The sequence below is a fragment of the Pseudomonas sp. UF-293 genome, assembly GCF_058245595.1.
In genome coordinates this window covers 1-57,039 of the sequence record NZ_JBSICA010000009.1, presented here as the reverse complement: position 1 = coordinate 57,039, position 57,039 = coordinate 1, and the positions used below count along the sequence as shown (strand labels likewise).

The 57,039-nt window shown below is 59.6% G+C and carries 52 protein-coding genes (1 of these 52 only partly in view); 25 read left to right on the top strand and 27 right to left on the bottom strand.

Annotated features, from left to right (window positions below; genetic code table 11):
- The 4 genes from AC4IHP_RS12500 to rpsU all read right to left on the bottom strand — a co-directional run.
- Positions 1-459, bottom strand: the start of a protein-coding gene (locus tag AC4IHP_RS12500) for a bifunctional diguanylate cyclase/phosphodiesterase (protein ID WP_460121876.1). It extends 3,288 nt beyond the left edge of the window; only the first 459 of its 3,747 coding nucleotides appear in the window; the start codon lies at positions 457-459; its stop codon lies off the left edge, out of view.
- A gap of 125 nt (positions 460-584) precedes the next feature.
- A complete protein-coding gene (rpoD, locus tag AC4IHP_RS12495; protein WP_039757703.1) occupies positions 585-2,432 on the bottom strand; it encodes an RNA polymerase sigma factor RpoD in 1,848 nt (615 codons plus the stop codon).
- Positions 2,433-2,499: 67 nt separating this feature from the next.
- Positions 2,500-4,464 (bottom strand): DNA primase, encoded by a 1,965-nt coding sequence (gene dnaG / locus AC4IHP_RS12490; protein ID WP_076564352.1) that lies wholly within the window; start codon positions 4,462-4,464, stop codon positions 2,500-2,502.
- 486 nt (positions 4,465-4,950) lie between these two features.
- Complete coding sequence (gene rpsU, locus AC4IHP_RS12485) at positions 4,951-5,166, bottom strand: 30S ribosomal protein S21 (RefSeq protein ID WP_002551877.1); 216 nt, start codon at positions 5,164-5,166, stop codon at positions 4,951-4,953.
- A 199-nt stretch (positions 5,167-5,365) separates the two neighbouring features.
- Here rpsU and tsaD point away from each other — a divergent pair, with 199 nt between their 5' ends.
- On the top strand, positions 5,366-6,391 hold the full coding sequence (gene tsaD / locus AC4IHP_RS12480; RefSeq protein ID WP_460121874.1) for a tRNA (adenosine(37)-N6)-threonylcarbamoyltransferase complex transferase subunit TsaD: 1,026 nt from the start codon (positions 5,366-5,368) through the stop codon (positions 6,389-6,391).
- Positions 6,392-6,414: 23 nt separating this feature from the next.
- Here tsaD and plsY read toward each other — a convergent pair whose 3' ends face one another.
- The gene (plsY, locus tag AC4IHP_RS12475; protein ID WP_490831802.1) at positions 6,415-6,984 is read right to left on the bottom strand and encodes a glycerol-3-phosphate 1-O-acyltransferase PlsY; all 570 of its coding nucleotides are present in this window, start codon (positions 6,982-6,984) and stop codon (positions 6,415-6,417) included.
- Positions 6,985-7,058: 74 nt separating this feature from the next.
- On the opposite strand from plsY, the gene folB reads away from it, so the two are divergent.
- Positions 7,059-7,415, top strand: a complete 357-nt coding sequence (gene folB / locus AC4IHP_RS12470) for a dihydroneopterin aldolase (RefSeq protein ID WP_016772885.1) — start codon at positions 7,059-7,061, stop codon at positions 7,413-7,415.
- Positions 7,406-7,921 (top strand): 2-amino-4-hydroxy-6-hydroxymethyldihydropteridine diphosphokinase, encoded by a 516-nt coding sequence (gene folK, locus AC4IHP_RS12465; RefSeq protein WP_460121870.1) that lies wholly within the window; start codon positions 7,406-7,408, stop codon positions 7,919-7,921. Before folB ends, folK begins: the two co-directional genes overlap by 10 nt.
- A gap of 90 nt (positions 7,922-8,011) precedes the next feature.
- Here folK and AC4IHP_RS12460 read toward each other — a convergent pair whose 3' ends face one another.
- The 11 genes from AC4IHP_RS12460 to AC4IHP_RS12410 all read right to left on the bottom strand — a co-directional run bounded on the left by AC4IHP_RS12460 (position 8,012) and on the right by AC4IHP_RS12410 (position 22,106).
- On the bottom strand, positions 8,012-9,235 hold the full coding sequence (locus AC4IHP_RS12460; RefSeq protein ID WP_490831801.1) for a multifunctional CCA addition/repair protein: 1,224 nt from the start codon (positions 9,233-9,235) through the stop codon (positions 8,012-8,014).
- Positions 9,236-9,298: 63 nt separating this feature from the next.
- Positions 9,299-10,861 carry a SpoVR family protein gene (locus AC4IHP_RS12455; protein ID WP_016772889.1) on the bottom strand — a complete coding sequence of 521 codons (1,563 nt, stop codon included), beginning with the start codon at positions 10,859-10,861 and terminating at the stop codon, positions 9,299-9,301.
- Positions 10,858-12,129: a YeaH/YhbH family protein gene (locus AC4IHP_RS12450; protein WP_039757709.1), complete on the bottom strand. Its 1,272-nt coding sequence runs from the start codon at positions 12,127-12,129 to the stop codon at positions 10,858-10,860. Before AC4IHP_RS12450 ends, AC4IHP_RS12455 begins: the two co-directional genes overlap by 4 nt.
- Positions 12,130-12,248: 119 nt before the next feature.
- Positions 12,249-14,171, bottom strand: a complete 1,923-nt coding sequence (locus AC4IHP_RS12445) for a PrkA family serine protein kinase (protein ID WP_039757710.1) — start codon at positions 14,169-14,171, stop codon at positions 12,249-12,251.
- 296 nt (positions 14,172-14,467) lie between these two features.
- On the bottom strand, positions 14,468-14,797 hold the full coding sequence (glpE, locus tag AC4IHP_RS12440) for a thiosulfate sulfurtransferase GlpE (RefSeq protein WP_460121863.1): 330 nt from the start codon (positions 14,795-14,797) through the stop codon (positions 14,468-14,470).
- 34 nt (positions 14,798-14,831) lie between these two features.
- A complete protein-coding gene (locus AC4IHP_RS12435; RefSeq protein ID WP_490831800.1) occupies positions 14,832-15,713 on the bottom strand; it encodes a symmetrical bis(5'-nucleosyl)-tetraphosphatase in 882 nt (293 codons plus the stop codon).
- Positions 15,713-16,093 carry a Co2+/Mg2+ efflux protein ApaG gene (gene apaG / locus AC4IHP_RS12430; RefSeq protein WP_490831799.1) on the bottom strand — a complete coding sequence of 127 codons (381 nt, stop codon included), beginning with the start codon at positions 16,091-16,093 and terminating at the stop codon, positions 15,713-15,715. The genes AC4IHP_RS12435 and apaG overlap by 1 nt, the downstream gene beginning before the upstream one ends.
- Before the next feature lie 113 nt (positions 16,094-16,206).
- On the bottom strand, positions 16,207-17,025 hold the full coding sequence (gene rsmA / locus AC4IHP_RS12425; RefSeq protein ID WP_490831798.1) for a 16S rRNA (adenine(1518)-N(6)/adenine(1519)-N(6))-dimethyltransferase RsmA: 819 nt from the start codon (positions 17,023-17,025) through the stop codon (positions 16,207-16,209).
- A complete protein-coding gene (gene pdxA / locus AC4IHP_RS12420; RefSeq protein WP_460121855.1) occupies positions 17,022-18,011 on the bottom strand; it encodes a 4-hydroxythreonine-4-phosphate dehydrogenase PdxA in 990 nt (329 codons plus the stop codon). Before pdxA ends, rsmA begins: the two co-directional genes overlap by 4 nt.
- Positions 18,008-19,330: a peptidylprolyl isomerase SurA gene (gene surA / locus AC4IHP_RS12415; RefSeq protein ID WP_460121853.1), complete on the bottom strand. Its 1,323-nt coding sequence runs from the start codon at positions 19,328-19,330 to the stop codon at positions 18,008-18,010. Before surA ends, pdxA begins: the two co-directional genes overlap by 4 nt.
- Positions 19,305-22,106 carry an LPS-assembly protein LptD gene (locus AC4IHP_RS12410; RefSeq protein WP_490831797.1) on the bottom strand — a complete coding sequence of 934 codons (2,802 nt, stop codon included), beginning with the start codon at positions 22,104-22,106 and terminating at the stop codon, positions 19,305-19,307. The genes surA and AC4IHP_RS12410 overlap by 26 nt, the downstream gene beginning before the upstream one ends.
- Before the next feature lie 130 nt (positions 22,107-22,236).
- Between AC4IHP_RS12410 and AC4IHP_RS12405 the strand changes: the two genes are divergently transcribed.
- Genes AC4IHP_RS12405 through AC4IHP_RS12395 form a run of 3 tightly spaced genes read left to right on the top strand, consistent with a single transcriptional unit; the run spans position 22,237 to position 24,693 of the window.
- Complete coding sequence (locus tag AC4IHP_RS12405; RefSeq protein WP_460121849.1) at positions 22,237-23,256, top strand: aminoglycoside phosphotransferase family protein; 1,020 nt, start codon at positions 22,237-22,239, stop codon at positions 23,254-23,256.
- Entirely contained in the window at positions 23,253-23,924 is a 672-nt protein-coding gene (gene murU / locus AC4IHP_RS12400) for an N-acetylmuramate alpha-1-phosphate uridylyltransferase MurU (RefSeq protein ID WP_490831796.1), read from the top strand. Before AC4IHP_RS12405 ends, murU begins: the two co-directional genes overlap by 4 nt.
- A gap of 1 nt (position 23,925) precedes the next feature.
- A complete protein-coding gene (locus tag AC4IHP_RS12395; RefSeq protein WP_460121845.1) occupies positions 23,926-24,693 on the top strand; it encodes a TerB family tellurite resistance protein in 768 nt (255 codons plus the stop codon).
- Positions 24,694-24,815: 122 nt separating this feature from the next.
- Here the strand turns inward: AC4IHP_RS12395 and AC4IHP_RS12390 are convergent, their stop codons facing one another.
- Positions 24,816-25,802 carry an alpha/beta hydrolase family protein gene (locus tag AC4IHP_RS12390; RefSeq protein WP_460121843.1) on the bottom strand — a complete coding sequence of 329 codons (987 nt, stop codon included), beginning with the start codon at positions 25,800-25,802 and terminating at the stop codon, positions 24,816-24,818.
- Positions 25,803-25,875: 73 nt separating this feature from the next.
- On the opposite strand from AC4IHP_RS12390, the gene AC4IHP_RS12385 reads away from it, so the two are divergent.
- The 10 genes from AC4IHP_RS12385 to trpE all read left to right on the top strand — a co-directional run bounded on the left by AC4IHP_RS12385 (position 25,876) and on the right by trpE (position 38,342).
- Entirely contained in the window at positions 25,876-28,272 is a 2,397-nt protein-coding gene (locus AC4IHP_RS12385; protein WP_490831795.1) for a PAS domain-containing sensor histidine kinase, read from the top strand.
- Positions 28,273-28,356: 84 nt separating this feature from the next.
- Positions 28,357-28,986, top strand: a complete 630-nt coding sequence (locus AC4IHP_RS12380) for a response regulator (protein WP_003228820.1) — start codon at positions 28,357-28,359, stop codon at positions 28,984-28,986.
- Positions 28,987-29,340: 354 nt separating this feature from the next.
- Positions 29,341-30,465: an ABC transporter ATP-binding protein gene (locus AC4IHP_RS12375; RefSeq protein ID WP_101160862.1), complete on the top strand. Its 1,125-nt coding sequence runs from the start codon at positions 29,341-29,343 to the stop codon at positions 30,463-30,465.
- Positions 30,466-30,513: 48 nt separating this feature from the next.
- Entirely contained in the window at positions 30,514-31,557 is a 1,044-nt protein-coding gene (locus tag AC4IHP_RS12370) for an ABC transporter substrate-binding protein (protein ID WP_038363355.1), read from the top strand.
- 178 nt (positions 31,558-31,735) lie between these two features.
- A complete protein-coding gene (locus tag AC4IHP_RS12365) occupies positions 31,736-32,983 on the top strand; it encodes an ABC transporter permease (protein WP_460121835.1) in 1,248 nt (415 codons plus the stop codon).
- A gap of 12 nt (positions 32,984-32,995) precedes the next feature.
- Positions 32,996-33,820 (top strand): ABC transporter permease, encoded by an 825-nt coding sequence (locus AC4IHP_RS12360; RefSeq protein WP_008084123.1) that lies wholly within the window; start codon positions 32,996-32,998, stop codon positions 33,818-33,820.
- Between the two features lie 217 nt (positions 33,821-34,037).
- Positions 34,038-35,186, top strand: coding sequence for an iron-containing alcohol dehydrogenase (locus AC4IHP_RS12355; RefSeq protein WP_016772910.1), 1,149 nt, complete (start codon positions 34,038-34,040; stop codon positions 35,184-35,186).
- 114 nt (positions 35,187-35,300) lie between these two features.
- Positions 35,301-35,975, top strand: a complete 675-nt coding sequence (gene rpe / locus AC4IHP_RS12350; protein WP_007918813.1) for a ribulose-phosphate 3-epimerase — start codon at positions 35,301-35,303, stop codon at positions 35,973-35,975.
- Complete coding sequence (locus AC4IHP_RS12345) at positions 35,972-36,790, top strand: phosphoglycolate phosphatase (protein WP_041476686.1); 819 nt, start codon at positions 35,972-35,974, stop codon at positions 36,788-36,790. The genes rpe and AC4IHP_RS12345 overlap by 4 nt, the downstream gene beginning before the upstream one ends.
- Positions 36,791-36,860: 70 nt before the next feature.
- Positions 36,861-38,342: an anthranilate synthase component I gene (trpE, locus tag AC4IHP_RS12340; RefSeq protein ID WP_490831794.1), complete on the top strand. Its 1,482-nt coding sequence runs from the start codon at positions 36,861-36,863 to the stop codon at positions 38,340-38,342.
- A gap of 170 nt (positions 38,343-38,512) precedes the next feature.
- On the opposite strand, the gene estP is transcribed toward trpE, so the two are convergent.
- Complete coding sequence (gene estP / locus AC4IHP_RS12335) at positions 38,513-40,420, bottom strand: esterase EstP (RefSeq protein WP_490831793.1); 1,908 nt, start codon at positions 40,418-40,420, stop codon at positions 38,513-38,515.
- A 407-nt stretch (positions 40,421-40,827) separates the two neighbouring features.
- Here estP and AC4IHP_RS12330 point away from each other — a divergent pair, with 407 nt between their 5' ends.
- From AC4IHP_RS12330 to AC4IHP_RS12315, 4 genes are all read left to right on the top strand, one after another.
- Positions 40,828-41,421 carry an aminodeoxychorismate/anthranilate synthase component II gene (locus AC4IHP_RS12330; protein ID WP_039757738.1) on the top strand — a complete coding sequence of 198 codons (594 nt, stop codon included), beginning with the start codon at positions 40,828-40,830 and terminating at the stop codon, positions 41,419-41,421.
- A gap of 9 nt (positions 41,422-41,430) precedes the next feature.
- On the top strand, positions 41,431-42,480 hold the full coding sequence (gene trpD / locus AC4IHP_RS12325; protein WP_041476682.1) for an anthranilate phosphoribosyltransferase: 1,050 nt from the start codon (positions 41,431-41,433) through the stop codon (positions 42,478-42,480).
- The gene (trpC, locus tag AC4IHP_RS12320) at positions 42,477-43,316 is read left to right on the top strand and encodes an indole-3-glycerol phosphate synthase TrpC (RefSeq protein WP_073476588.1); all 840 of its coding nucleotides are present in this window, start codon (positions 42,477-42,479) and stop codon (positions 43,314-43,316) included. The genes trpD and trpC overlap by 4 nt, the downstream gene beginning before the upstream one ends.
- A 127-nt stretch (positions 43,317-43,443) precedes the next feature.
- Complete coding sequence (locus AC4IHP_RS12315) at positions 43,444-44,142, top strand: lipoate--protein ligase family protein (protein WP_460121827.1); 699 nt, start codon at positions 43,444-43,446, stop codon at positions 44,140-44,142.
- Here AC4IHP_RS12315 and crp read toward each other — a convergent pair.
- Positions 44,139-44,783: a cAMP-activated global transcriptional regulator CRP gene (gene crp, locus AC4IHP_RS12310; RefSeq protein ID WP_016772920.1), complete on the bottom strand. Its 645-nt coding sequence runs from the start codon at positions 44,781-44,783 to the stop codon at positions 44,139-44,141. The two genes, AC4IHP_RS12315 and crp, sit on opposite strands and share 4 nt — an antisense overlap.
- A gap of 235 nt (positions 44,784-45,018) precedes the next feature.
- Between crp and AC4IHP_RS12305 the strand changes: the two genes are divergently transcribed.
- Together AC4IHP_RS12305 and speD are read left to right on the top strand one after the other, a co-directional pair.
- Positions 45,019-45,441 (top strand): OsmC family protein, encoded by a 423-nt coding sequence (locus tag AC4IHP_RS12305; RefSeq protein WP_016772921.1) that lies wholly within the window; start codon positions 45,019-45,021, stop codon positions 45,439-45,441.
- A 237-nt stretch (positions 45,442-45,678) separates the two neighbouring features.
- On the top strand, positions 45,679-46,473 hold the full coding sequence (speD, locus tag AC4IHP_RS12300; protein ID WP_024014530.1) for an adenosylmethionine decarboxylase: 795 nt from the start codon (positions 45,679-45,681) through the stop codon (positions 46,471-46,473).
- Positions 46,474-46,583: 110 nt separating this feature from the next.
- Here the strand turns inward: speD and coq7 are convergent, their stop codons facing one another.
- The 6 genes from coq7 to hemJ all read right to left on the bottom strand — a co-directional run bounded on the left by coq7 (position 46,584) and on the right by hemJ (position 51,118).
- Positions 46,584-47,231 carry a 2-polyprenyl-3-methyl-6-methoxy-1,4-benzoquinone monooxygenase gene (gene coq7 / locus AC4IHP_RS12295; protein ID WP_490831792.1) on the bottom strand — a complete coding sequence of 216 codons (648 nt, stop codon included), beginning with the start codon at positions 47,229-47,231 and terminating at the stop codon, positions 46,584-46,586.
- A 186-nt stretch (positions 47,232-47,417) separates the two neighbouring features.
- Positions 47,418-47,756 carry a histidine triad nucleotide-binding protein gene (locus AC4IHP_RS12290; protein WP_016772924.1) on the bottom strand — a complete coding sequence of 113 codons (339 nt, stop codon included), beginning with the start codon at positions 47,754-47,756 and terminating at the stop codon, positions 47,418-47,420.
- Between the two features lie 56 nt (positions 47,757-47,812).
- Positions 47,813-48,601, bottom strand: a complete 789-nt coding sequence (locus tag AC4IHP_RS12285) for an SDR family NAD(P)-dependent oxidoreductase (RefSeq protein WP_056786709.1) — start codon at positions 48,599-48,601, stop codon at positions 47,813-47,815.
- 61 nt (positions 48,602-48,662) lie between these two features.
- Positions 48,663-49,610, bottom strand: a complete 948-nt coding sequence (locus tag AC4IHP_RS12280) for a DUF805 domain-containing protein (protein WP_490831791.1) — start codon at positions 49,608-49,610, stop codon at positions 48,663-48,665.
- Between the two features lie 77 nt (positions 49,611-49,687).
- Complete coding sequence (locus tag AC4IHP_RS12275; RefSeq protein WP_490831790.1) at positions 49,688-50,656, bottom strand: NAD(P)H-dependent flavin oxidoreductase; 969 nt, start codon at positions 50,654-50,656, stop codon at positions 49,688-49,690.
- Between the two features lie 33 nt (positions 50,657-50,689).
- Complete coding sequence (gene hemJ / locus AC4IHP_RS12270) at positions 50,690-51,118, bottom strand: protoporphyrinogen oxidase HemJ (protein WP_490831789.1); 429 nt, start codon at positions 51,116-51,118, stop codon at positions 50,690-50,692.
- Positions 51,119-51,251: 133 nt separating this feature from the next.
- On the opposite strand from hemJ, the gene argC reads away from it, so the two are divergent.
- Both argC and erpA read left to right on the top strand, forming a co-directional pair.
- Positions 51,252-52,286, top strand: coding sequence for an N-acetyl-gamma-glutamyl-phosphate reductase (argC, locus tag AC4IHP_RS12265; RefSeq protein WP_056786719.1), 1,035 nt, complete (start codon positions 51,252-51,254; stop codon positions 52,284-52,286).
- A 147-nt stretch (positions 52,287-52,433) separates the two neighbouring features.
- Positions 52,434-52,784, top strand: coding sequence for an iron-sulfur cluster insertion protein ErpA (gene erpA, locus AC4IHP_RS12260; protein WP_007918905.1), 351 nt, complete (start codon positions 52,434-52,436; stop codon positions 52,782-52,784).
- A gap of 69 nt (positions 52,785-52,853) precedes the next feature.
- On the opposite strand, the gene AC4IHP_RS12255 is transcribed toward erpA, so the two are convergent.
- Positions 52,854-53,945 carry an anhydro-N-acetylmuramic acid kinase gene (locus AC4IHP_RS12255; protein ID WP_460121813.1) on the bottom strand — a complete coding sequence of 364 codons (1,092 nt, stop codon included), beginning with the start codon at positions 53,943-53,945 and terminating at the stop codon, positions 52,854-52,856.
- A gap of 3 nt (positions 53,946-53,948) precedes the next feature.
- Positions 53,949-55,373, bottom strand: a complete 1,425-nt coding sequence (locus AC4IHP_RS12250; RefSeq protein ID WP_490831788.1) for a peptidoglycan DD-metalloendopeptidase family protein — start codon at positions 55,371-55,373, stop codon at positions 53,949-53,951.
- 212 nt (positions 55,374-55,585) lie between these two features.
- On the opposite strand from AC4IHP_RS12250, the gene tyrS reads away from it, so the two are divergent.
- Complete coding sequence (gene tyrS, locus AC4IHP_RS12245; protein ID WP_490831787.1) at positions 55,586-56,785, top strand: tyrosine--tRNA ligase; 1,200 nt, start codon at positions 55,586-55,588, stop codon at positions 56,783-56,785.
- Positions 56,786-57,039 lie beyond the last annotated feature (254 nt).

Sequence of the window (57,039 nt, the reverse complement as noted above, 5' to 3'; positions counted from 1 at the left end):
GTAGTTTTCCACCACGGCGATCTTCAGCCCATACAGATCGTCGAGTTTGCGCGGCTGGGCGCCGCCGACATGGGCGAGGATGACGATCGGGAAGTCGAGGTACGGCCGGGTGAATGACAGATAATTCTGGCGCTCCGGCGTGGACATGATTCCCGGCAGCAAATCGATCTTGCCTTTTTTGACCTGCTCCAGCACCACCGTCCAGCTTGCCGGTTCGATGGGCGTCAGCTTGATCGCCAAACGTTGGCGAATCACGTCGATATAGTCAGCGGCCAGACCCTGATAGCGGTTCTGATCGTCACGAAATTCGAAAGGCGGCCACGACGCGTCGACACCCAGGCGCAAGTCAGGGTGAGCCGCCAGCCAGCTGCGTTCTTCATCGGTGAGAGTCAGCGCGTCAGCCGTGGCGGTGCAGATCATCAATGACAGCAGAAAAAGCACGGGCGCCAGTCTGGGCATAACGCTCTCGTCAGGGCTTGGAGTGATTGTTTCGAGTGTAGACGGGGTACGCGGCGGGGAGGGCGGAGCGGGGAATTTAATCTGCCATAAAACAAAACCCCCGGCCTGGGCCGGGGGTTCTGGTATCACTCGTCGAGGAAGGAGCGCAGATGCTCGCTTCGCGTCGGGTGGCGCAGCTTGCGCAGCGCCTTGGCTTCGATCTGACGGATCCGCTCACGCGTTACGTCAAACTGCTTGCCCACTTCTTCGAGCGTATGGTCGGTGTTCATGTCGATACCGAAACGCATGCGCAGCACCTTGGCTTCACGGGCAGTGAGGCCGGACAGTACTTCGCGAGTCGCTTCCTTCAGACTTTCCACCGTGGCGACATCGATTGGCGACTGCATGGTCGAGTCTTCGATGAAGTCGCCCAGATGGGAGTCTTCGTCATCACCGATCGGGGTTTCCATGGAGATCGGCTCTTTGGCGATCTTCAGTACCTTGCGGATCTTGTCCTCAGGCATTTCCATGCGTTCGCCCAGCTCTTCCGGGGTCGGTTCGCGACCCATTTCCTGCAACATCTGCCGGGAAATACGGTTGAGCTTGTTGATCGTCTCGATCATGTGCACCGGAATACGGATGGTGCGCGCCTGGTCGGCGATCGAGCGAGTGATTGCCTGACGGATCCACCAGGTGGCATAAGTCGAGAACTTGTAACCACGACGGTATTCGAACTTGTCCACCGCCTTCATCAGACCGATGTTGCCTTCCTGGATCAGATCGAGGAATTGCAGACCGCGATTGGTGTACTTCTTGGCGATCGAGATCACCAGACGCAGGTTGGCTTCAACCATCTCTTTCTTCGCGCGGCGGGCCTTGGCCTCACCGATCGACATGCGACGGTTGATGTCCTTGATTTCCGCGATGGTCAGACCGGTCTCGGTTTCCAGCGCAATCAGCTTCTGCTGGCAACGGATGATGTCCGGCTGCACGCGACCGATGGCCTCGGCATACTTGCTCTTGCCTTTGGCCAGAGCGTCGGACCAGCTTTCGTCGACTTCATTGCCCGGGAACTGACGCAGGAAATCGGCGCGCGGCATACGTGCATCACGCACGCACAGCTGCATGATCGCGCGCTCTTGCTGACGCAGACGATCCAGGGCACTGCGCACACGCTCGACCAAGGCTTCGAATTGCTTCGGCACCAGTTTGATCGGCATGAACAGCTCGGCCAGGGCCAGCAACTCGGCAACCGCAGCCTTGTTGTGACGACCGTGCTTTTTCAGGGCCTTGCGGGTGATCTCCATCTGGTCCGCCACGGCGCCGAAGCGCTGTGCAGCGATGACCGGGTCCGGACCGCTTTCGGCTTCTTCTTCGTCATCGGAAGATTCGGCTTCATCGTCGTCGGTATCGTCGTCAGCCTTGACGGCCTTCGGATCGACCGGCGGCGGCACTTCTGCCGCAGGCGGCGCGATGCCGTCATCCGGGTCGATATAACCGCTCAGGACGTCGGACAGGCGACCACCTTCGGTGGTGACGCGGGTGTACTCGGAGAGAATGTGGTCAACCGTGCCAGGGAAGTGCGCGATTGCGCTCATCACTTCACGAATGCCTTCTTCGATCCGCTTGGCGATTTCGATTTCGCCTTCACGGGTCAGAAGCTCGACCGTGCCCATTTCACGCATGTACATGCGCACCGGGTCAGTGGTGCGACCGATATCGGTCTCCACCGCCGCCAACGCAGCGGCTGCTTCTTCCGCAGCGGCCTCGTCGGTATCGGCGTCGGCCAACATAAGGGCGTCCGCATCCGGAGCACTCTCGTGTACGGGGATCCCCATGTCGTTAATCATGCGGATGATGTCTTCCACCTGCTCCGGATCTGAAATATCCTCGGGCAGGTGGTCGTTGACCTCGGCGTAAGTCAGATACTTCTGCTCACGACCCAGTTTGATCAACTCAATAATACGAGACTGCTGTTGCGCTTTTCCGGACATAACACCCTATCCACTGAAGGTCTTGGCGGGCAAAAAACAAGCCGAGGATTATACCTGAGCTATGACCTCACGCGCCAGTTGAGGTCGGGTTTGATGCGGAAACATTGCGACTTAAAAGGTCGCGCAGTTGATTTTTCTCTTCGACGCTCAGTTCGCTTTGCCGCGCTTTCCTGAGTAACTGTTCGAGATTTCGCTCGCGTTGGCGGGCGGACAAGCTAGTAATGGTGTCGAAAAACTGTTGTTCAAGGTTATCTCCGTCAATCAGCCATTCCTTTTCTGCCAGTGCCTTGAGCAAGCGACCCTGTTCAGTGCCGTGCCATCGCGCGATCAACTGAAATGAGTTTAGCTTGGGATTCTTCTGTACGGCTTCGAGCAGCGCCACAAGCAACTGGGCGTTGGTCTGATTTTCATCGGCAATATGTCCGGCGTCTTCGACGCGCTTGGCCAGTTGCGGATGATGGAGCAATGTTCTCAATGCCGTCAGGGTCGGCGATTCAACGCCAATCGGCGTGCGCGGGCGCTGCTGTTCGCGATCGCCACCACGCTTGCCGTTCTTGTCCCACGGTTTCTTGTCCCACTTCTTGCCGCCGGCGCCGGGTTTCTTCGGCGTCCATTCCTGCTGCGGCGCGTACATGTCCTGTGCCTGCGGCTGATGGTAGTCGCTGTAGTCCGGCATGGCGTCGTAATCGAAGCCCGGATCGTAGGCGGGCGGTGCTTCCTGCGGTGCACTCTGAACCAGTTGGCTGACGGTCTCGCTGCTCAGGCCGGTAATCTCGGTCAGGCGCTGACGCATGAGAATGCGCAGGTTCGCGCCCGGCACCTTGTCGATCAGCGGTGCGGCGAGGGTGGCCATGTGTGCCTTGCCCTCGAGCGAGCGCGGGTCGGCCTCTTCGGTCAGTTGCTGAAAAAAATAATCGGCCAGCGGCTGCGCGTGCTGATTGATGCGCGCCTTGAATGCGTCAGTGCCTTCGGCGCGAACCAGGGTGTCCGGGTCTTCGCCTTCGGGCAGGAACAGGAATCGCGCGCGACGACCGTCCTGTAGGCATGGCAGGGTCGCTTCCAGTGCGCGCCACGCGGCGTTGCGGCCTGCCTGGTCGCCGTCGAAGCAGAACAATACGTTCGGGACGACGCGGAACAGACGCTTCAAGTGTTCTTCACTGGTCGCGGTACCCAGCGTGGCGACGGCATTGCGCAGGCCTTGCTGGGCGAGGGCGATGACGTCCATGTAGCCTTCGACGACGATGATCTCGTCGAGGTTGCGATTGTTCTTGCGTGCTTCATAGAGGCCGTAGAGTTCCTGGCCTTTATGGAATACCGGGGTTTCCGGTGAGTTCAGGTACTTGGGCTTGTCGTCACCCAGTACGCGGCCGCCGAAGGCGATGATCCGCCCACGGGTGTCGCGGATCGGGAACATCACGCGATCACGGAAGCGATCATAGCGCTTGCCGGTTTCGGCGTTCTCGATCAGCAGGCCAGCTTCGATCATGGCTTTCTGTTGCAGCGTGTCGCTGCTCAGATGCTTGAGCAGGTTGTCCCAGCCCGGCGGTGCAAAGCCGAGGCCGAAATCCCGAGCGATCTCGCCGGTCAGGCCGCGACCCTTGAGGTAATCCACCGCAGCCTTGCGCGACGGATGACTCTTGAGTGCCTGCCGGTAGAAGTCGGCGGCGGCAGTGAGCAGCGGATACAGCGGCGAATCGGTCGGCTGACGCGGCTTGCGCTCACGGCCGCTTTCTTCGCGGGGGATTTCCATGCCGGCGGCTTTGGCCAGATCTTCGACGGCCTGGGGGAAGTCCAGGTTGTCGTGATCCATGAGAAAGCCGAGGGCGTTGCCGCCGGCGCCGCAGCCGAAACAGTAATAGAACTGTTTGTCGGGGCTGACGCTGAACGACGGGGTTTTCTCTTTGTGGAACGGGCAGCAGGCGGTGTAGTTCTTGCCGGCCTTCTTCAATTGCACGCGCGAGCTGACCACGTCGACGATGTCGGTGCGGTTCAGCAGGTCGTCAATGAAGCTCTGGGGAATCAGCCCGGCCATGGCATTCTCGTCGTCTGCGCTGCAATAAATCTGTTGCGACAGGCTGTCGGACGCGGGCCATTGCTGGAAACGCACAAAAAGTGCGGCTCGACCGGTGTCGTCTGCGTGATCGCTGTCGGGAAGTGTATCTGCCGAAAATCCACTGACGTTAGTACCTATCAGTCTTCGACTATGTGAAAGTGTTGCGCTGAATCCGCTGACGGCCGGTTGTCGGCCTCGGATAGCTCAATAAAGCGGGCACGCATGCAGGTGCCTTGGGCTGATCGTCGTAAGAGGAATCAGTGGGTGTGCTCGTCAGTAGCCTTGAAAGGCTCGTCAGAAAAGACGTGCACCGCTGGCAAAAGAGCCAGGCCTGACGCGGTGAAGCAGATTTGTCTCGGTCGCATCGGCGGCGTCGACGGTGAAGCATCAAGCGTTTTACGCAAATGCCATTAGCCCGGCTGAGGGCCGGGCTTAGGCAAGAAGCTTGCTACGAACGTCTGTGTATTAGTACAGACGAACGGCGCGGCGCTGTTCGCGCTGAACTTTCTTGGCGTGACGCTTAACAGCGGCTGCTGCCTTGCGCTTACGCTCAGAAGTTGGCTTCTCGTAAAATTCGCGGCTACGAACTTCAGCCAGTACACCGGCTTTTTCGCAGGAGCGCTTGAAACGACGCAGAGCTACGTCGAAGGGTTCGTTCTCTTTTACTTTGACGGCTGGCATCCAGAGCTACCTTCATTCATTACCGGGGTCAACATCCTCGCGGCAAAAGAGCACTTGAAGACGTCGGTTTTTAAGGGTTGCGGATGTTAACCCCTCATCGCTCGGAATGCAAAGCCTCTGATCGAAAACCGCTGGTCGGGGCATCACGTGGCGACTATTATGCGCGCCTTCGAATTCAGCCTAAACAAGGCGCAAACCCATGCTAGTACTGGGATTAGAAACCTCCTGCGACGAAACCGGCGTCGCATTGTATGACAGTGAACGCGGCCTGCTGGCCGACGCGCTGTTCAGTCAGATCGACCTGCACCGCGTCTATGGCGGTGTGGTGCCGGAGCTGGCTTCGCGTGACCACGTCAAACGCATGCTGCCCTTGATCCGTCAGGTCTTGGCCGAGGCCGACTGCGTGCCGACCGAGATCGATGCAATCGCCTATACCGCAGGTCCTGGCCTGGTCGGCGCGTTGCTGGTCGGTGCTTCCTGCGCGCAGGCGCTGGCGTTTGCCTGGGGCATTCCGGCTCTCGGTGTGCACCACATGGAAGGCCACTTGCTGGCGCCGATGCTGGAGCCGAAACCACCGGAATTCCCGTTCGTCGCTTTGTTGGTTTCCGGTGGTCATACCCAGTTGGTTCAGGTCGACGGCATCGGCCAATACAGCCTGCTCGGCGAGACGCTCGACGATGCGGCCGGTGAAGCCTTCGATAAAACCGCGAAAATGATGGGCCTCAATTACCCCGGCGGGCCGGAAATCGCCAAGCTGGCCGAGAAAGGCGTCGCAGGTCGTTTCACCTTTCCGCGTCCAATGTGCGATCGCCCGGGTCTGGATTTCAGCTTCAGCGGCCTGAAAACCTTCGCCCTCAATACCTGGCAGCAATGCGTCAGCGCCGGGGACGACGGCGAGCAAGTCCGTTGCGACATCGCGCTGGCGTTCCAGCAGGCTGTGGTGGAGACTTTGACCATCAAGTGCAAGCGCGCCCTGAAACAAGCGGGCATGAAGCGGCTGGTGATTGCCGGCGGCGTCAGCGCCAACAAGGCGTTGCGGGTTTCGCTGGAAAAGATGCTCGGTGATATGAAGGGCGATGTGTTCTATGCGCGCCCGGAGTTCTGCACCGACAATGGCGCGATGATCGCGTTTGCCGGTTGCCAACGCCTGAAGGCCGGTCAGCAGGAAAGTCTGGCAATCACCGTGCAAGCACGCTGGCCAATGGAGCAGTTGTCGGCGTTGTGATGAGCGACGCTCATGGACGGCAGTCAGAAATGCCGTTCGCGCCCGGCAAACAGGTCGCGTAGATTGCCGCGATGGCGCCAGACAATCAGCAAGGTCAGTGCGCTCATTGGCAGCAAGGCTTCCGGCTCTTGCCAGGCCAGCAACGGCAGTGTCAGTGGCGTGGCAATCAGCGCCGCCAGCGAGCTGGTGCGGGTCAGGTAGAACGTCAGCAGCCAGGCACATACGGCCAGCAGCGCGGCGGGTGGATACAGGCCGAGCAGCATGCCGGCGGCAGTGGCAACGCCTTTGCCGCCACGAAAGCGGAAGTACAGCGGGAACAGGTGACCGATCACGGCGCATACGCCGATCCAGGCCTGATCCTGCAGCGAAAGGCCCGCACTGAAGGCGATCAGCACCGGCAGCAGGCCTTTGCATAGATCACCGAGCAGGGTCAGGATCGCCAGTTTGCGACCGGCCAGGCGCAGCATGTTGGTGGCGCCGGCATTACCCGAGCCACTCATTCGCGGATCCGGATTTCCGGTGAGGCGGCTGAGCAAAATGGCGAAGGACAGCGAGCCGAGCAGGTAGGCGAGAATCGCCAGTAACCAAAACATGCTAACTATTCCGGGCGAGGACGCCCTGATTCTAACGGCGCATCGCGCCCTTGTCGTGCAGCGGAGAGAAGTGCTTGGACAGAGTGTTTATCGAGGGCCTGGAAGTCGACACCGTGATCGGTGCCTATGACTGGGAGCGCGGCATTCGTCAGTGCCTGCGTCTTGATCTGAGCTTTGCTTGGGACAATCGTCCGGCCGCCGCCGGTGACGATCTGACCCTGGCGCTCGATTACGCCAGTGTTTCCACGCGCATTCAGGCCTTTGCCGAGCAGGCGCAGTTCCAGCTGGTCGAGACCTTTGCCGAGCGTCTGGTTGAGGTGCTCATGGCCGAATTCAAGATCACCTGGGTGCGGCTGAAACTGACCAAGCCGGGCGCGGTGCCGGCGGCCAAGGGTGGTGTGGGTGTGGAGATCGAGCGCGGATGTCGCTGACTCAGGTCTATCTCGGGCTCGGTAGCAATATCGAGCGCGAAACCCATTTGCGCGCCGGTCTCGATGCGCTGGCCAAGTTTCTGGTGGATATCCATTGTTCGGCAGTGTTCGAGAGCCAGCCGGTGGGGATCAAGAGCGGGCCGTTCTTCAATTTCGTGGTCTCGGCCTACACCGACTTGCCATTGATGGAGCTGGATAGGCGCTTGAAATTCATCGAGGCGGATAACGGGCGTTATGCCCCTGATCGCAAGGGCTTGCCGCTGGATATCGACGTGCTGCTGTATGGCGATCTGGTGGGTAATTTCGATGGGTTGATTTTGCCGCGTGCGGAAATTCTGAAAAATGCCTTTGTGCTATGGCCGCTGTCGTTGATTGCGCCGGATCGGGTGCACCCGGGGGTGGGCCAAAGCTTTGCGACGTTGTGGGCTGAGGCGCAAATTGATCAGGTGTTGGCGCCGGTTGCATTCGAATGGAATGGGCAGCAATTGACTCCGTCGAATCTTTAAAGCAAAAGATCGCAGCCTTCGGCAGCTCCTACAGAGGAATTTGCGCTTCCCTGTAGGAGCTGCCGAAGGCTGCGATCTTTTGATCTTGCTTCAGGCGTTGTCTTTGTAAATCTTCAATGCTTTCAACCGTTCGCGCTTCAGCGCTTCGCCCAGTTCCGGCCCCTTGAATCCCTGCTCCAGCAATGGCTGCACCGCCACCGCTCGCGCAGCCTTCGCGGCTCCGCGCAAATAATCCGCCTGTGGGTAACTGCGCTGCTCCAGGCCTTTGCGGCCACGGGCGTCCATCTCGCACGAAGCGATAAATTCCTCGAAGCGCTGTGGCCGGCGATAAATATCGAAACTCTGCAGTAACTCCAGCAATGTCGAGGCTTTCAGCTCCAGCGCCCGGTGCCCATGGGTGTGATACTGCCCCACCAGTAATGCCAATTCCTGACAATCCTTCGACACCTTGAAACGTTCGTTGACCGCTTTGATCAGCTTGAGACCTGTGTGCTCATGGGCGATATGCCGAGGCCATTCTTCTTCTGGCGTCAGGCCTTTGCCCAAATCATGCAGCAGGCAGGCCCAGCGTACCGTCAGCGGTTGTTTGTGCAGAGCTGACTGCTCCAGCACGCTCAAGGTGTGCAGGCCCGTGTCGATTTCCGGATGATGGGTCTCCGGCTGCGGTACGCCGAACAAGGCGTCGACTTCTGGCATTAGCTCTTTGAGTGCGCCACAGTCGCGCAATACCTGGATGAACACCTGCGGGTGGTCTTCCATCAGTGCCCGGGAAATTTCCTTCCAGCTGCGTTCGGCAGTCAACGCCTGCAGTTCGCCGGACTCGCTGAGCTGACGCATCAGGTCCATGGTTTCGTCGGCGACCGTGAAGCCCAGTCCCGCATAACGCGCAGCAAAACGGGCAACGCGCAGCACTCGCAGCGGATCTTCGGCGAACGCCGGGGAAACATGGCGAAGGATTCTTGCTTCGAGGTCGCGTTGACCATGATACGGATCGGTCAGGTTGAGCTGATCGTCCTCGGCCATGGCATTGATCGTCAGGTCGCGGCGAATCAGGTCTTCTTCAAGCGTGACTTCCGGACTCGCGTAGAACGTGAAACCGCCGTAACCGCGACCGCTCTTGCGCTCGGTGCGGGCGAGGGCATATTCCTCGCCGGTTTTCGGGTGCAGAAACACCGGAAAATCCGCGCCGACCGGGCGAAACCCCTGGGCAAGCATTTCTTCAGTGGTAGCGCCCACCACGACCCGGTCGATGTCTGTGACCGGCAACCCTAACAGGCGATCACGTACCGCGCCGCCAACCTTGTAAACCTGCATAAAAAACCTCCGTCAGTCCGACAGGATAACCCTTGCGTCAGACTTTCGGAGGCCAGAACCGGATCAAAGATGAATCACGGCCAGATCGAGCCGGCCGTAATCGCCCTCGCTGTGTTCACTGCGTGGCGGCACGTGATGGGTTTTCATGATTTGGTCGCCCTGCAGGGTTTCCAGATGGATGTCGAAGCCCCACAGCCTATGCAAGTGCTTGAGCACTTCCTCGGTGGAGTCGCCCAACGGTTTGCGGTCGTGCTGCTGATGACGCAGCGTCAGCGAGCGGTCACCGCGCCGGTCGATGCTGTAGATCTGCACGTTGGGTTCACGATTGCCGAGGTTGTACTGCGCAGCCAGGGTTTCGCGGATGACTCGGTAGCCGCCCTCGTCATGAATGGCGGGCACCAGCAGGTCGTCCTTCTGGTCGTCATCGAGGATGCTGAACAGCTTGAGATCGCGGATTACCTTCGGCGAAAGGTACTGCAGAATGAAGCTCTCGTCCTTGAAACTGCTCATGGCAAACTTGATGGTCGACAGCCAGTCGGAGCCAGCGATGTCCGGGAACCAGCGCCGGTCCTCTTCGGTAGGCTCTTCACACATGCGCCGAATGTCGCGGTACATGGCGAAACCCAGCGCATAGGGGTTGATGCCGCTGTAGTACGGGCTGTCAAAGCCAGGCTGAAACACCACGCTGGTGTGCGAGGTGAGGAACTCCATCATGAAGCCGTCGGTGACCAGGCCTTCGTCATACAGGTCATTCATCAATGTGTAATGCCAGAACGTGGCCCAGCCTTCATTCATCACCTGGGTCTGGCGCTGCGGATAGAAATACTGGGCGATTTTGCGCACGATGCGCACGATCTCTCGCTGCCAGGGTTCCAGCAGCGGCGCATGCTTCTCAATGAAATAGAGTATGTTTTCCTGCGGTTCGGCCGGGAAGCGGGCGTTGTCCTTGTCGCTGTATTTGTCCGCTCCCTTGGGGATGGTGCGCCACAGGTCGTTGATCTGCTTCTGCATGTGCTCTTCACGATCCTTCTGGCGCCGGCGCTCTTCTTCAGCGGAAATCGGATACGGACGCTTGTAGCGATCGACGCCGTAGTTCATCAAGGCATGGCAGGAGTCGAGCAGGTCTTCCACGGCATCGATGCCGTGGCGTTCCTCGCACTGCATGATGTACTGCTTGGCGAACACCAGGTAATCGATGATCGAACTGGCATCCGTCCAGGTGCGGAACAGATAGTTGCCCTTGAAGAAGCTGTTGTGGCCATAGCAGGCATGAGCCACCACCAGCGCCTGCATGCAGATGGTGTTCTCTTCCATCAGATAGGCGATGCACGGATCCGAGTTGATCACGATCTCGTAGGCCAGGCCCATCTGTCCGCGGCTGTAGGATTTCTCGGTGCTGAGGAAGTGTTTGCCGTAGGACCAGTGGTGATAGCCCAGCGGCATGCCCACTGAGGCATAGGCGTCCATCATCTGCTCGGCGGTGATCACTTCGATCTGGTTAGGGTAGGTGTCCAGCGCATAGCGGGCCGCAATCCGGGCGATTTCGCGGTCATAGGTCTGGATCAGCTCGAATGTCCATTCGGAGCCGGTGGAAATCGGTTGGCGTTTCTGCTCTTTGGCGGTCATGTCACTAACCTGCGCTGGAAGAGTTCACGGAAGACCGGATAGATATCCCCGGCCGAGACCAGTTGTTGCTGGGCAAACGTGTCAGAGAAGGCTTCGGCGATGCGTTCGTACTCGTACCACAGGGCCTGATGTTCGCGCGGGGTGATCTCCACGTAAGTGTAGTACTGCACAAAGGGCATGATCTGATTGATCAGGATGTCGCGGCAGATCGGCGAGTCATCGTTCCAGTTGTCGCCGTCGGATGCCTGTGCCGCGTAAATATTCCACTCGTTGCTCGGATAACGCTCGGCCATGATTTCCTGCATCAGCTTCAAGGCGCTGGAAACGATGGTGCCGCCGGTTTCTCTTGAATAGAAAAACTCCTCCTCATCCACCTCTCGGGCGCTGGTGTGGTGACGGATAAACACCACGTCGATCTTGTCGTAGTTACGCTTGAGGAACAGGTACAGCAAGATAAAAAAGCGCTTGGCGATGTCCTTGGTCGCCTGCGTCATCGAACCTGAAACGTCCATCAGACAGAACATCACCGCTTTCGAGCTGGGATTGGGTTGCTTGACCAGCAGGTTGTATTTCAAGTCGAACGTATCGAGGAACGGCACGCGATGGATACGCGCGCTGAGTTTCTCTATTTCAGCTTCGAGTTCCTGAATATCGCCGAAGTTGTCCGGTTCTTCGCGTTTGAGCCGCGCCAGTTCCTCCTTGGCCTCGCGCAGTTTCGCGCGGCTGCTGCCGGACAGGGCAATACGCCGCGCGTGCGCTGAGCGCAGGGTGCGGATGATATTGATGCGTGAGGGGTTACCTTCGTTGCTGATACCGGCGCGTACGGTTTTGAAAGTGTCGGTGCCGGTCAGGTTGCGTTTGACCAGATTCGGCAGTTCCAGGTCTTCGAACATGAATTCGAGAAACTCTTCCTGGGTGATCTGGAAGACGAACTCGTCCATGCCTTCACCGGAATTGCCAGCCTTGCCCGGACCGCGTCCGCCACCGCCTCCCGGTGGGCGGGCGATATGTTCACCAGCCGTGAACTCCTTGTTGCCTGGATGCACGACGGTCTGTTTGCCGCCGCGTCCATGATGAAGCACCGGCTCGTCGATATCACGACCGGGAATGCTGATCTGTTCCCCGTGCTCCATATCGGTAATGGAGCGCCGGCTGACTGCCTCTTCGACAGCCTTTTTGATGTGGTCACGGTAACGTCGCAGAAAACGCTGACGGTTCACCGTGCTCTTGTTCTTGCCATTGAGGCGTCGGTCGATCACATAGCTCATAAGGCCCCTCCGGGGAGCTTCAAGTTTTGAGCTGCAAGCTGCAAGTAGAAACGAACCCCTGTGTTTTCAGGCGCATACGCTTTTTTCTTGCAGCTTGTGGCTTATAGCTTGCAGCTGCCTCACTGCGACTTGCGGACCCGCAGGTACCATTCGGACAGAAGCCGTACCTGTTTATCGGTGTAGCCACGTTCAACCATTCGCGTAACGAAGTCGTTGTGTTTTTGCTGATCCTCCTTGCTCGCCTTGGCGTTGAAGCTGATGACGGGCAGCAGGTCCTCGGTGTTGGAGAACATTTTCTTCTCGATGACCACCCGCAGTTTTTCGTAGCTGAGCCAGGTCGGGTTCTTGCCGTTGTTGTTCGCCCGGGCGCGCAGGACGAAGTTGACGATTTCGTTGCGGAAATCCTTCGGATTGCTGATGCCGGCGGGTTTCTCGATTTTTTCCAGTTCTTCGTTCAGCGCCACGCGATTGAGGATCTCGCCGGTTTCCGGATCGCGATACTCCTGATCCTGAATCCAGAAATCCGCGTACAGCACGTAGCGATCGAAGATGTTCTGCCCGTACTCGCTGTAGGACTCGAGGTACGCGGTCTGGATTTCCTTGCCGATGAACTCGATGTAACGCGGAGCCAGATATTCCTTCAGATAGCGCAGATACCGCTCGCGGGTTTCGGCCTGGAACTGTTCCTGTTCGATCTGCTGTTCCAGCACATAGAGCAGGTGCACCGGGTTGGCGGCGATTTCGTGCGGGTCGAAGTTGAACACCTTGGAGAGAATCTTGAAGGCGAAGCGGGTCGACAGACCGTTCATGCCTTCGTCCACTCCGGCCGAGTCACGGTACTCCTGAATCGACTTGGCCTTCGGATCAGTGTCCTTGAGGTTCTCGCCGTCGTAGACGCGCATCTTCGAATAGATGTTGGAGTTTTCCGGCTCCTTGAGGCGCGACAGCACGGTGAATTGCGCAAGCATCTTCAACGTGTCCGGTGCGCAGTGCGCTTTGGACAGGGAGCTATTGAACAGCAATTTGTCGTAGATCTTCACTTCATCGCTGACGCGCAGGCAGTACGGCACTTTGACGATGTAGATCCGGTCGATGAACGCCTCGTTGTTCTTGTTGTTGCGGAAGGTGTGCCACTCCGATTCGTTGGAGTGAGCCAGCAGGATGCCGGTGAACGGAATCGCGCCAAGGCCTTCGGTACTGTTGTAGTTGCCCTCCTGCGTAGCGGTCAGCAAAGGGTGCAGCACCTTGATCGGTGCCTTGAACATTTCGACGAACTCCATCAGGCCCTGGTTGGCCCGGCACAGCGCACCGGAGTAGCTATAGGCGTCGGCGTCGTTCTGCGGGAATTCTTCGAGCTTGCGAATATCGACCTTGCCGACCAGCGCCGAGATGTCCTGGTTGTTCTCGTCACCGGGTTCGGTCTTGGCCACGGCGATCTGATTGAGGATCGACGGGTACAGCTTGACCACGCGGAACTGGCTGATGTCGCCGCCGAATTCGGCAAGGCGCTTGGTCGCCCATGGCGACATGATGGTGTTCAGGTAGCGCCGTGGAATGCCGAAATCTTCCTCGAGGATCGCGCCATCTTCGGTGGCGTTGAACAGACCCAAAGGCGATTCGAAGACCGGCGAGCCCTTGATGGCATAAAAAGGCACTTTCTCCATCAACTGTTTCAGCTTCTCGGCCAAGGACGATTTACCGCCACCGACGGGGCCGAGCAGATAGAGGATCTGCTTCTTCTCTTCCAGGCCCTGGGCGGCGTGGCGGAAATACGAGACGATCTGGTCGATGCATTCTTCCATCCCGTGGAAGTCTTCAAAGGCCGGATAGCGGCGGATCACCTTGTTGGAAAAAATGCGCGACAGCCTCGAGTTGGTCGAAGTGTCGAGCAGTTCCGGTTCGCCGATGGCCATCAATAGACGCTCGGCGGCGGAAACGTAGGCGCTCCGGTCTTTCTTGCACAGCTCCAGGTACTCTTGCAGCGAGAGTTCTTCCTGGCGTGTGGATTCGAAGCGTTGTTGGAAGTGGCTAAAGATACTCATGACGTCACCTCGCTCGATACGTGGAGCCGACGCCGGATCACTCAGTCGATGCTGGCAGCAGTCGCTGTGGCAGCTGCTGTTTACCCCCCAGAATTCTTCCACGGTCGACAAACCGTGAAAGCTACTCCCGATGACCCGCGCGCCGGTGTACCGGCTCTCCCCTGTTTTGGATGGCCTGCGCTTAAGGATAGTTGGGAATTCGAGAGGTAAAGGCGAGATACGTAATTAGTTGTGGCAGACCGTTCGTCTGCCGCGCGCAGGCCCACGGCAGCCGGGGCCTGCGCCGCGCAAAAAAATTATTCGGCGGAGCCTTGCGCGGTTTCCGACGGATAAGTCGTACGCCACAGCTCAAAGCCGCCGTCCATACTGTAAACGTCGGAGAAGCCCTGGCTGACCAGATAGGCGGCTGCGCCCTGGCTGGAATTGCCGTGGTAGCAGACCACGACGGTCGGAGCATCAAGGTCTGCGCCTTGAATGAAAGCGTGCAGGGAGTGGTTATCAAGATGCTTGGAACCACTGATGTGCAGTGCGGCGAAGGTCGCTGGATCGCGTACGTCAACCACGACGGCGCCTTGTTCACGCAGGGTCTGGGCCTGTTCTGGCGGGATTCGTTTGAATTCGGTCATGACAAAGTTCCTGTTGCTCAACTGAAGGCGCAGTCTAACGCGAGGCGTTGACGGGCGAATCGTTAGGGGAGAGTGGTGCGACTGATGGCGCAAGCCCGCCGTATTCATCGCATTTGCATGACAGGCGTTCGCCGCTGTCGACGTTCATCAGCGTCAGGCTGCCGCCCCATACGCATCCGGTGTCAAGCGCCGAAATGCCCGGCTCGTGGATATTGCCTTCGAGCGCTGCCCAGTGGCCGAAAATGATGCGCAGGCCTTTGGTCTTGCGTTCCTTGTGCTGAAACCACGGCTTGTAGCCGGGCGGGGCGCTGTCGAGGCCTTCCTTGCTCTTGAGGTCAAGCTTGCCCTCGGCGGTACAGAAGCGCATGCGCGTGAAGTAATTGGTGATTACGCGCAGGCGGTCGATGCCTTTGAGGTCGCTGTCCCATTTCGCCGGCTCGTTGCCGTACATGCCGTCGAGGTAGGCCGGGAAAACGTTGTCGTCGCGCAGTGCAGTCTCGACTTCGACGGCGCATTTAAGGGCGCGGCGCAGCGACCATTGCGGTGGGATGCCAGCATGAACCATCGCAACATCGCGTGTTTCGTCGTAATGCATCAACTTTTGCTGGCGCAGCCATTCCATCAGTTGCGGGCCATCGGGGGCCTCGATGATTTCGCGCAGTGTGTCGCTTTTCTTCAGGCGCTCGATCTTTTTTGCGGCGGCCAGCAGGTGCAGGTCGTGATTGCCCAGCACGCAGACCAGTGATTCCCGCATGCCATAGAGAAAGCGCAGGGTTTCCAACGACTGCGGGCCACGATTGACCAGGTCGCCGACCAGCCACAGCCGATCAAGCGACGGGTCGAACGCAACTTGCCTGAGCAGGCACTTGAGCGGCTCGAGGCAGCCTTGCAGGTCGCCGACGGCATACGTCGTCATCAGTGCAGGGCTCCGGGTACGGCGAGGCGAAACGGTTTGATCGTCGCGTCGAAACGTTTGCCGTCATCAGAAAGCATCTGATAGGTGCCCTGCATGGTGCCGACCTTGGTGGTCATTACCGTGCCGCTGGTATACGTGTGGCTTTCGCCGGCGGCGATCAGCGGCTTCTGGCCGACGACGCCTTCACCGCGTACTTCTTCGACATGGCCGTCACCATCGGTAATCACCCAGTGCCGGGAGAGAAGCTTGGCCGCCAGTTCGCCGTTGTTCTGCACGGAGATGGTGTAGGCGAAGGCGAAGCGATCGTGTTCGGGTTGCGATTGGTCTGGCAGATAGCGGGTGACGACGCTGACATCGACCTGATAACGGGAATCGGACATGCAAGAAGGCCTTAACGAAGCGGAACGCGGGGCGTAGCTGATGGGGAATCAGTCTAGGCAAGTATCGGGCAGTAAACCAGAGTGGTGTGCTGCCCGATAGCGTTCATCGCGGGTCAGTCGGCGGCGGGAGCTGCCGGGGCCTGTATCGCGAGCTGGTCGGCCAGGCGCACGAATGCAGCGAGATCCAATTGCTCGGGACGCAGGCTGCCATCGACGCCAGCGGCTTCGATCTCGGCATTGCTGAGCAATTGCTTGAGGGTATTGCGCAAGGTTTTGCGGCGCTGGTTGAAAGCTTCGCGGACAACGCGCTCCAGCAACTTGTGATCCTTGGCCGGGTGCGGCAGCACCGGGTGCGGCACCAGACGAACGATCGCCGAGTCGACTTTCGGCGGCGGATTGAAAGCGCCTGGGCCGACGTTGAACAGATGTTCCACGCGGCAGTGGTACTGAACCATGATCGACAAACGACCCCAGTCACCGCCCCCCGGGCCTGCGGCCAGACGCTCGACCACTTCTTTCTGCAGCATGAAGTGCATGTCGCGAATGATGCCGGCGTTGTTCAGCAGGTGAAAAATCAGCGGTGTCGAGATGTTGTACGGCAGGTTGCCAACCACCCGCAGGCTGTTCGGCGCGGCGTTGAGCGTATTGAAGTCGAATTTCAGTGCATCGCCCTGATGCAGGTTGAAATTGCTCATGCCGGCGAACTGCTGGTTGAGGATCGGGATTAGGTCCTTGTCCAGTTCCACCACGTCGAGTTGCGCACCGGAGCCGAGCAGGCCTTGGGTGAGGGCGCCTTGGCCTGGGCCGATTTCCAGCAGGCGATCATCAGGCCTGGCGTGGATTGAGCGCAGGATGCGGTCGATAACGCCGGCATCGTGCAGGAAGTTCTGGCCAAAGCGTTTACGCGCCTTGTGTTGGTATTGCTCGTTCATATACGGGTCTCGGCCATCTGGTAGGCGGTTTCCAGGGCGACTTGCAGGCTGCCGGTGTCGATCCTGCCGCTGCCGGCCAGGTCCAGCGCGGTGCCGTGGTCGACCGATGTGCGGATGATCGGCAGGCCTAGCGTCACGTTGACGGCCGCGCCGAAGCCTTTGTACTTGAGCACGGGCAAACCCTGGTCGTGGTACATCGCCAGCACTGCGTCGCAGTGCTCCAGATATTTGGGGGTAAACAGAGTGTCGGCAGGCAGCGGGCCACGAAGGTCCATGCCCTCACTGCGCAGGCGCTCTAATGTCGGTTCGATAATGTCGATTTCTTCATGGCCCAGGTGTCCGCCTTCCCCTGCGTGCGGGTTGAGGCCGCAAACCAGAATGCGGGGCCGGGCGATGCCGAATTTTTCTTGCAGGTCGGCGTACAGAATTCGCGTGACACGCTCCAGCCGCTCCGGCGTGATTGCGTCGGCAATCTCGCGCAGGGGCAGGTGAGTGGTGACCAGCGCCACGCGCAAACCACGTGTAGCAAGCATCATCACCACTTGCGCGGTGTGCGTCAGATCAGCGAGGAACTCGGTGTGTCCGGAAAACGCGATGCCCGACTCGTTGATCACGCCTTTGTGCACCGGCGCGGTAATCATCCCGGCGAAATCGCCGTTCAGGCAGCCGTTGCCAGCGCGGGTCAAGGTCTCGAGAACGAACGCCGCGTTAGATTTGTCCAGTTGACCGGCAACAACCGGTGCGCTGAGCGGTGTGTCCCAGACATACAGGCTGCCGGCCGGCGCTGGAACATCTGGCCACTGCCCCGGCGCGACATCCAGCAGATTGACAGCCAGCCCCAGTTGCGCGGCCCGCTCAAGGAGCAGGTCGCGGCTGGTGATGGCAATCAGGGGATGTGGCTGGGCTTGCGAGGCGAGCAGCAGGCACAGGTCGGGACCAATGCCGGCTGGTTCGCCGGGTGTCAGCGCGAAACGCTGGGGTTTCACTGCGCTGCCTGGTCTGCACCAGGGAGTTTGATCTCTACGTACGCTTCGTCACGGATCTGCCGCAGCCAGGTTTGCAGCTCCTCGTCGTACTTGCGGTTGCGCAGGACGGTCATGGCTTGCTGCTCGCGGGCCTGTTCGGTGCTGTCGGTGGCGCGACGGCCGAGGACTTCCAGAACATGCCAGCCGTATTGGGTCTGGAATGGCTGGGACAGCTGACCTTGTGGCGTCTTGGCCATCACATTGCGGAATTCCGGCACCAGTACGTTCGGGTCGATCCAGTTCAGGTCGCCGCCGTTGAGCGCCGAGCCCGGATCTTCGGAGTAGTTTTTCGCCAGGGTGGCGAAATCTTCCCCGGCGGTGATGCGCTCATACAGCGACTTCACCAGCGCCTCGGTCTTGGCTTCGTCGCGAATCGGGCTCGGTTTGACCAGAATGTGACGGACATGCACTTCGTCGCGCATCTGCGCTTCACCACCACGTTTGCCCAGCAGCTTCAGAATGATGAAGCCGCCCGGCGTACGCGCAGGCTGAGTGATGTCGCCGACGGCCATGCTGCTCAGCTCGCGGTCAAACGGTGGTGGCAATTGAGCGGCTTTACGCCAGCCCATGTCGCCGCCTTCCAGAGCGTTGTCGCTGCCGGATTTGGCCACGGCCATCTGACCAAAGTCGGCGCCTTGCTTGAGCTGCTGGTAAACCTCCATGGCCTGACGCGCAGCACTCTGAATGGCTTCAGAGTTGGCGCTTTCCGGGGTCGGAATCAGGATGTTGGCCAGGTGCAGTTCTTCGGACAGTTGCATCTTGCCCAGGTCGGAGGCGAGGAAGTTCTTCACTTCCTGCTCGGAAACCTGAATGCGTTCGGCTACACGACGCTGACGCACACGGCTGATGATCATCTCGCGCTTGATCTGATCGCGAGCGTCGTCATAGTTCAGGCCATCGCGAGCCAGTGCTGCACGGAATTGGTCAACCGTCATGTTGTTGCGCTGAGCAATGGTGCCGACGGCCTGGTTCAGTTCTTCGTCAGTGATGCGGATGCCCGAGCGTTCGCCGATCTGCAGTTGCAGGTTTTCGACGATCAGACGTTCGAGCACTTGCTGGTCGAGCACATCCGGAGGCGGCAGGCCGCCACCGCGCTTGGCAATGGTCTGCTGAACTTCGTGAACGCGCTGGTCCAGTTGGCTCTGCATGACCACGTCGTTATCGACGATCGCCACCACTTTATCGATGGATTGTACGGCGGCGTTGGCCGCCGTACCCAGGAACAACGCGCCCAGCAGCACCGGGCGCAGACAATCAGAAAGCTTGGTCTTCACGTTCACGATAACCTTGAATGCCTTTGTCGAGGAAGCTCTCTACCTTGGCGCCAGTCAGGCCGCCGAGTCCCTTCAGAACAATTTGGAGGAAGACGCCATGGTCGCCTTTTTCGTTTTGCGGAGCTTCCTGGCTGAACTCGTCATAGGAAACCCAGTAACGGTTGATCAGGCGCAGTTTCCAGCAGCAGTTGTCGTATTCGAAACCACCGAAAGCTTCCAGCGTGCGATTGCGGTTGTAGTCGTACTGCCAGCGGCTGATGGCGTTCCACTGCGGAACGATCGGCCAGATGACCGAGAAGTCATGCTGCTGGATCTTGTAGTAGTCCTTCACGTAGCCAGGTTGGCCCGGGGTGCCGTAGTCGCCACCGCCCACCGACCACTGACCAGTGTTCTGATCGTAACGAATCTGGTCATTGCGATAGCGATAGCCGGCGTTGATGACTTTGTTCGGGTTGTCAGCCGGCTGATAATGGAACATCGCACTGCCTGAGCGTGGGCTGCGGCTGTCCGGGTCCCAGTTGTAATCGGCAGTGGCGCGCCAATCGCGGTTCCAGCGGTATTCGTATTCCAGCGCGTATGGTGAAACGCTGGATTTAGAGTCTTCACGGGTTTTTGCATCGATGCCAGGCAATTGCACTTCGCGATTCTTGAAGTAGTAGGCTTGGCCCACGCTGATGCGCTGACGTTCAAAGCCGTTTTCTTCGATCCAGCGACTGGTCACACCCAGCGACAGTTTGTTCTCGTCGCCGACACGGTCGGAGCCGGAGAAACGGTTGTCACGGAACAGCGACGAGTAGTTGAAGGTGTACTCGCTGGTGTCGAATACTGGAATGTCTTCCTGATCTGTCTCTGGGACATAGAGATAGAACAGGCGCGGCTCCAGAGTCTGGCGGTAGTTCTTGCCGAAGTAAGAGGTGTCGCGGTCGAAGTACAGGCCGCTGTCGATACTGGCGATGGGTACACCACGGTTCTGGTTGCTGTCGAACTTGCCGTAGAGTTTCTGATTTTCCGGCGACAGCGCATCGATCTGCGATTTACCGGTGTTGTCCAGATCCAGCTGATATTGCGTGTACTGGTACTTCAGCGACGGCTTTAGGAAACCATACGTCCAGTTCATCGGCAGGCTGACGCCCGGCTTCAGATTCAAACGATCGCCGTTGGCGCGAGCCAGACCGGTGATGTTGTTGTCCAGGCGCGACTCGGTAGTGATGCCGTCTTCCTGTACAAACGTGCCGCTGCGCAGGTCGCGATCAAAACGGACCAACTCGGTCTCGTAATCGAAATTCAGGCCTTCCGGATGGTACGGCAGCTGACCATTGAAAGTGATCTGCGGCAGACGGCCATACGGTGTGATGTTCGAAACGGTCGCCAGTTGATACTGCTGAGCGTTGAGGCGTGCGGTGTAGCTGTCGCCACGATAAGTGACCGAGCCCTGCTGGTTGACGAAATCATCGCTCTTGACGCCGATCTGGTCAGTTTGCAGGTCCTGGAAGTAATACGGATCGCTGATCTTGGTGTAGTCAACCTGGGTCAGCACGCGGGAGTCGAGACCGCCCTTGTGTTGCCAGTTGTACATGTAGCGAGTCTCGTTGTAGTCGGACTGACGCTTGCGATCATCGTTCTCGTCGTTGAGGTACGAGGCACCGAACTGACCTTCACTCGACTTGGTCAGGTAGCGGAACTCACCTTCCACCAGCATGCCGCGCTTGCTCATGTAGCGCGGGTACAACGTGGCGTCGTAGTTCGGCGCCAGGTTGAAGTAGTACGGCGTGACCAGCATGAAGCCGGTGTCGCTGCCCGAACCGATGGTCGGCGGCAGGAAGCCTGACTGGCGACGATCGTCGATCGGGAAGTAGATGTAAGGCGTGTACAGGATCGGAATGTCTTTGACGCGCAACGTCACGTTGGTCGCGGTACCGAAACCGGTGGCCGGGTTCAAGGTGATGTTGTTGCCCTTGAGCTGCCACGCGTTGCTATTAGGTTCGCACGTGGTGTACGTGCCGTCCTTCAGGCGGATGATCGCGTTTTCGGCGCGCTTGGCATAAAGCGCATTACCGCGGATTCGCGATTTGTGCATCACGTATTCAGCGTTGTCGACCTTGGCTTCACCGGTGTCGAGCTGCACATCGGCGTGGTCGCCGACGATCAGCGCACCGTTATCGCGGATGCGTACGTTGCCGGCCAGTTCGCCACGGCTCTCGGCCTGGTACAGGTTGGCCTCGTCGGCTTCGACCTGCATGCTGCCCTGACGCATGACCACGTCACCGGCGAGGCTGGCGACCTGGGTGTCCTGCTCGTAACGCGACGCTTTGGCACCGATGAAGGTCGGCGCGTCACTTTTATTCGTCTTGTCATTCATGCCAGGACGAATCGGTTCGATATAGGAACCAGAGCAGTAAGGACCGGTCTCGGCCAGTTGGGCGGCAGTGAGCTTCTCGCGCGGAACCCAGTCGAGGTGACTGTAGTCTTCGCTACGGGATTTCAGGCCGCGGCCCTTGGCTTCGGTAACCAGTGCGGTTTTCGCGCCAGTGTCGGCCTCGGAACCCTTGTCGGCCACAGGCTCGCCGGCGGCGCTGACGGCACTGCCGTCATGCACCGGACGCGGCGGCAATGCCGCAGCGGGCGACTTGGGCGCACAGTCCCAGCCACCCGTAGCCGAGACGGAGCAGTCATACTGCTCGGCGGCAACAACGAATTGACTGGCCAGAGGTTGCATAGCCAGCAGACTGCCGGTTACCAACAACGGAAATTTTTTACGAAACGCGGGGGATTTCAATGCCATCTTATTAGTCCGGGCTTCCTGCGTGCCATCTGCCCGCGGTGTGGGCCGCACGCCTCTCGATGGTCTGAAAAAGATGCTGGATAATAAAGCATGACCCGCTTGACGGCTAGCGCCGTCGGAGACCCTTGCAATGCCTGACCAAGATGTACGCTTGCAACACCTGAAAGTTTGGCTCGATGAGCAGTTGGCAAAGCTGTTTGCCGAACAGGGCTGGGGCACCGTGCCCCCGGCCACGTTGACTGCGGCCAGCAGCGACGCGAGTTTCCGCCGCTACTTCCGCTGGGAGGGCGATGGTCGCAGCTTCGTCGTGATGGACGCGCCGCCACCCCAGGAAAACTGTAAACCGTTCGTGGATATCGCCTTTTTGCTGGCGAAATCCGGAATAAATGTGCCGAAAATTTATGCCGAAGACCTCGAGCGCGGTTTTCTTTTGCTCAATGACCTGGGCAACAAGACCTATCTTGATGTGATCGATGGTGAAAATGCCGACGCGTTATTCCACGATGCCCTGCAAGCGCTGTTGGCTTTTCAACAGTTGCCGATGGTGGCGCCGTTGCCCAGTTACGACATCGCCCTGTTGCGTCGTGAGCTGGCGTTGTTCCCCGAGTGGTACGTCAAGCATGAGCTGGGCGTCGAGTTCGATGCGGCCCAGCAGCAACAATGGCAGCACATCAGTGAGCTGCTGATCGACAGCGCGCTCGGGCAGCCAAAAGTGCTGGTGCACCGCGACTACATGCCGCGCAACCTGATGCTCAGCGAGCCCAACCCCGGCGTGCTGGATTTTCAGGATGCGGTGTACGGCCCGGTGACTTACGACGTTACCTGCCTGTTCAAGGACGCTTTCCTCAGTTGGCCTGAAGAACGCGTGCGCGGCTGGCTGGAAAGTTATTGGCAGCAGGCCTGCGCACTGAACATCCCGGTGCAGGCGGATTTCGAAGACTTCCTGCGCGCCAGCGACCTGATGGGCGTGCAGCGTCACCTGAAAGTCATCGGCATCTTCGCGCGCATCTGTCATCGCGACGGCAAGCCGCGTTATCTGGCGGACGTGCCGCGCTTCTTCTCTTATATAGAAGCAGTGATTGCCCGCCGCCCTGAACTGGCGGAACTGCAAGTGCTGTTCAGCAGCTTGCGTGCTGGAGCGACGGCATGAAGGCAATGATTCTGGCCGCAGGCAAAGGCGAGCGCATGCGCCCGCTGACCCTGACCACGCCGAAACCGCTGGTGCGTGCCGGCGGTGTACCGCTGATCGAGTATCACCTGCGCGCGCTCGCAGCCGCAGGTTTCAACGAAATTGTGATCAACCACGCCTGGCTCGGTAAACAGATCGAAGATTACCTGGGTGACGGTTCGCGTTTCGGCCTGAGCATCCAGTACTCGCCGGAAGGCGAGCCGCTGGAAACCGGTGGCGGGATTTTCCGTGCACTGCCGTTACTTGGTGATGATGCGTTTCTGGTGGTCAACGGCGACATCTGGACCGATTACGACTTCAGCGTGCTGCACCAGCCGATCAATGGCCTGGCGCATCTGGTGCTGGCGGACAATCCGGCGCATCACCCTAGGGGTGACTTCACCCTGATCGACGGCAAAGTGCAGGACGGTGAGCCTGATGCTCAGACGCTGACCTACAGCGGTATCGCCGTGCTGCATCCGCAATTGTTCGACGGGTGCAGCGATGGCGCTTTCAAACTCGCACCGCTGCTGCGCAATGCCATGGCTAACGGTGAGGTGTCGGGTGAGCGTCTGAAGGGGCATTGGGTGGATGTCGGTACCCACGAGCGTCTGGCCGAAGCCGAAGCCCTGATAGAAGCGAGTCGCTGAGATGCTGTGGCCAGGGACTCTGATTGGAGCCGGAGTGGGGTACGCGATTGCCAGCATTCCGGGGGCCATGCTTGGGGCGTTGTTGGGGCAGGCGCTGGATCGGCGCCTGCATTTGCAGAGCTGGGGACACTTGCGCGAGAAGCTTGGCGGCCGGCCAATGCTGCGCAACGACGAATTGTTATTCGTTTTGCTCGGACGTCTGGCCAAGAGCGACGGGCGCGTCACTGACGGGCATATCCAGCAGGCTCGCAATGAAATGCGCGCGCTGGAAATGAGCGAGCCGGCGACACGGCGAGCCATTGCTGCATTCAATCGCGGCAAGTCTGGTGGCGACAATCTGCGCGGCTATCTGCGTCGTTTGAGTTCGCAACCGCACGCGGCCGAAGGTGTGTTGCGCGCCTGCTGGCGCATGGTCTGGGCCGATGGTCGCGCGGGTGTCAGCGAGCGTGAGTTACTGGCGCAGTGGGGTAAATGGCTGGGCTGGACGCCGCATCAGGTCCAAGCGCTGGCCAGCGATTACGAACCCGGCAAGCGGCCGATCGTCAGTGCGGCGGTGAGCTATCAGGAGGCGATGAAATTGCTTGGGGTGTCGGCGAGCAGCGAGCCGGCGCAGATCAAGCGCGCTTACCGGCGATTGCTCAGTCGCCATCACCCGGACAAGATTGCCGGCAGCGGCGCGACGCCGGCCCAGGTGCGTGAGGCGACCGAACGTACGCGGGATTTGCATAACGCCTATACGTTGATTCGCGAGCGGCGGGATTTTCGCTAGGCGTTAGAGGGTTGTTGTTTGTGCGGGCCTCTTCGCGAGCAGGCTCGCTCCCACATTGAATTTTGCATAGATCCAATGTGGGTGCGAGCCTGCTCGCGAAGGGGGGCGGCTCGGTCTGAATATCAGTCCACAGCCTGTGGGTTCAACCAACCCCGCACCCGTCGAACCAATTGTTCCTGCTCGGCCTTTTTGTCTGGCAAAACCTTCAGCGCCACCTGGCTGAACGCCGAGGTCTTCAGGCGCTTGCTCGCCTGCATGCGTTCCAGCGCGGCGTTGCGATCCAGCGCCTTGTCCATGTAGAAAATATCCACAGTCGGCAGCTTCAGTGTCGGCGTCAGTTCGACGAGTGGCGGCAAGGCCTTGACCGGTGCTTGCGCATCGACCATCACCAGTTTCTCCACCTGCGGCGTTTGTCGCTCGCTGAGAAAACGCGCCGCCCAATAGGCGCCGGTGCCGTGACCGAGTACGACAATGCTGCGTGCGCTTTGCTGTTCGGCGTAGGCAATCGCCGCGTCAATCCTTGCGAAGATGCGATCGGCGTCGGCCTTGGCTTGTTCTTCGCTGGTCTCGGCCACCACCTGTTCAGCGACTTCTGCTTCACCGCCAGCGGCTTGTTCGATCGGCTGCGCGGTGGTGGCGTCCTTGCTTGTGGTTTCCGGGGCTTTCGGCGCGGCGGCCGGTTCGACTACGCGCGGAGCAATGGCGTCGCCTTGCAGATCCGGCAGGGTGATACTCAGGCTGCTCCACTCGACATCCGGCAGTTTGCGTCGCAATGGGCCGACTGCCTGCGGCCAGTCAGCGGTTTCGCCGGCACCGGGAACGATGATCACCGCGCCTTTGGGCTCGGCGCTGTTGGCCGGTTTCCACAGGGCGAGGAAAGTGTCGCTGCCAGCCTGCAGTTGTTGCTGCTCTTGCACTGGCAGTTTACGTTGCAGTGCAGCCGCCTCTTCCTGACTACGCTCAAGCAGTGGCTGGCGCTCGGCCGGTTTTTCTTCGGCGGGTTTATCCGTGGCGGCAGGTGCAGGATCGGCGGCTTCGACGGAAAACGCACAAGGCAGGATCAGCGACAGGCACAATGCTGGCAGTGCCAGGCGGTAGACAGAGGGCATCGGTTATTCCAGGCCAGAAAGTATCCCGGCAGCCTAATGGGTTGGTCAGAATTTGTCAGTGTATGAGACTTCAATGAAGCGATTTTGCTGCCTGTGGGTTATCGGCTGTTTGTGGTTTCCCTTGATGGGCTGGGCGGCGCCTGCGCCACCGGCCCATGTCGCACAACTGACGCCGAGCCAGCAGCAATGGCTGGCGCAGCACACCGAATTGCGCGTCGGCCTGGTCTTGCAGGCGCCCTACGCGACTTATGATCGGCGCTTGCAGCGATTGTCCGGGGCCAATGTCGAGTTGATGAAACTGCTGGCCAAAACCCTCGGCGTGGAACTGAGCTGGCGCAACTTCCAGGATCTCGGACAGTTGGAAAGCGCTTTGCGCGCAGGCGAGATCGACATCGCCCCGGGCCTGAGCCAGACACCCGGCGCGCTGCGCCTCTGGCAGTTTTCCGATCCGTACATGCGCGTGCCGCAACTGGTGGTCAGCGACCAGAAAAGCAGCGGCGCGGTCGATCTGGAAAAGCTCGACAGCCAGACCCGCGTCGCCGTGCGCATGCCGAGCAGCACCGCCGATTATCTGCGCAGCAACTATCCGCACTTGAATCTGCAAGGCGTGCCGCTGGAACGGCAGGCGTTGCAGCTACTGTTGAGTCAGCAAGCCTCCTACGCGGTGGTCGACGAAGCGCAGTTGGGGCGACTTTCGGTGGAGCCGGAGTTCGCCGAGCTGGTAGTGGTTGGCGATATCGGCCTGCCGCAGCTGCTGCGGGTGGCCTCGCGGCGCGATTGGCCGGAACTGGCCGGCATCGTCCAGAGCGCCTTGCGCGCGATCCCGGCCAAGGATCTGGAACAACTGCACAACCAATGGCTGCAGCCGAAATATCCACGGCTGACCGAGTCGCCGGGGTTCTGGCAGAACCTCAGTCTGTTGTTCGCGGTGATGTTGCTCAGTTGCGCGGCGATCGTGTTCTGGCAGCGGCGCCAACAGCACAGTCTCGAACAACGCTTGCTCAGCGCCCGCGAGGACATTGCGTTGCGCGCGGCCAGTGAAGAAGCGCTGCGGCTGACACAGTTTTCTATCGATCAAAGTACCGTCGGCATTCTCTGGGTCAATTGGGACAGCCATGTGCGTTACGCCAACCGCGCGGCGGAAAACATGCTCGGTTATCCCTCGGGCGGGCTGATCGAGCGGCCGCTGATCGATTTTGAGCCCGGCCTGCACATGGATCGCTGGCTCAATCTGTGGAAGCGCGCACGGGCCAGTGAAGAAGGGCCGCTGAGCTTCGAAACCAGCTGCCTGCGCGCCGATGGCAGCGTGCTGCCGGCCGACGTGTCTTTGAGTTTTCTGCGTTTTCGCGACAGTGAATATCTGGTGGTCTACCTCACCGATGTCACCGACCGCCGCCGTGCGCTCGCCGCTTTGCAGGAAAGCGAGGCGCGCCTGCAAGGCATCGCCGCCAACGTCCCGGGTCTGGTCTTTCGTCTGGAACGGGCGCCTGTCACCGGGCAGATCGACTTTGCCTACATCAGTGAGGGCAGCGAAAGTCTGGTCGGTTACGCGCCGGCAGCCATCGCCCATCGCGATATGGGCCTGCGCAGTCTTGTGCATCCCGACGACAGGGCCAGTTATCACCGCACCCAGGATCAGGCGCTGGACACCGACAGCGACTGGTCGTGGCAGGGCCGCATCGTCACGCGCGAGGGCGAACAGCGCTGGGCCGAGATCAAGGCGATCACCCGGCAACTGGAGGATGGCGCTTACGTCTGGGACGGCATTGTCTGGGATATCAGCGAAAGCAAACGCATCGAGCTGGAACTGGCGGCCTCGCGCGAGCAACTGCGCGAATTGTCGGCGCACCTGGAAAGCGTGCGCGAAGAAGAGAAAGCGCGCATTGCCCGCGAAGTTCATGATGAGTTGGGACAGATGCTCACCGTGCTGAAACTGGAGACATCGATGTGCGAACTGGCCTACGCGCAACTCGACCCGGGTCTGAACGAGCGGCTCAACAGTATGAAGCGCCTGATCGCGCAGTTATTTCAGTTGGTCCGTGATGTCGCGACGGCGTTGCGTCCACCGATTCTCGATGCCGGGATTGCCTCGGCGATCGAGTGGCAGGCACGACGCTTCGAGGCACGCACGCAGATTCCGTGTCTGGTGCAGGTCCCCGACAACCTGCCGGCGCTCAGCGATGCCAAGGCGGTGGGGCTGTTCCGGATTTTGCAGGAAGCGCTGACCAACGTGATGCGTCATGCTCAGGCGCATACGGTGGAATTGACGCTGGAGCTTGCGGGCGATGAATTGTGTCTGACGGTCAGCGATGATGGCGTAGGATTTGTCGCCGCCGAGGGTCGGCCGACCTCGTTTGGTCTGGTCGGCATGCGTGAGCGGGTGCTGATCATGGGCGGGCGGCTGGAGCTGGTGAGTGAGCCGGGGGAGGGCACCAGTCTGGTGGTGCGAGTGCCGGTGAGTGAGATCTGAGGATTTGTGTTGTGAGTGCTGACGCCTTCGCGAGCAGGCTCGCTCCCACAGGGATTGGTGTGTACCTGAAATCAGGAGAAGAACGTGATCCGTGTACTGGTAGCCGAAGACCACACCATCGTCCGCGAGGGCATCAAGCAATTGATTGGCCTGGCCAAGGATCTGCAAGTGGTCGGTGAGGCGAGCAATGGCGAGCAGCTGCTCGAAACCCTGCGCAGCGTGCCTTGTGAAGTTGTGCTGCTGGACATCTCCATGCCCGGCGTCAATGGCCTCGAAGCGATCCCGCGCATCCGTGCGCTGAACAATCCGCCAGCGATTCTGGTGCTGTCGATGCACGACGAAGCGCAAATGGCTGCTCGCGCATTGAAGGTCGGCGCGGCCGGGTATGCGACCAAGGACAGTGATCCGGCGCTGTTGCTCACTGCCATTCGCAAAGTCGCGGCGGGTGGGCGGTACATTGATCCGGAACTGGCCGATCGCATGGTTTTCGAAGTCGGCCTGACCGATACCCGGCCCCTGCATTCGCTGCTGTCGGAACGCGAATTCTCGGTGTTCGAACGCCTGGCTCAGGGCGCCAACGTCAACGACATCGCCCAGCAACTGGCCCTCAGCAGCAAGACGATCAGCACGCACAAAGCGCGGCTGATGCAGAAGCTCAACATCACCTCGCTGGCCGAGCTGGTGAAATATGCGATGGAGCACAAACTCCTCTAAAAATCACCGCGGTCAAAACTGTGGCAGCGGGCTTGCTCGCGAAAGCGGTGTACCAGTCGCCGAATGAGTTGAATGACCCACCGCATTCGCGAGCAAGCCCGCTCCCACAAGGGATGTGCTTTGAGGCTGGCATCTTGGGCATGTCCATTAGCGACACACGCTTTTTGCCCTTGCTTGCAGCTCGCCGCTCACCCCTCGCCACTGCCTTATCCGTTAGCGCCATCCTTGTAGGGCAATCCCTACCCCCAACCTTCCATTACGCTTAAGCGATTCTCTCCTGCGCCCCGATTTGCGTGGCTGGCGCCAGCCACTAGGCTTGATGAACAAGCAGTCATCAACAACAAAGGTGTGGGTATGAGCCAGGTCGATACAAGCGCAGGGACCAGTGATGTGCTGGTCAGCTTTCGTGGTGTGCAGAAGAGCTACGACGGCGAGAACCTGATCGTCAAAGACCTCAACCTGGACATTCGCAAAGGCGAATTCCTCACCCTGCTCGGGCCGTCCGGTTCCGGCAAGACCACCAGCCTGATGATGCTCGCCGGCTTCGAAACCCCGACCGCTGGCGAGATTCTGCTGGCCGGGCGTTCGATCAACAACGTGCCGCCGCACAAGCGCGACATCGGCATGGTGTTCCAGAACTACGCGCTGTTCCCGCACATGACGGTCGCGGAGAACCTTGCGTTCCCGTTGACCGTGCGTGGCCTGAACAAAAGCGATGTCAGCGAGCGGGTGAAGAAAGTCCTCAGCATGGTCCAGCTCGATGCTTTCGCTTCGCGCTATCCGGCGCAGTTGTCCGGTGGTCAGCAGCAGCGTGTGGCACTGGCCCGCGCGCTGGTGTTCGAACCGCAACTGGTGCTGATGGACGAGCCGCTGGGCGCACTCGACAAGCAACTGCGTGAACACATGCAGATGGAAATCAAACACCTGCATCAGCGCCTCGGCGTGACCGTGGTCTACGTGACCCACGATCAGGGTGAAGCACTGACCATGTCCGACCGCGTGGCGGTATTCCATCAAGGCGAAATCCAGCAGATCGCGCCTCCACGCACCCTTTACGAAGAGCCGAAAAACACCTTCGTTGCCAATTTCATCGGTGAGAACAACCGTCTCAACGGCCGCTTGCTCAGCCAGAGCGGCGAGCGCTGCGTGGTCGAGTTGGGCCGTGGCGAAAAGGTCGAGGCGCTGGCCGTCAACGTTGGCCAGACCGGCGAGCCGGTGACGCTGTCGATCCGTCCGGAGCGCGTCAGCCTCAACGGTTCGAGCGATCAATGCGTCAACCGTTTCTCAGGGAGGGTGGCGGAATTCATCTATCTGGGCGACCACGTCCGGGTGCGCCTGGAAGTCTGCGGCAAGACCGACTTCTTCGTGAAACAACCGATTGCCGAGCTCGATCCTGCGCTCAGCGTCGGCGACGTGGTTCCGCTTGGCTGGCAGGTCGAGCACGTTCGCGCGCTTGATCCACTTCTAGAGGCGCATTAAGCGCCCCGGCAATACCAACACCAACCCTGCACGTGGAGAGAACAATAAATGTTGAGATCCCTGAAGTTCACCGCCCTGACCCTGGGCCTGATGGGTGCGGCAAGCGCAATGGCCGCTGGCCCGGATTTGACCGTGGTGTCGTTTGGCGGGGCGAACAAGGCAGCGCAAGTCAAAGCCTTCTATGCACCGTGGGAAGCGGCGGGCAACGGCAAGATCGTTGCCGGCGAATACAACGGCGAAATGGCCAAGGTCAAAGCCATGGTCGACACCAAGAGCGTGTCGTGGGATCTGGTCGAAGTTGAATCGCCAGAGCTGTCCCGTGGTTGCGACGAAGACATGTTCGAGCAGCTTGATCCTGCGCTGTTCGGCAAGACCGAAGATTACGTCAAAGGCGCGATTCAGCCATGCGGCGTGGGCTTCTTCGTCTGGTCGACCGTGCTGGCTTACAACGCTGACAAGCTGAAAACCGCACCGACCAGTTGGGCGGATTTCTGGGACACGAAGAAATTCCCGGGCAAGCGCGGCCTGCGCAAAGGCGCCAAGTACACCCTCGAATTCGCGCTGATGGCCGATGGTGTGGCACCGAAAGATGTCTACAAAGAGCTGGCGAGCAAGGGCGGCCAGGATCGTGCGTTCAAGAAGCTCGATGAGCTCAAGCCAAGCATTCAGTGGTGGGAAGCCGGCGCCCAGCCGCCGCAGTACCTCGCTTCCGGTGACGTTGTCATGAGCTCGGCCTACAACGGTCGCATCGCTGCGGTGCAAAAAGAATCCAACCTGAAAGTGGTGTGGAACGGCGGCATCTACGACTTCGACGCCTGGGCCATCCCGAAAGGCCTGGACGCCAAGCGCGCGGAAGCGGCGAAGAAGTTCATCGCCTTCTCGGTGCAGCCGCAGCAGCAGAAGACCTACTCGGAAAACATCGCCTACGGCCCGGCCAATACCCAGGCTGTGCCGCTGCTGGCCAAGGATGTCCTGAAGGACATGCCGACCACCCCGGAAAACATCGCGAACCAGGTGCAGATCGACGTCAGCTTCTGGGCTGACAACGGCGAGCAACTGGAACAGCGCTTCAATTCCTGGGCCGCCAAATAGCCGAGGGCTCGCCCTTCTGTGGGAGCGAGCCTGCTCGCGAAAGCGGTAGATCAGCCAGCATGGATATTGAATGTGCTGGCCTCTTCGCGAGCAGGCTCGCTCCCACAGGTTGCTGTGTTTCAACGCAACAGAGGTGGTTCGCCACCTTTGTAACGATCAAAGATTTGCGGAGTACGTCATGGCCATCGCCGTTCCCCTGAACGAGGGCGCCAGCCCCACTTTGAAGCAGAAGCTCAAGCGCGCCGAGCGGGTCAACCGCTGGAAGGCGCAGGCGCTGATTGCGCCGCTGGTGCTGTTTCTGCTGCTGGTGTTTCTGGTGCCGATCGTGGCGCTGCTCTATAAAAGCGTCGGCAACCCGGAAGTGGTTGGCGGCATGCCGCGCACTGTCACTGCCATCGCCAGTTGGGACGGGCGTGGTCTGCCGGCCGAGCCGGTGTACAAGGCCGCCAGCGAAGACCTCGGCGAAGCCCGCAAAAACCAGACGCTGGGCGATCTGTCCAAGCGCTTGAATATGGAGTTGGCCGGCTACCGCAGCCTGCTGACCAAAACCGCCCGGGCGCTGCCGTTCGCCAGCGAACCGGCTTCTTATAAAGAAGCGCTGGAAGCGCTCGACGAACGCTGGGGCGACCCGGCCTACTGGCAAGCGGTCAAACGCAACACCAGCAGCATCACTCCGTATTACCTGCTGGCGGCGGTCGATCACCGCATCGATGACCTCGGCGAACTGGCTCCGGCAACCCCGGATCAGGCGATCTACCTCGATATCTTCGCCCGCACATTCTGGATGGGTCTGGTCATTACGGTGATCTGCCTGTTGCTGGCGTATCCGCTGGCGTACCTGCTAGCGAACCTGCCATCGCGGCAGAGCAACCTTTTGATGATTCTGGTGCTGCTGCCGTTCTGGACCTCGATTCTGGTGCGCGTCGCCGCGTGGATCGTACTCCTGCAATCCGGCGGTCTGATCAACAGTGGCCTGATGGCCATGGGCATCATCGATAAACCGCTGGAACTGGTGTTCAACCGCACCGGTGTGTACATCTCGATGGTGCACATCCTGCTGCCGTTCATGATTCTGCCGATCTACAGCGTGATGAAAGGCATCTCGCCGACCTACATGCGCGCGGCGATTTCCCTCGGCTGCCATCCGTTCGCCAGTTTCTGGCGGGTGTACTTCCCGCAGACCTACGCCGGCGTCGGCGCCGGCTGCCTGTTGGTGTTCATTCTCGCGATTGGCTACTACATCACCCCGGCGCTGCTCGGCAGCCCGAACGACCAAATGGTCAGCTACTTCGTCGCTTTCTACACCAATACCAGCATCAACTGGGGCATGGCCACCGCACTGGGCGGGCTGTTGCTGTTGGCGACCGTAGTGCTTTATCTGATTTACAGCTGGCTGGTCGGCGCCAGTCGCCTGCGCCTGAGCTAAGGGGAATTTGCGATGCTGAGTCCTTACATGTCGCCCATCGAACGGGTGTGGTTCTACAGCCTGCGGATCCTCTGCGGCCTGATTCTGTTGTTCCTGATCCTGCCGGTGCTGGTGATCATTCCGCTGTCGTTCAACTCGGGGAGTTTTCTGGTCTATCCGCTGCAGGGTTTCTCGCTGCAGTGGTATCACGACTTCTTCGCCTCGGCGGAATGGATGCGCGCGCTGAAGAACAGCATCATCGTTGCCCCGGCGGCGACGGTGCTGGCGATGATCTTCGGTACGCTGGCGGCGATTGGCCTGACTCGCGGTGACTTCCCCGGTAAAGCGCTGGTGATGGCGCTGGTGATTTCGCCGATGGTGGTGCCGGTGGTGATTATTGGTGTGGCGAGTTATCTGTTTTTTGCGCCGTTGGGGTTGGGTAACAGCTTCTTCTCGCTGATCGTGGTGCATGCGGTGCTGGGTGTGCCGTTTGTGATCATCACGGTGTCGGCGACGTTGCAGGGGTTTAATCACAATCTGGTGCGGGCGGCGGCGAGTCTCGGTGCATCGCCCTTGACCGCGTTCCGTCGGGTGACCTTGCCGCTGATTGCGCCGGGGGTGATTTCCGGGGCGCTGTTTGCCTTTGCGACGTCGTTTGATGAGGTGGTGGTGACGCTGTTTCTCGCAGGTCCCGAGCAGGCGACATTGCCTCGGCAGATGTTCAGCGGAATTCGCGAGAACCTCAGCCCGACGATTGCGGCTGCGGCGACGTTGCTGATTGCCTTCTCGGTGATTCTGCTGCTGACCCTGGAATGGCTGCGCGGGCGCAGCGAAAAACTGCGTACTGCGCAGGTCTGACTTCGAAAGCGGCTAAAAATGTGGGAGCGAGCCTGCTCGCGAAAGCGGTGTGTCAGCTGGCTATCAGTTGAAAGGGCTACCGTATTCGCGAGCAGGCTCGCTCCCACAGTTGATCGTGGTCTTCTGGATCTGGTCATTCATAGGGTGAATAGCAGACAACCCCAAATCCCCAGCTAATCTTGTGCCCAGCTCCCACATCTATAAGAGGCTGCGCACCATGAGTCTGTCCCAGTTCAAAATCGCTCACAAACTGATCACCGGCGCCGCAGCCATCGAACAACTGGCCGCCGAACTCACGCGTCTGGACATCGACAACCCGCTGATCGTCACCGACGCTGCGCTGGTCAAGTCCGGCACGGTCGAGCTGGCGCTGGTGCAACTCGGCGGGCGCGAGTACGAGATTTTCGACCGCGTGCTGCCCGACCCGGAAATCGCCATCGTCGAGGACTGCATGCGCGCCTATCGCGAAGGCGGGCATGACGGTTTGATCGGACTGGGGGGCGGCAGCGCCATCGACATTGCCAAGAGTGTCGCTGCCTACGCCGGTTACCACGGCGCGCTGGAAGATCTATTCGGCGTCGACCAGGTGCCGCGCAAAGGCCCGCCGCTGATCGCCATCCCGACCACCGCCGGCACCGGTTCCGAAGTCACCAACGTGGCAATCCTCTCCGACAAGGTCGCGCAGTTGAAGAAAGGCATCGTCAGCGACTATCTCCTACCGGATGTGGCGCTGGTCAGCCCGCAGATGACCCTGACCTGTCCGCGCAGCGTCACTGCTGCCAGTGGCGTCGATGCACTGGTGCACGCCATCGAATCCTACCTGTCGGTGAATGCCTCGCCGATCACCGACTCCCTCGCCATCGGCGCAATCAAGCTGATCGCCAGCGCTCTGCCCAAGGCCTACGCCAACGGCGCCAATCTGCAAGCGCGCGAAGACATGGCCACCGCCAGCCTGATGGCCGGCATGGCGTTCGGTAACGCCGGGGTGGGGGCGGTGCATGCGCTGGCGTATCCGCTGGGCGGGCGCTTCAACATTGCCCACGGTGTCAGCAACGCCTTGCTGCTGCCCTATGTGATGACCTGGAACAAAATGGCCTGCGTCGAACGCATGCAGGATATTGCCGAAGCCATGGGCGTGAAGACCGCGCATCTGAGCGCCAGCGAAGCTGCGGACAAAGCCGTGCAGGCCATGACCGACCTGTGCGCGGCGGTGGAAATCCCTGCCGGGCTGCGCAGTTTCGGCGTGCCGGAGGAAGCGATCCCGGCGATGGCCGTGGAGGCGGCCGGCATCGAGCGGCTGATGCGCAACAACCCGCGCAAACTCAGCGCCGGCGACATCGAGAAGATCTACCGCGCGGCTTACTGAGGCGCGGTCGCTGAGGGCTCATGGCACAACCCAATCATCGCGGTCCCGGTGCGCGCGTGGAAACTTGAGGTATACAATGCGCGCCATCGTGATTTAGCTCAGCACAGGTGCGTCATGCAGCCCTTCGTAATTGCTCCGTCGATCCTCTCCGCCGACTTCGCCCGCCTCGGCGAGGAAGTGGACAACGTTCTCGCCGCCGGCGCCGACTTTGTCCACTTCGATGTCATGGACAACCACTACGTACCGAACCTGACGATCGGCCCGATGGTCTGCGCGGCACTGCGCAAGTACGGCGTCACCGCGCCGATCGACGCGCACCTGATGGTCAGCCCGGTGGACCGCATCGTCGGCGACTTCATCGAAGCCGGCGCGACCTACATCACCTTCCACCCGGAAGCCACGCTGCACGTCGATCGCTCGCTGCAACTGATCCGCGAAGGCGGCTGCAAGTCCGGTCTGGTGTTCAACCCCGCGACTCCGCTGGACGTGCTCAAGTACGTGATCGACAAAGTCGACATGGTTCTGCTGATGAGCGTCAACCCGGGCTTCGGCGGGCAAAAGTTCATTCCCGGCACCCTCGACAAACTGCGTGAAGCGCGGGCGATCATCGATGCTTCGGGGCGCGACATCCGCCTGGAGATCGACGGCGGCGTCAACGTCAACAACATCCGCGAAATTGCCGCTGCTGGCGCTGATACCTTCGTCGCCGGCTCGGCCATTTTCAACGCGCCGAACTATCAGGAAGTCATCGACAAGATGCGTTCCGAACTGGCTCTGGCGCGCCCATGAGCGGTTTTGAGCAGCTGTTCCCGGGGCAACTGCCACGGTTGGTGATGTTCGATCTGGATGGCACGCTGATCGATTCGGTTCCCGACCTGGCAGCGGCGGTGGACACCATGCTGCTCTCCCTCGGTCGTCCGCCGGCAGGTATCGAAGCGGTGCGCGAATGGGTCGGTAATGGCGCGCCGGTACTGGTGCGTCGGGCCTTGGCCGGTGGCATCGATCACTCAGCAGTGGATGACGCTGAAGCCGAGCGCGCATTGGAGATTTTCATGGAGGCGTACGGCGCCAGCCATGAGCTGACCGTGGTCTATCCCGGTGTGCGCGACACGCTCAAGTGGCTGCACAAGCAAGGCGTGGCCATGGCGCTGATCACCAACAAGCCCGAGCGCTTCGTCGCGCCGCTGCTCGATCAGATGAAGATCGGCCGCTACTTCAAGTGGATCATCGGCGGCGATACTCTGCCGCAGAAGAAGCCTGACCCGGCGGCGCTGTTTTTCGTGATGAAAATGGCCAACATCCCGGCCTCGCAATCGTTGTTCGTCGGCGACTCGCGCAGCGATGTGCAGGCGGCGAAAGCGGCGGGGGTCAAGTGTGTGGCGCTCAGTTATGGCTACAACCATGGCCGGCCAATTGCCGAGGAATCGCCGGCACTGGTGATCGACGATTTGCGCAAACTAATTCCCGGTTGCCTGGATCTGGCCGGTGGGATAACGTTGCCCGACGCTGTTCAACCCCCTTCTGGAAACGCCATCGTGGTGGTCACCCGCAAACTCTGGATGAAAGTCATCAAGGCCCTGGCCCGTTGGCGTTGGCGCGCCTGACTGATTCTGGCCGGCCTTGCCGGCGCGTTCGCCTGACTGACTGATTGCACCTCACACCACGAGGCACCTTATGAATCGCGAAGAATTCCTGCGTCTGGCCGCTGACGGCTATAACCGCATCCCGTTGGCCTGCGAAACCCTGGCCGACTTCGACACGCCGCTGTCGATCTACCTGAAACTGGCCGACCAGCCCAACTCCTATCTGCTCGAATCGGTGCAGGGCGGCGAGAAATGGGGCCGTTACTCGATCATCGGCCTGCCGTGCCGCACCGTGCTGCGGGTGCACGACCATCACGTCAGTATCAGCGTTGATGGCGTCGAGACCGAAAGCCACGAGGTTGAAGATCCGCTGGCCTTCGTCGAAACCTTCAAGGCTCGCTACAACGTGCCGACCATCGCCGGCCTGCCGCGCTTCAACGGTGGGCTGGTCGGCTACTTCGGTTATGACTGTGTACGTTATGTAGAGAAGCGTCTGGGCAAGTGCCCGAACCCGGATCCGCTGGGCGTGCCGGACATTCTGCTGATGGTCTCCGACGCCGTCGTGGTGTTCGACAACCTGGCTGGCAAGATGCACGCGATCGTCCTCGCCGACCCTGCGCAGGCCGATGCCTTCGAGCAAGGCCAGGCGCGGTTGCAGGAACTGCTCGAGCAACTGCGTCAGCCGATCACTCCGCGTCGTGGCCTGGACTTCAGTAAGCAGCAATCGGCCGATCCGGTGTTTCGTTCGAGTTTTACCCAGGACGATTACGAAAAAGCCGTCGACACCATCAAGGAATACATCCTCGCTGGCGACTGCATGCAGGTGGTGCCGTCGCAGCGCATGTCGATCGACTTCAAGGCTGCGCCGATCGATCTGTACCGCGCGCTGCGTTGCTTCAACCCGACGCCGTACATGTACTTTTTCAACTTCGGCGATTTCCACGTCGTCGGCAGTTCGCCGGAAGTGCTGGTGCGCGTCGAAGACAACCTGATCACCGTGCGCCCGATCGCCGGCACGCGCCCACGCGGCGCGACCGAAGAGGCCGATGCGGCGCTGGAGCAGGACCTGCTCTCGGATGACAAGGAGATCGCCGAGCACTTGATGCTGATCGATCTGGGCCGCAACGATACCGGGCGAGTCTCGGAAATCGGTTCGGTGAAGCTCACCGAGAAAATGGTCATCGAACGTTATTCCAACGTGATGCACATCGTCTCCAACGTCACCGGCCAGTTGAAGTCTGGCCTGACCGCGATGGACGCACTACGAGCGATTCTGCCGGCCGGCACCTTGTCGGGCGCGCCGAAGATTCGCGCGATGGAAATCATCGACGAACTGGAGCCGGTCAAGCGCGGTGTGTACGGCGGCGCGGTCGGTTACTTTGCCTGGAACGGCAACATGGACACCGCCATTGCCATTCGCACGGCAGTGATCAAGAACGGCGAACTGCACGTGCAGGCCGGCGGCGGCATCGTTGCCGACTCGGTGCCGGCGCTGGAATGGGAAGAAACCCTGAACAAACGCCGCGCGATGTTCCGCGCCGTGGCCCTGGCCGAGCAAACCCCGGACGCCTGAGCCCACACCCAACCCTTGTGGGAGCGGGCTTGCTCGCGAAAGCGGTGGATCAGTCGATTTTTACATCAACTGACCGAATGCATTCGCGAGCAAGCCCGCTCCCACATTTGCTTTGTGTACTGCCATAAAAAAGCGGCGCCTGCAGGGGCGCCGCTTTTTGCATCTACACCTCAGAAATCCAGCACGACCCCGACATTCAGTCCCTGCTGCTTGAAGTCATCGTCCTTGCGGAACGTATAACCGCCACGCAGCGCCAGATCCGCCGTCAGCTTGTGGCTGACACCGAGGCTCAAGCGGTTCAGGTGACTTGCCGGTGTGTAGCCTTCAAGGGTGAAGTCATTCGTCGGCAGGGTATTGAGTGCGATGTTGACCTTCTGCACGTCATCTTCGTACTCACGCTCGTGGGCGTATTCGCCGTACACCTGGGTTTGCGCGGTGAAGTTGTACTTGCCCTGAATGCCCAGGCCCAAACGTTTCGAATCGCGGCTCTGGTCATCGAAGGTCAGCGCGGTGGCGCGGTTGCTCTTCTCCGAGTAACCGTCGACATCGACACTGGCGTAATCGGCGCTGACAAACGGCGACAGGTGCCATTGGCTGCCCGGTTGCGCAATGTCATAGCCGAGACGCGTGCTGAACGCCCAGAGGCTGCCGTCGGTATCGCCTTTCTCCGCACCCTCGCTGGCGCCGAGATCGAACTTGCGCTTGAGGTTGTCGTAGTCGAGTTTGCCGCCGGTCAGCGCAGCATCGGCCCACCAGCGGTTCTGCTGGAACTGGGCGAACGCGGTGGCCATGTAGCTGTTGAGTTTGTAATCGGAGTCATTGTGCCCGGCTTCGAGATTCTGCCGGTACAAACCGGCCGCCACGCCCAGGCGCCAGGCTTCGTTCAGGCGATAGCTGCCGCCGACGTTGAGGTTGTAACCGCTGCCATCGGCACTGGCGCCGCTGCTCTGGCTGTCGACATCCAGACGCTGTCCGCCGGCCGAGACAATCGCACGCCATTGGCCGACCGCTTGCCAGTTCTCCCAATCCGCCTGCCACTGATTACGCAATTCATCCTGATGCGCGCGCACCGTGCCATGGGCCATTTCCGGCAGCAGGCTCAGTTCCCATGGCGCTGCCAGCAACGAATAGGCGTAATCGGCAATCAGTTTCTGCCCGGATTCGGTCGGGTGTACGCCATCGTTGTAGATCAGCTTGGTCGGATCCGGCGTGGCGCTGTTGATCCCGTAGCGGGGGTTTTCCGGGCAGTTATTGCCACTGAAGCAGGTCGCGGTGAGGTTCTGGTCGGTGGCCAGGCCAAAGCGCCCAGGGTCGGCGAAGACTTCCGAGAGCAGCACCGGAATGTTCAGTGGAATGACTTCGGCGTTGATGCCCTGCAGGCGCGTCACCAACTGACTGTTGAACTGGTTGGCGAGGGTGCTGCTGAATGCTTGCAGCGGCGTGCCGTTAAGGGCCGGGGTCAGGCCCACGTCAGGCAGCAGCCAGACCATCACGTATTTGGCACCGGCGGTCTGCAACGTCTGCACGCTGTCGGCCAGCCGATCGGCTGCGGCGTTGGCCTGGGGCAGGCTGAGAATACGGCCCTGGAGGAAGTCGTTGCCGCCACCGGAAATGTAGTACAGCGCATTCGGGTCGGCGCGGAAGCCGTTCGATGGCAGGTAGCCGGCGCGGGTGCGTTCGCCGGTGGCCGATTGGGTGGTGATCGAGTCGAGAATCTGGTCGGTGCGATAACCACCGACCGCCCAGTTGTTGCCGTCGGGCTGGCCGTTTTCGGCTCGCACTGCGGAGCTGGAAGAAGCTGTCTGGTCAGGCGAATAGCCCAGGCGGGCGCCGAGCAACTGCGTGGAATTCAATGAATAAACTTCGCCGCTGCCATCCTGATACACCGGCCCTGTGCGGTTGGTGTAGCGCTCGGTGGAACCCGCCGGGCCGCCCGTGTCGGCGAAGGTGCCGGCATCGTTGAGGCTGTCGCCGAACACAATGAAACTGGAATAAGGATTGGGCGCCGCATTGGCCTGGGCGCAGGCGAGTGCGAGCACGCAACTGGCCAGCGGTACAAACAACGTCTGTCTGATCATGAGCAAGTCCGTTTATTTATTGTTGTAGGTGAACGAAACGACAGTACCAAAAACGTTCGGCATTTTGCCATCGGTCGCGAATCCTTCTGCCGTTTTCCAGCCCGCAGGCCCCGCCATATTGCACGCTCCGCCCAGCTAAGTTACTGTGCCGGAACGTATGAACGAGACCTTCCCCGTGTTGATCACCAGCAAACTTCTGGATCAAGTCATCAAGGCACACGCCCGCTGGCGTTGGCGCGCCTGAATCTTTTCTGCCGGCTCCGCCGGATCTGTATCGCTTTGCCTTCCTTGTCTGTTTGAAATGCCGCTGTGCTGGCGCCCTGTGCGCGTCCGACATCGCGCAGCGCTCTGCGGGCAAGTCATCTGAAGGCTGTCATCAAGTCAGAATTCAAGAGGTTCGAAACGCCATGTTGCTGATGATCGACAACTACGACTCCTTTACCTACAACGTTGTGCAATACCTCGGCGAGCTGGGTGCCGAAGTCAAAGTGGTGCGCAACGACGAACTGACCATCGCCGAAATCGAAGCGCTGAATCCCGAGCGCATCGTGGTTTCCCCGGGGCCGTGCACGCCTACCGAGGCTGGCATTTCCATCGACGCGATCAAGCACTTCGCCGGCAAACTGCCGATCCTCGGCGTCTGCCTCGGCCACCAGTCCATCGGCCAAGCCTTCGGCGGTGATGTGGTGCGTGCCCGCCAAGTCATGCACGGTAAGACTAGCCCGGTATTCCACGAGGACAAGGGCGTGTTTGCCGGCCTCAATCATCCGCTCACCGTTACCCGTTACCACTCGCTGATCGTCAAGCACGACAGCCTGCCCGATTGCCTCGAGCTGACCGCGTGGACCCAGCACGATGACGGCTCGGTCGACGAGATCATGGGCCTGCGTCACAAGACCCTGAACATCGAGGGTGTACAGTTCCACCCCGAGTCGATCCTCACCGAACAGGGTCATGAACTGTTTGCCAATTTCCTCAAACAAACCGGCGGCACGCGCTAAGGACTTCCCATGAATATCAAGACAGCCCTCAGCCGTATCGTCGAACACCTCGACCTCAGCACCGATGAAATGCGCGATGTGATGCGCGAGATCATGACCGGGCAATGCACCGAAGCGCAGATCGGCGCGTTCATGATGGCCATGCGCATGAAGAGCGAGAGCATCGACGAGATCGTCGGCGCCGTATCGGTGATGCGCGAGCTGGCCGATCAGGTCGAGCTGAAAACCCTCGACGGCGTCGTCGATGTGGTCGGCACCGGCGGCGATGGTGCGAATATCTTCAACGTCTCGACTGCGTCCTCCTTTGTTGTTGCAGCCGCCGGTTGCACCGTGGCCAAGCACGGCAACCGCGCGGTGTCCGGCAAAAGTGGCAGCGCCGATCTGCTGGAAGCTGCCGGCATCTACCTGAACCTGACGCCGGTCCAAGTCGCGCGTTGCATCGACAACGTCGGCATCGGTTTCATGTTCGCCCAGACTCACCACAAAGCGATGAAGTATGCCGCCGGCCCGCGCCGCGAACTCGGCCTGCGCACGCTGTTCAACATGCTCGGCCCGCTTACGAATCCGGCCGGTGTGAAACATCAGGTAGTCGGCGTATTCACCCAGGCGCTGTGCCGGCCATTGGCCGAAGTCTTGCAGCGGCTGGGCAGCAAACACGTGCTGGTGGTGCATTCGAAGGACGGTCTTGACGAGTTCAGCCTCGCCGCGCCGACCTTTGTCGCCGAGCTGAAAAACAACGAAATCACTGAGTATTGGGTCGAGCCGGAAGATCTCGGCATGAAGAGCCAGAGCCTGCACGGCCTGTCGGTTGAAGGCCCGGAAGCGTCGCTGGCGCTGATTCGCGATGCCCTCGGCAAGCGCAAAACCGAAAACGGCCAGAAAGCTGCCGAGATGATTGTGCTCAATGCCGGTGCGGCGCTTTACGCCGCCGACCTGGCAAGCAGTCTGAAACAAGGTGTGGAGCTGGCGCACGACGCGCTGCACACCGGCCTCGCTCGGGAAAAACTCGAGGAGCTGGGTGCCTTTACCGCGGTATTCAAAGTGGAGAATGAAGGATGAGTGTACCGACGGTTCTGGAAAACATTCTGGCGCGCAAGGTTGAGGAAGTCGCCGAGCGCAGCGCCCGGGTCAGCCTGAGCGAGCTGGAAAGTCTGGCCAAGGCGGCCGATGCACCCCGTGGTTTTGCCCAGGCTTTGCTGGCGCAAGCAAAGAAAAAACAACCGGCGGTGATTGCCGAAATCAAAAAGGCTTCGCCGAGCAAAGGCGTAATCCGCGAAGACTTCGTGCCGGCTGACATCGCCAAGAGCTACGAGAAGGGCGGGGCCACGTGTCTGTCGGTGCTGACCGACATCGATTACTTCCAGGGCGCCGATGCCTACCTGCAACAGGCGCGCGCCGCCTGCAAGTTACCGGTGATCCGCAAGGACTTCATGATCGATCCCTACCAGATCGTTGAAGCCCGCGCGCTGGGCGCCGATTGCGTGCTGTTGATCGTCTCCGCACTGGACGACGTGAAGATGGCCGAGCTGGCCGCCGTGGCCAAAGGCGTCGGTCTCGACGTGTTGGTGGAAGTGCACGACGGTGACGAACTGGAGCGCGCGCTCAAGACCCTCGACACACCGCTGGTCGGGGTCAACAATCGCAACCTGCACACCTTTGATGTCAGCCTGGAAACCACCCTCGATCTGCTGCCGCGTATCCCGCGCGATCGCCTGGTGATCACCGAGAGCGGCATTCTCAATCGTGCCGACGTCGAACTGATGGAAATCAGCGACGTGTATTCGTTCCTGGTCGGCGAAGCGTTCATGCGCGCGGAAAATCCGGGCATTGAATTGCAGCGCCTGTTCTTTCCGGAGCGTGGTGGTCCAGTAGTGAGCGGTTCGACCCTCGACTGACCGAGTCGACCTCATTCGCGAGCAGGCTCGCTCCCACATTTGGAATGCATTTCCCCCTGTGGGAGCGAGCCTGCTCGCGAAGGGGCCTTCGAATCCGCTAAAGAGACTCAACTTGCCGGAGCCCACCATGTCGCTGCCAACCCCGCTGACCATCGAATCCGGCCTGCAAGCCGAACAGGACTTGCTGGCCTCGGTCTGTGCCGGCGACGCCGAATTCGGCCTGCTGTTCTGGCAGCCCACCGATCGCGCGCTGGTCATGCCGCGCCGCCTCAACCGTCTTCCGCAATTCGACCACGCCTGCGAAGTCTCCGCTGTCGCTGGCTGGCCTGTGCTGTTGCGTGAAACCGGCGGTGAGCCTGTCCCGCAATCCGCTGCAACCATCAACATTGCCTTGGTGTATGCCCCCCCTCGCAGTGAAGGCGACTTGAACCGCATCGAAACCGGCTACCGTCGGCTATGCGATCCGATCTGTCAGTTGCTGGATGAATTGGGTGGCACCTCGTCAGTCGGGGAAATCGACGGCGCATTCTGTGATGGTCGTTTCAACGTCAATCTCGACGGTCGCAAAATGGTCGGCACCGCCCAGCGCTGGCGCCAGAGTCAGGGCGGCCAGCGTCCGGTGGGGCTGGTGCACGGTGCGATGCTGATGGATGACGAGCGCCAATCGATGGTCGCTGCGGTCAATCGCTTCAATGAAGCCTGCGGGCTGGAGCAGCGGGTGAGGGCGCAAAGCCACATCGCCCTGCATGAGAAATTCAACGCGCCACAGGCGTTGGCGCGTCTCGATGAATTGTTTCGTTTGATGCTGGCGCAGATTTACGTCTAGCGCGTGCCGAAGACCACCATGGTCTTGCCTTTCACATCGACCAGGTTGCGTTCTTCAAGGTCCTTGAGTACGCGGCCGACCATCTCTCGCGAACAGCCGACGATTCGACCGATCTCCTGGCGGGTGACCTTGATCTGCATGCCGTCCGGGTGGGTCATGGCGTCCGGCTGTTTGCACAGCTCCAGTAAGCAGCGGGCGACTCGGCCGGTGACGTCGAAAAACGCCAGGTCACCGACTTTGCGCGTGGTGTTACGCAGGCGTTGTGCGATTTGTCCGCTGAGGGCGTAAAGAATGTCTGGATCCTGCTGCGATAACTCGCGGAACTTGGCGTAACTGATTTCCGCGGTTTCACATTCGACCTTGGCCCGCACCCAGGCGCTGCGTTCCTGCTCCTGACCTGCCTGCTCGAACAGACCCAGTTCGCCGAAAAAATCCCCGGCGTTGAGGTAGGCGATGATCATCTCGCGGCCATCGTCGTCTTCGATGAGGATGGTGACCGAACCCTTGATGATGAAGTACAGCGTGTCCGAGCGATCGCCGGCGCAGATGATGTTGCTCTTGGCCGCATGACGCCGACGCTGGCAATGCATCAACAGCTTGTCGATGTTCTTGATTTTGGGTGTGGGGGTAATAGCAACCATGGTTGTATCCCGAAAAGACTGCACGGTGATGTTTGAGTTTTTATGAGGCGCTGAAGGCGGTCGCTACAGGGCTGACGAATTGGCGCCAGCGAATTGGCGCCAGCTTACCAGACACTTCGTCGAAAATTCGAGAAATTACCTACAGCCAGAAAGCATCCGTCCTAGGACGTCGTTCCTGTCGGGACAAAGCGCTGTGCTAAGCTGGCGACCCTTTTTTTACAGTGGAGTCTGGGCGATGAAGGCACGCATCCAATGGGCTGGCGAAGCCATGTTCCTCGGTGAATCCGGCAGCGGTCATGTCGTGGTGATGGACGGCCCGCCAGATGCCGGTGGGCGTAATCTCGGGGTTCGCCCGATGGAAATGCTCTTGCTGGGTGTCGGCGGTTGCAGCAACTTCGACGTGGTCAGCATCCTGAAGAAGTCGCGCCAGGCCGTTGAAAGCTGTGAAGCCTTCCTCGACGCCGAGCGTGCGACTGAAGATCCCAAGGTGTTTACCAAGATCCATATGCACTTCGTGGTCAAGGGCCGGGGCCTGAAAGAAGCTCAGGTCAAGCGCGCCATCGAGCTGTCGGCCGAGAAGTATTGCTCGGCGTCGATCATGCTTGGCGCGGCTGGCGTGGCAATCACCCACGATTATGAAATCGTCGAACTCGGCTGAACCGACATTCAACTATCATAAAAGCAGTGCAGACTCTGGCGATCCCCCGCTGACGTCTGCATAATGCGCCACTTTTTTCAGGGCAGTGATCGGTCAGCCGACGGGTCATCCGCCTGAACAGATAACCAAAATCGCCATCGCGAAGAGGTGTTAACCGTCCTACGCAGGTGCGTTGTTCGCACTTGACGGGCATGCTTGATCACGCGGCCGCGCCGCATACATAGAGAGTTTTTAACGGTGAAAAGCAAACTCAAGCTCCACGGGTTCAATAACCTGACAAAGACCTTGAGCTTCAACATCTATGACATCTGCTACGCGGAGACCCCGCAAGACCAGCAGGCTTACGTCGAGTACATCAATCAAGAGTACAACGCGAAACGCCTGACGCAGATTCTCACAGAAGTTGTCGAGATCATTGGTGCCAACATCCTGAACATCGCCAGTCAGGACTATGAACCCCAGGGCGCCAGCGTCACGATTCTGATTTCGGAAGAGCCGGTGACCCCGACTGACAGCCAGATCGAAGAATCGCCGGGCCCGTTGCCCGAAATCATTCTGGCCCACCTCGACAAGAGCCACATCACGGTGCACACCTATCCGGAAATCCATCCGGACGACGGTATTGCAACGTTCCGTGTGGATATCGACGTGTCGACCTGTGGTGTCATTTCACCGCTCAAAGCGCTCAACTTCCTCATTCACCAGTTCGATTCGGACATCGTGACCGTGGATTATCGTGTGCGCGGCTTCACCCGTGACGTTGAAGGCAATAAACACTTCATCGACCACGAGATTAATTCGATCCAGAACTACCTCTCCGAAGACACCCGCGACGCGTACCAGATGACCGACGTGAACGTGTACCAGGAAAACCTGTTCCACACCAAAATGCTGCTGAAGAACTTCGAACTGGACAACTACCTGTTCGGCGACGCGACCAGCAACCTCTCGCCCGAGCAACGTGCCCAGGTGACCGACCGGGTGAAACACGAAATGCTGGAAATCTTCTACGCGCGCAACATGCCGACCTAAGATTACCGGACAAAAAAAGGCGACCTCCTGGTCGCCTTTTTCATGCCTCACACAAAACCTCTGTGGGAGCGAGCCTGCTCGCGAAGAGGTCATCAGCACCGACACAGATCTCAGATCCGATAAGTACTCTTGGTCATCACCTTCGCCAACAAACTCATGCCGAATTTTACCGGCGCCGGGAAACGAAACCCGCCTGCATCCAGAGCACTTTCCGCATGGTGTTCTTCATCGATGCGCATCTGCTCGAGAATCGCCCGGGACTTCTCGTCCTCGGCCGGCAATTGCTCCAGATGCTCATTAAGATGCTTGCACACCTGATGCTCGGTCGCCGCTACGAAACCAAGACTGACCTTGTCGCTGATCAGCCCGGCCACCGCGCCGATACTGAATGACATGCCGTAAAACAGTGGATTGAGCACGCTGGTGTGGCTGCCCAACTGATGGATGCGCTGCTCGCACCAGACCAGGTGATCGATCTCTTCTTCAGCCGCGTGCTCCATGGCCTCCCGCACCTGTGGCAACTTGGCGGTCAGCGCCTGTCCCTGATACAGCGCTTGGGCGCAAACTTCGCCGGTATGGTTGATGCGCATCAGACCGGCGACATGGCGGGTGTCTTCATCGCTCATCTGCGTATCCGGCTGCAGAATCGCTGGCGACGGACGGTACGGCTGGCCACTGAAGGGCAACAGCGTGCGCATCGCGGCATCGGCTTGCAGCAGCAGACGGTCTATGGGCGAGTAGTGACGTTGGGTAGTCATGCTGACCTCCGGGAAGAATCTCGGCGGCCAGTTTAACCGAATCGGCCGGCGAGGGTTTGCGCTGGGTCATTGGCCGCTGATTTTGCTCTTTGTGGGAGCGAGCCTGCTCGCGAAAGCGGATTATCGGCTACTGAAGTGTTGAATATATCGGCGCCTTCGCGAGCAGGCACAGTCGGTTGTCGCCCATCAGCCCGGCGGCCAGTTCATCTGGCGCTGCCCCAGCACGTGCATATGAATGTGATAGACAGTCTGCCCGCCAAGTTCATTGCAGTTCATCACCACGCGGAAGCCTTCTTCGCAACCCAGCTCCAGCGCCAGACGCTGCGCAGTGAACAGGATGTGCCCGGCCAGCGCCTTGTCGTCTTCAGTCAGGTCATTGAGCGTGCGCACCGGTTTTTTCGGGATTACCAGAAAGTGCACCGGAGCCTGTGGGGCGATGTCGTGGAAGGCCAGAACCTGGTCGTCCTCGTAAATGATATTGGCCGGGATTTCCCGGTTGATGATCTTGGTGAACAGAGTATCCACTGCTGTTTCTCCGTTGAGTTGGGCTGAATCGAGTGTACCGCTTCGAAGTCTTGTTCCTAGCGGGGGCAGTAAGCTTTATTGACCATGCCGACAATCGTCCGGTTAAGCCAGCGCGAGCCCAGTCGCGGCAGGAACGCCAGCCAGCGGTTGCGTCGTCCCGGAATGATAATGGCGCGGTTTTTATCCAGTGCACGTACGGCATGCAGTGCGACCTCTTCCGGACTCATCAGCGAGTGGCTGCTTTCGATCTTTTCGCTACTCATCTGTGCGGTACGGAAGAACGGTGTACGTGTCGGCCCGGGGCACAGTACCGAGACTTTGACGCCGCTTTGTTTGAGCTCCACGCGCAAGGCCTCGGAAAAGTGCAGCACGTAGGCTTTGCTGGCGTAATAGGTGCTCATCCAAGGGCCGGGGCTGTACGCGGCCACGGACGCGACGTTGAGAATCTGCCCGCCGCCCAGCAGCGCCATGCTGTTACCCAGCGCATGGCAGAGGCGGGTGAGGGCGAGGATATTGACCTCGATGAGGTCCTGCTCGGTCATCCAGTCCTGCGCGAGAAACGGCCCGCAGGTGCCGATGCCGGCACAATTGACCAGCAGATCGATCTGCCGATCGCCTTCTTCCAGCTCCAGCAAAAAGCCCGACAGGCGCAACGGTTCGCCGAGGTCGCAGGCGCGAAACAATACTTCGACATCGAAACGCTGCGTCAGCTCGATGGCGATACTTTCCAGCTGATCACGTTGTCGTGCCACCAGAATCAGGCTGCGGCCGCGCCTGGCCAGCGCTTCGGCCATGGCCAGGCCGATGCCGCTGGAAGCGCCAGTGATCAGAGCGTAACGGGTCATGCAGTTCTCCATCGCAACAGCTCCGCGCCGGCGACGCGGTTGTCACGGCGGGGAGCGCTGTTCATTCTTGCGCAGAGTCTACAGGGGCCTGCGCCGGTTCGGCTGCCTCGTCGGCGGAAATCGCTGGCGGTTCGACGACCTCAACCTCATCGGTGGTCACCGAACCACTGTCATAGCTGCTCTCCAGATTGCTTTCGTACTCCTCCTGCACAGCCGAGAAGCCGCCGAGGAGTCCACCGGCAAATATCAGCGCGAAGAACACGATCCACAAGGAACACAGCACTTTCACCGCCGTGCTGTTGGGCGGTGGCGGTGGGCCGTAGCGGTTGGCGCCGGCATTGCCGGGTACGACCATGATCACCAGCGGGAAGAAGCTGCCCACGAACGGCACCAGGTTCAGCAACCACAGCCAGCCCGACCAGCCGATATCGTGCAGGCGCTGAACGCTGAACAGAATGCTGACAATCATGAAGCCAATGAACAGGAAGACCGCCAGAATGCCACCGAGGATCAGGCCGGTGGTCGAATCGCCGCTGACCAGACCCAGCGCAATCAAAGCAAACACGCCGACGATGGGCAGGGTCACCAGGCTCAAGACCATGGTCCAGGCGAGAAAGCGCAGGCGACCGATCCGGCCTTCGACGCTGAATGGCTTGAGCGTAGCGAATGGCGGCAGAGCTTCACCGACATTGGCGCGCGGAGGGGCGTAAGGCGAGTCAGTGTCCACCACCACTGCAGGGTTATCGTGGACATCCGCCAGATTCAGCTCGATGGCGGTTTCCGCTTCTATCCGCGCGTCGATCCCGGTTTTGTTCAACGCCTGCAGATACGTCTGTGCATCACTGTGGGACAAGTCACGCTTGAGGGCGACGGCGCGGCCACTGAACAGGCGCTCAATGGCGGCCACATCGGTTTTGAACAGATCCGCCAGATTCAGTTTGGCGGTGGTGAGGTCGACGCCGGGCTGCAGCGCGCCGTCGAAGACGATCTTGTAACGGGTGTCGCTCATGGCCGAGGCATCCTTGTCGCGATTGGGTTTGCTGTATTCAGTTCGAGGCCAGTCTGCCAGCGACTGGCCGGGGTATCTCAGCGCGGCCAGCGTTGTGGCAGCTGTGCAGCGCGCGTTTGGGCTTGACGATATTCAGCGTCCAGCCTTGCGATCAATTGGTCCACGCTCGGCAGATCGTCAATCTGACCAACACCCTGGCCCGCCGACCATACGGTCTTCCAGGCCTTGGCCTCATCGTTGATCGGCTTGAGTTTGTCGCCGAAATTCACCTCGCCCTTGCCTTGCAGTGCAGCCATGTCGAAACCGGCCGCCTCCAGGCTCTGGCGCATGAAACTGGCCGGCACTCCCGACACCGCTGGAGTATGAATGATGTCGGCAGCCTTGGCTGTCAGCAGCATCTCTTTATAAGCGTCAGGCGCGTGACTTTCGGTGGTGCCGATAAATCGCGTACCGAAGTAGGCCAAATCCGCGCCGAGCAGCTGTGCGGCGAGAATCTCATGGCCATGGTTCAAACATCCTGCAAGCAACAGCGTCTTGTCGAAAAACTCACGGATCTCGGCAATCAGCGCAAACGGACTCCAGGTGCCGGCATGCCCGCCGGCACCGGCCGCAACGGCAATCAGTCCGTCGACACCGGCTTCAGCGGCTTTCTCGGCATGGCGCCGCGTGGTGACGTCATGAAAAACCAGACCGCCATAGCTGTGCACAGCGTCGACCAGCTCCTTCACCGCTCCGAGGCTGGTGATAACGATTGGCACCTTATGCTCGACACAGATATCCAGATCCGCCTGCAGGCGCGGATTGCTGTGATGAACGATCAGGTTCACCGCATAAGGGGCCGGATTTTCCAGCGTCGCCAGGCCCGCCTCGATCTGTTCCAGCCAAGCCTTGAAACCGCTGCTTTCGCGCTGGTTCAGCGCCGGAAAGCTGCCGACCACGCCATTGCGGCAGCAGGCGAGTACCAGCTCCGGATTGGAGATCAGGAACATCGGCGCTGCTACCACGGGCAGACGCAGACGTTGTTCGAGCAAAGCGGGCAGCGACATTGTGAACACCCCAAGGATCCGTATTGATTGAAGTTAGAACGGCTTGACCACGACCAGAATTACGATAGCCAGCAATATCAGAACCGGCACTTCATTGAACCAGCGATAAAAGACATGGCTGCGGGTGTTTTCGCCACTGGCAAAGCGTTTTAGCTGCGCGCCGCACATGTGGTGGTAGCCGATCAGCAGCACGACCAGGGTCAGTTTGGCGTGGATCCAGCCGCCCTGGCTGAAAAGGCTCGGGTTGAGGTAGATCAGCCAGCCACCGAAGATCAGCGTGGCGATCATCGCCGGGCCCATGATGCCCCGATACAGCTTGCGCTCCATGACGCTGAAGCGTTCCTGGCTGATCGTGTCGGTGCTTTGCGCGTGGTAAACGAAAAGGCGGGGCAAGTAGAACAGCCCGGCAAACCAGCAGACGATGCTGACAATGTGAAACGCTTTGAGCCATAGATAGAGCATTTTTGGTTATTCCCTCATTCACGGTAGCCAGATAGTAGAGGCTTGAGCGTCCGCGCGTCACCTTGGCGGTTGTCGCAGGCGCGCGCGGCCCCTATTATCGATGGCTTTCCAGTGGTTCGTTGAGGGCAGGTTTATGGTCAAGGTCGGTATCGTCGGCGGCACGGGTTACACCGGTGTCGAACTGCTGCGTCTGTTGGCACAGCATCCGCAGGCAGAAGTGGTCGTCATCACTTCCCGATCCGAGGCCGGTCTGGCCGTGGCTGACATGTACCCGAATCTGCGAGGTCACTATGACGGCCTGGCGTTCAGCGTACCGGACGTGAAAACCCTTGGCGCTTGCGATGTGGTGTTTTTCGCGACGCCACACGGTGTGGCTCACGCCTTGGCAGGCGAGCTGCTGGCGGCGGGCACCAAGGTCATCGACCTGTCCGCTGACTTCCGTCTGCAAGATGCTGATGAATGGGCCAAGTGGTACGGCCAGCCACACGGCGCACCGCAATTGCTGGACGAAGCGGTCTATGGTCTGCCGGAAGTCAACCGCGAGCAGATCAAGAAAGCGCGCCTTATCGCTGTGCCAGGTTGCTACCCAACCGCTACGCAATTGGGTTTCCTGCCATTGCTTGAAGCAGGTCTGGCCGATGCTTCGCGCCTGATCGCCGACTGCAAATCCGGCGTCAGCGGTGCTGGCCGCGGAGCGGCTGTAGGCTCGCTTTACTCAGAGACTTCGGAAAGCATGAAGGCTTATGCGGTAAAAGGTCATCGTCACCTGCCGGAAATTCGCCAGGGCCTGCGTCGCGCAGCGGGCAAGGATGTCGGCCTGACCTTCGTCCCGCATCTGACGCCGATGATTCGCGGTATCCACTCCACGCTCTACGCAACAGTAGCGGATCGCTCGGTAGATCTGCAGGCACTGTTCGAAAAGCGCTATGCCAACGAACCGTTCGTCGATGTGATGCCAGCGGGCAGCCACCCGGAAACCCGTAGCGTGCGCGGCGCCAACGTCTGCCGCATTGCTGTGCATCGTCCACAGGATGGCGATCTGGTGGTGGTACTTTCGGTAATAGACAACTTGGTCAAGGGCGCCTCGGGCCAAGCGGTGCAGAACATGAACATCCTGTTCGGCCTGGACGAGCGCTTCGGTCTGTCCCACGCCGGTATGCTTCCTTAACGGCCGCTACAGGTCAGGCGCCGCAAGCTTGAAGCTCACCGCTTGAAGCTTGCAGCTGCCTTTCTAATAGTTGACCAATTTTCTAGGACAAGCGGATAATGCGCGTCATCACGCATTATGGCGGCGTAACGCCGGGAGATAGTCAGCATGAGCGTCGAATCCTTCACCCCCACGGCTTTGCAATTCACTCAAGGTGCTGCGCACAAGGTGAAGAGCCTGGTCGATGAAGAGGGGAATGATCGCTTGAAGCTGCGCGTATTCGTTACGGGCGGCGGTTGTTCAGGGTTTCAATACGGTTTCACCTTCGATGAAGACGTGGCCGATGACGACACCATTGTCGAGCGCGAAGGCGTGAGCCTGGTGGTCGATCCGATGAGCTTCCAGTACCTGGCCGGTGCCGAGGTGGATTATCAGGAAGGTCTGGAAGGTTCGCGCTTCGTGATCAAAAACCCGAATGCCACAACGACTTGTGGTTGCGGTTCGTCGTTCTCGATCTGATCGCGCTTCACCGCACACAACAAAACGCCGCAGAGCCTTTCGGTTCTGCGGCGTTTTTGTATCTGAAGTTTAGGCCGGGTAGATGGCGCCAAGTACGCGCAGACCGCGAGCGCCGGTGACGCTTGGCCGATTGGCGGCGATGCCTTCGAGGCAGCAATGCGCAAGCCAGGCGAAGGCCATGGCTTCCACCCAATCCGGATCAACGCCGTGAGTTGCGGTGCTGGCGACCTTAGTGTCCGGCAGTAGAACCGCCAGACGTTTCATCAGCGTGGCGTTATGCGCGCCGCCGCCACAGACCAGCAGTTCCTGCGTGTCCGATTGAGCACTTTGCAGCGACTCGACGATCGTCAGCGCCGTCAGTTCGAGCAGCGTGGCCTGAACGTCTTCAGCCGCATAGCTCGGCAGGTGCGAAAGATGCTGTTCCAGCCAAGGCAGGTTGAACACTTCACGTCCGGTACTCTTCGGGCCTTTGGTCACGAAGAACGGGTCGCTTAGCAGTGCCTTGAGCAGGGTTGGTTCAACCTTGCCGGTTGCAGCCCATTTGCCATCCCGGTCATAGTTCTCGCCACGCTGCCGGTGAATCCAGGCATCCATCAGAACATTCCCCGGTCCGCAGTCGAAACCGGCTACCGGTTTGTTCGGCTCAATCAGGCTGAGATTGCTGAATCCGCCGACATTCAAGACCGCCTGGTTACCGCTACGCTCTTCAAACAACGCTTCGTGAAAGGCTGGTACCAGCGGCGCACCCTGGCCACCCGCTGCGACATCGCGGCTGCGGAAATCGCTGACGACGGTAATACCGGTCAACTCAGTCAGCAGAGCTGGATTACCGATCTGCACGGTGAAACCACGCGCGGGTTCGTGGCGAATGGTCTGACCGTGGCTGCCAATGGCGCGGATGGCATCGGGCTTGAGTTGTTGTTGCGCGAGGAGGGCGTGAATACCTGAGGCGGCAAGTTCGACCCAGTGTTGCTGGGCAATCGCCGAGCGGGCGATCTCGTCGGGACCGCTGGCGCACAAGCCAAGCAGCTCGGCGCGCAGGGAGTCAGGCATTGGCAGATAGTGGGTGGCGATCAGTTTGATCGCCGAGGTCTGCTCGATCAGGGCGATGTCCAGCCCGTCGAGACTGGTTCCGGACATCACACCGATGTACAAGGCCATGGCTTAGCGCTTGCTCGAAGCCAGCATGGTGGCTTTCTCTTGATCCATCCGCGCCATCAACGGCTGGCTTTGCGCAAGGAAGCGTGTGCGCTCGGACTTGGCGATCGGATCGGCCATCGGCAGTTTCTGGCCCAGCGGGTCGACGTGAACGCCGTTGACCTGGAACTCATAGTGCAAATGCGGGCCGGTGGAGAGGCCGGTGGTACCGATGTAGCCAATGACTTGACCCTGCTTGACGGTGCCGCCGGTTTTCACGCCTTTGGCGAAGCCCTGCATATGGCCGTACAGCGTACGGTAGGTGTTGCCATGCTGAATGATCACGGTGTTGCCGTAACCACCACGACGGCCGGCCAACAATACTTTGCCGTCACCGGCCGCCTTGATCGGCGTGCCTCGCGGGGCTGCGTAATCAACACCTTTGTGGGCGCGGATCTTGTTGAGAATCGGGTGCTTGCGGCCCATGGAGAACTTCGAGCTGATGCGGGCGAAGTCAACCGGCGTCCGGATGAAAGCCTTGCGCATGCTGTTGCCATCGGCAGTGTAATAGCTGCTGTTGCCTTGTTTGTTGGTGTAGCGAACGGCGGTGTAAGTCTTTCCGCGGTTGGTGAAGCGCGCCGACAGGATCGGGCCGGTGCCGACAGCCTTGCCGTTGATGACTTTCTGCTCGTAGATCACATCGAATTCATCACCCTGACGAATGTCCTGCGCGAAATCGATGTCGTAGCCGAAAACGCTTGCCATATCCATGGTCAGGCTGTGAGAAAGACCTGCGCGCGCAGCGGACTGCGACAATGAGCTGTTGATAGCGCCGTGGACGTAGGCAGTGCGAACAGTTGGCTTGGCAGTCACTCGGTTGAACGTATAACCCTTGTCATTCTTGGTCAGGGTGATGGTTTCAACGTCGCTGACCTTGCTGTGCAGGCTGGTCAACTGGCCTTCCGGACTCAGTTCGAACTCAAGTTTCTGGCCGCGCTTGAGCTGGCTGAACTGCTTGGCCTGCTTGTCGCTTGCCAGTACTTCGTGCACGGAGGCTGCCGGTAGGCCGACTTTTTCAAACAGTGTAGACAGCGTATCGCCTTTGGAAACCACGACTTCACGGTGCCCAGGCTCTTTCGGTTTCTCAGCAGGCGCCACAGGTGCTGGCGCTGTTTCAGCGGTTTGCGCGGCGTTTTGTTCGCTGTTTTCAATTTGTGCGAACGGCGAGGCTGCGGGCTCGTTTGTGGCTTGAGCCGCGTCAGCAGCGTCTTGATCTTGTGTCAGTTGTTCAGCAGGACTTTCCAGTTCAAGACTCAGAGTCGTCTTTTTGGCTTCAACATCGCTGGAGGGAAATACCAGCAGCGCCAGGCTGAGAAGGGCGGCGATTCCACTTGCGGCGAGCAGGTGGGTCTTCGGGTAAAGCGGGGGCGCTTTAGACGGTTCTGTGGTCATAGGTAATTTTTGACTTTGAAATAGATGAATTGGAAAAGATGAATGACATGATGAAGATGAAATAACTGTATAAAATATAACCAAATCATCGCTGAAGCAAGTCTACAGACCTCGGGTCTGTGGATTGGTGTCCGTGCGCCGGGCAAAACTTGTAATTGGTGCGCGTTCTTGTATGGTTGGTTCCCTTTGAATCTGAGCCTTGCGGGTCTGTTATGAAGTCGGTTGAAGAGCAGCTAGCGCTGATTAAACGTGGTGCGGAAGAACTGTTGGTCGAGTCCGAGCTGGTCGAGAAGCTCAAGCGCGGCCAACCGCTGCGTATCAAGGCTGGTTTCGACCCAACCGCTCCGGATCTGCATCTGGGTCATACGGTGCTTATTAATAAGCTGCGTCAGTTCCAGGAGCTGGGGCATCAAGTGATCTTCCTTATAGGTGACTTCACCGGGATGATCGGGGATCCGAGTGGCAAGAGCGCCACGCGTCCGCCACTGACGCGCGAGCAGGTTCTGGAGAATGCCGAGACCTACAAGACTCAGGTCTTCAAGATCCTTGATCCGGCGAAAACCGAAGTTGCCTTCAACTCCACCTGGATGGACAAGATGGGGCCGGCGGATTTCATTCGTCTGACGTCGCAATACACCGTCGCTCGCATGCTCGAACGCGATGACTTCGACAAGCGCTACACCACTAATCAGCCAATCGCTATTCACGAGTTCCTCTATCCGCTGGTTCAGGGTTATGACTCGGTTGCGCTGCGTGCGGATGTCGAACTGGGCGGTACCGATCAGAAATTCAACCTGCTGATGGGGCGAGAATTGCAGCGCGGTTATGGTCAGGAAGCTCAGTGCATTCTCACCATGCCATTGCTGGAAGGTCTGGATGGCGTGAAGAAGATGTCCAAATCGCTGGGTAACTACGTCGGCATCCAGGAGGCGCCAGGCGTCATGTACAGCAAGCTGGTTTCCATTCCGGATGCGCTGATGTGGCGTTACTTCGAGTTGCTCAGCTTCCGCTCGATGGAAGAGATCAACGCATTCCGTGCTGACGTTGAGGCTGGCGCGAACCCGCGTGATATCAAGATCAAGCTGGCTGAAGAGATCGTTGCGCGTTTCCATGGTGAAGAGGCGGCGGCAAATGCTCACCGTGGAGCTGGCAACCGCATGAAAGATGGCGAGCTTCCAGATGACTTGCCTGAGGTTGAGCTGGCTTCGGCTGAAGACATGCCAATCGCTGCCGTCCTTAATAAGGCTGGCCTGGTGAAGAACTCGGCGGCGGCGCGTGATCTGCTGGCGGCGGGTGGGGTGCGTGTTGATGGTGAAGTGGTTGATCGCTCCTTTATATATGTACTGGGCGCGACTCACGTGTGCCAGGCCGGCAAGAAGGCTTTTGCACGTATCACGCTGAAATCTGAATAAAGTTTGAATTAGGGGTTGACGGCGAATTTTAGAAGTCTATAATTCGCCCCACTTCCGGCGCAGTCGAAACGGAAAACTCCTTGAGATTCAAAGAGTTACGCGGTTTTCGACAGCGGCTTGCTTCAGATCATCGAAGCCTGGAAGGAGTTGAAAGAGCGGTGATGTTTGGCTCTTTTAACGGTTCGATCTTCTCGGTCGAAAGCGGAGAAAAAGAGGTGTTGACAGCAGCGATTAACGCTGTAGAATTCGCCTCC

Bases quoted from the DNA above. Each gene is read 5' to 3' on its own strand.
- AC4IHP_RS12280 (WP_490831791.1), bottom strand. From the start codon at position 49,610: ATGAGCGACACCCGTTACAAGATCGTCTTCGACGGCGCGCTGCAGCCC.
- AC4IHP_RS12285 (WP_056786709.1), bottom strand. From the start codon at position 48,601: ATGACCCGTTACGCTCTGATCACTGGCGCTTCCAGCGGCATCGGCCTG.
- AC4IHP_RS12395 (WP_460121845.1), top strand. From the start codon at position 23,926: ATGCTGTGGCCAGGGACTCTGATTGGAGCCGGAGTGGGGTACGCGATT.
- AC4IHP_RS12435 (WP_490831800.1), bottom strand. From the start codon at position 15,713: ATGACGACGTATGCCGTCGGCGACCTGCAAGGCTGCCTCGAGCCGCTC.
- trpD (WP_041476682.1), top strand. From the start codon at position 41,431: ATGAATATCAAGACAGCCCTCAGCCGTATCGTCGAACACCTCGACCTC.
- AC4IHP_RS12255 (WP_460121813.1), bottom strand. From the start codon at position 53,945: ATGGCCTTGTACATCGGTGTGATGTCCGGAACCAGTCTCGACGGGCTG.
- coq7 (WP_490831792.1), bottom strand. From the start codon at position 47,231: ATGACTACCCAACGTCACTACTCGCCCATAGACCGTCTGCTGCTGCAA.
- rpsU (WP_002551877.1), bottom strand. From the start codon at position 5,166: ATGCCAGCCGTCAAAGTAAAAGAGAACGAACCCTTCGACGTAGCTCTG.
- argC (WP_056786719.1), top strand. From the start codon at position 51,252: ATGGTCAAGGTCGGTATCGTCGGCGGCACGGGTTACACCGGTGTCGAA.
- AC4IHP_RS12405 (WP_460121849.1), top strand. From the start codon at position 22,237: ATGCCTGACCAAGATGTACGCTTGCAACACCTGAAAGTTTGGCTCGAT.
- trpC (WP_073476588.1), top strand. From the start codon at position 42,477: ATGAGTGTACCGACGGTTCTGGAAAACATTCTGGCGCGCAAGGTTGAG.
- AC4IHP_RS12330 (WP_039757738.1), top strand. From the start codon at position 40,828: ATGTTGCTGATGATCGACAACTACGACTCCTTTACCTACAACGTTGTG.
- AC4IHP_RS12355 (WP_016772910.1), top strand. From the start codon at position 34,038: ATGAGTCTGTCCCAGTTCAAAATCGCTCACAAACTGATCACCGGCGCC.
- AC4IHP_RS12345 (WP_041476686.1), top strand. From the start codon at position 35,972: ATGAGCGGTTTTGAGCAGCTGTTCCCGGGGCAACTGCCACGGTTGGTG.
- hemJ (WP_490831789.1), bottom strand. From the start codon at position 51,118: ATGCTCTATCTATGGCTCAAAGCGTTTCACATTGTCAGCATCGTCTGC.
- AC4IHP_RS12410 (WP_490831797.1), bottom strand. From the start codon at position 22,106: ATGGCATTGAAATCCCCCGCGTTTCGTAAAAAATTTCCGTTGTTGGTA.
- AC4IHP_RS12455 (WP_016772889.1), bottom strand. From the start codon at position 10,861: ATGACCGCCAAAGAGCAGAAACGCCAACCGATTTCCACCGGCTCCGAA.
- trpE (WP_490831794.1), top strand. From the start codon at position 36,861: ATGAATCGCGAAGAATTCCTGCGTCTGGCCGCTGACGGCTATAACCGC.
- AC4IHP_RS12275 (WP_490831790.1), bottom strand. From the start codon at position 50,656: ATGTCGCTGCCCGCTTTGCTCGAACAACGTCTGCGTCTGCCCGTGGTA.
- dnaG (WP_076564352.1), bottom strand. From the start codon at position 4,464: ATGGCCGGGCTGATTCCCCAGAGCTTCATTGACGACCTGCTGAACCGC.
- AC4IHP_RS12450 (WP_039757709.1), bottom strand. From the start codon at position 12,129: ATGAGCTATGTGATCGACCGACGCCTCAATGGCAAGAACAAGAGCACG.
- AC4IHP_RS12250 (WP_490831788.1), bottom strand. From the start codon at position 55,373: ATGACCACAGAACCGTCTAAAGCGCCCCCGCTTTACCCGAAGACCCAC.
- erpA (WP_007918905.1), top strand. From the start codon at position 52,434: ATGAGCGTCGAATCCTTCACCCCCACGGCTTTGCAATTCACTCAAGGT.
- AC4IHP_RS12365 (WP_460121835.1), top strand. From the start codon at position 31,736: ATGGCCATCGCCGTTCCCCTGAACGAGGGCGCCAGCCCCACTTTGAAG.
- tsaD (WP_460121874.1), top strand. From the start codon at position 5,366: ATGCTAGTACTGGGATTAGAAACCTCCTGCGACGAAACCGGCGTCGCA.
- plsY (WP_490831802.1), bottom strand. From the start codon at position 6,984: ATGTTTTGGTTACTGGCGATTCTCGCCTACCTGCTCGGCTCGCTGTCC.
- AC4IHP_RS12375 (WP_101160862.1), top strand. From the start codon at position 29,341: ATGAGCCAGGTCGATACAAGCGCAGGGACCAGTGATGTGCTGGTCAGC.
- rpe (WP_007918813.1), top strand. From the start codon at position 35,301: ATGCAGCCCTTCGTAATTGCTCCGTCGATCCTCTCCGCCGACTTCGCC.
- rpoD (WP_039757703.1), bottom strand. From the start codon at position 2,432: ATGTCCGGAAAAGCGCAACAGCAGTCTCGTATTATTGAGTTGATCAAA.
- AC4IHP_RS12460 (WP_490831801.1), bottom strand. From the start codon at position 9,235: ATGCAGGTTTACAAGGTTGGCGGCGCGGTACGTGATCGCCTGTTAGGG.
- folK (WP_460121870.1), top strand. From the start codon at position 7,406: ATGTCGCTGACTCAGGTCTATCTCGGGCTCGGTAGCAATATCGAGCGC.
- AC4IHP_RS12445 (WP_039757710.1), bottom strand. From the start codon at position 14,171: ATGAGTATCTTTAGCCACTTCCAACAACGCTTCGAATCCACACGCCAG.
- AC4IHP_RS12385 (WP_490831795.1), top strand. From the start codon at position 25,876: ATGAAGCGATTTTGCTGCCTGTGGGTTATCGGCTGTTTGTGGTTTCCC.
- estP (WP_490831793.1), bottom strand. From the start codon at position 40,420: ATGATCAGACAGACGTTGTTTGTACCGCTGGCCAGTTGCGTGCTCGCA.
- glpE (WP_460121863.1), bottom strand. From the start codon at position 14,797: ATGACCGAATTCAAACGAATCCCGCCAGAACAGGCCCAGACCCTGCGT.
- AC4IHP_RS12360 (WP_008084123.1), top strand. From the start codon at position 32,996: ATGCTGAGTCCTTACATGTCGCCCATCGAACGGGTGTGGTTCTACAGC.
- tyrS (WP_490831787.1), top strand. From the start codon at position 55,586: ATGAAGTCGGTTGAAGAGCAGCTAGCGCTGATTAAACGTGGTGCGGAA.
- AC4IHP_RS12370 (WP_038363355.1), top strand. From the start codon at position 30,514: ATGTTGAGATCCCTGAAGTTCACCGCCCTGACCCTGGGCCTGATGGGT.
- apaG (WP_490831799.1), bottom strand. From the start codon at position 16,093: ATGTCCGATTCCCGTTATCAGGTCGATGTCAGCGTCGTCACCCGCTAT.
- AC4IHP_RS12315 (WP_460121827.1), top strand. From the start codon at position 43,444: ATGTCGCTGCCAACCCCGCTGACCATCGAATCCGGCCTGCAAGCCGAA.
- murU (WP_490831796.1), top strand. From the start codon at position 23,253: ATGAAGGCAATGATTCTGGCCGCAGGCAAAGGCGAGCGCATGCGCCCG.
- AC4IHP_RS12305 (WP_016772921.1), top strand. From the start codon at position 45,019: ATGAAGGCACGCATCCAATGGGCTGGCGAAGCCATGTTCCTCGGTGAA.
- AC4IHP_RS12390 (WP_460121843.1), bottom strand. From the start codon at position 25,802: ATGCCCTCTGTCTACCGCCTGGCACTGCCAGCATTGTGCCTGTCGCTG.
- crp (WP_016772920.1), bottom strand. From the start codon at position 44,783: ATGGTTGCTATTACCCCCACACCCAAAATCAAGAACATCGACAAGCTG.
- rsmA (WP_490831798.1), bottom strand. From the start codon at position 17,025: ATGAACGAGCAATACCAACACAAGGCGCGTAAACGCTTTGGCCAGAAC.